This window comes from Streptomyces sp. MS191 (assembly GCF_008042125.1).
GTDB lineage: Bacteria > Actinomycetota > Actinomycetes > Streptomycetales > Streptomycetaceae > Streptomyces.
On sequence record NZ_RDBI01000040.1, the window covers coordinates 2,481,270 to 2,532,723 of the forward strand.

General features: G+C 71.7%; 43 protein-coding genes, 2 tRNA genes and 1 pseudogene. 27 read left to right on the forward strand and 19 right to left on the reverse strand.

The window, feature by feature from the left end:
- Positions 1-59: 59 nt before the first annotated feature.
- A complete protein-coding gene (locus tag EAO71_RS18450; RefSeq protein ID WP_147978712.1) occupies positions 60-368 on the reverse strand; it encodes a hypothetical protein in 309 nt (102 codons plus the stop codon).
- 335 nt (positions 369-703) lie between these two features.
- On the opposite strand from EAO71_RS18450, the pseudogene EAO71_RS38905 reads away from it, so the two are divergent.
- Positions 704-1,021 (forward strand): annotated as a pseudogene (locus EAO71_RS38905) (primase alpha helix C-terminal domain-containing protein); the annotation flags it as partial.
- Positions 1,022-1,438: 417 nt separating this feature from the next.
- Here EAO71_RS38905 and EAO71_RS18465 read toward each other — a convergent pair.
- Positions 1,439-1,523, reverse strand: a tRNA-Ser gene (locus EAO71_RS18465).
- Between the two features lie 46 nt (positions 1,524-1,569).
- A complete protein-coding gene (locus EAO71_RS18470) occupies positions 1,570-2,991 on the reverse strand; it encodes a S1C family serine protease (RefSeq protein ID WP_147978713.1) in 1,422 nt (473 codons plus the stop codon).
- Positions 2,992-3,165: 174 nt separating this feature from the next.
- On the opposite strand from EAO71_RS18470, the gene EAO71_RS18475 reads away from it, so the two are divergent.
- From EAO71_RS18475 to EAO71_RS18485, 3 genes are all read left to right on the forward strand, one after another.
- Positions 3,166-3,987 carry a glycerophosphodiester phosphodiesterase gene (locus EAO71_RS18475; RefSeq protein WP_147978714.1) on the forward strand — a complete coding sequence of 274 codons (822 nt, stop codon included), beginning with the start codon at positions 3,166-3,168 and terminating at the stop codon, positions 3,985-3,987.
- A 101-nt stretch (positions 3,988-4,088) separates the two neighbouring features.
- Complete coding sequence (locus tag EAO71_RS18480) at positions 4,089-4,691, forward strand: ATP-binding protein (RefSeq protein ID WP_147978715.1); 603 nt, start codon at positions 4,089-4,091, stop codon at positions 4,689-4,691.
- A 171-nt stretch (positions 4,692-4,862) separates the two neighbouring features.
- On the forward strand, positions 4,863-5,831 hold the full coding sequence (locus EAO71_RS18485; RefSeq protein WP_147978716.1) for a DUF5926 family protein: 969 nt from the start codon (positions 4,863-4,865) through the stop codon (positions 5,829-5,831).
- Positions 5,832-6,060: 229 nt separating this feature from the next.
- Here the strand turns inward: EAO71_RS18485 and EAO71_RS18490 are convergent, their stop codons facing one another.
- Both EAO71_RS18490 and EAO71_RS18495 read right to left on the reverse strand, forming a co-directional pair.
- The gene (locus tag EAO71_RS18490) at positions 6,061-6,660 is read right to left on the reverse strand and encodes a hypothetical protein (protein ID WP_147978717.1); all 600 of its coding nucleotides are present in this window, start codon (positions 6,658-6,660) and stop codon (positions 6,061-6,063) included.
- 227 nt (positions 6,661-6,887) lie between these two features.
- Positions 6,888-7,568: a bifunctional DNA primase/polymerase gene (locus EAO71_RS18495; RefSeq protein ID WP_147978718.1), complete on the reverse strand. Its 681-nt coding sequence runs from the start codon at positions 7,566-7,568 to the stop codon at positions 6,888-6,890.
- Between the two features lie 381 nt (positions 7,569-7,949).
- On the opposite strand from EAO71_RS18495, the gene EAO71_RS18500 reads away from it, so the two are divergent.
- Positions 7,950-9,461 (forward strand): PP2C family protein-serine/threonine phosphatase, encoded by a 1,512-nt coding sequence (locus EAO71_RS18500; RefSeq protein ID WP_147978719.1) that lies wholly within the window; start codon positions 7,950-7,952, stop codon positions 9,459-9,461.
- A gap of 195 nt (positions 9,462-9,656) precedes the next feature.
- Positions 9,657-11,117 carry an aminopeptidase P family protein gene (locus EAO71_RS18505; RefSeq protein WP_147978720.1) on the forward strand — a complete coding sequence of 487 codons (1,461 nt, stop codon included), beginning with the start codon at positions 9,657-9,659 and terminating at the stop codon, positions 11,115-11,117.
- A gap of 118 nt (positions 11,118-11,235) precedes the next feature.
- On the opposite strand, the gene EAO71_RS18510 is transcribed toward EAO71_RS18505, so the two are convergent.
- Positions 11,236-11,694, reverse strand: a complete 459-nt coding sequence (locus tag EAO71_RS18510) for an ATP-binding protein (protein ID WP_147978721.1) — start codon at positions 11,692-11,694, stop codon at positions 11,236-11,238.
- A 204-nt stretch (positions 11,695-11,898) separates the two neighbouring features.
- Between EAO71_RS18510 and EAO71_RS18515 the strand changes: the two genes are divergently transcribed.
- From EAO71_RS18515 to EAO71_RS18555, 9 genes are all read left to right on the forward strand, one after another.
- Positions 11,899-12,717 (forward strand): hypothetical protein, encoded by an 819-nt coding sequence (locus EAO71_RS18515; protein ID WP_147978722.1) that lies wholly within the window; start codon positions 11,899-11,901, stop codon positions 12,715-12,717.
- Positions 12,718-12,966: 249 nt separating this feature from the next.
- Entirely contained in the window at positions 12,967-13,716 is a 750-nt protein-coding gene (locus EAO71_RS18520; RefSeq protein ID WP_147978723.1) for a YcnI family copper-binding membrane protein, read from the forward strand.
- 29 nt (positions 13,717-13,745) lie between these two features.
- Positions 13,746-14,462, forward strand: coding sequence for an SCO family protein (locus EAO71_RS18525; protein WP_147978724.1), 717 nt, complete (start codon positions 13,746-13,748; stop codon positions 14,460-14,462).
- A complete protein-coding gene (locus EAO71_RS18530; protein ID WP_147978725.1) occupies positions 14,459-14,941 on the forward strand; it encodes a copper chaperone PCu(A)C in 483 nt (160 codons plus the stop codon). The genes EAO71_RS18525 and EAO71_RS18530 overlap by 4 nt, the downstream gene beginning before the upstream one ends.
- A 24-nt stretch (positions 14,942-14,965) precedes the next feature.
- Positions 14,966-17,128 (forward strand): copper resistance CopC/CopD family protein, encoded by a 2,163-nt coding sequence (locus tag EAO71_RS18535; RefSeq protein WP_147978726.1) that lies wholly within the window; start codon positions 14,966-14,968, stop codon positions 17,126-17,128.
- Between the two features lie 5 nt (positions 17,129-17,133).
- Positions 17,134-18,411: an iron uptake transporter deferrochelatase/peroxidase subunit gene (gene efeB, locus EAO71_RS18540; RefSeq protein ID WP_261992178.1), complete on the forward strand. Its 1,278-nt coding sequence runs from the start codon at positions 17,134-17,136 to the stop codon at positions 18,409-18,411.
- Between the two features lie 132 nt (positions 18,412-18,543).
- Positions 18,544-19,479, forward strand: a complete 936-nt coding sequence (pheA, locus tag EAO71_RS18545) for a prephenate dehydratase (RefSeq protein WP_147978728.1) — start codon at positions 18,544-18,546, stop codon at positions 19,477-19,479.
- A gap of 576 nt (positions 19,480-20,055) precedes the next feature.
- Positions 20,056-21,345, forward strand: coding sequence for a serine--tRNA ligase (gene serS / locus EAO71_RS18550; protein ID WP_147978729.1), 1,290 nt, complete (start codon positions 20,056-20,058; stop codon positions 21,343-21,345).
- Positions 21,342-22,148, forward strand: coding sequence for an HAD family hydrolase (locus EAO71_RS18555; RefSeq protein ID WP_147978730.1), 807 nt, complete (start codon positions 21,342-21,344; stop codon positions 22,146-22,148). The genes serS and EAO71_RS18555 overlap by 4 nt, the downstream gene beginning before the upstream one ends.
- Positions 22,149-22,261: 113 nt before the next feature.
- Here the strand turns inward: EAO71_RS18555 and EAO71_RS18560 are convergent.
- From EAO71_RS18560 to lpdA, 3 genes are all read right to left on the reverse strand, one after another.
- Positions 22,262-22,345: transfer RNA gene (locus tag EAO71_RS18560), tRNA-Ser, on the reverse strand.
- Positions 22,346-22,518: 173 nt separating this feature from the next.
- The gene (locus tag EAO71_RS18565; RefSeq protein WP_399755238.1) at positions 22,519-23,124 is read right to left on the reverse strand and encodes a rhomboid-like protein; all 606 of its coding nucleotides are present in this window, start codon (positions 23,122-23,124) and stop codon (positions 22,519-22,521) included.
- An 89-nt stretch (positions 23,125-23,213) separates the two neighbouring features.
- Positions 23,214-24,617 carry a dihydrolipoyl dehydrogenase gene (gene lpdA / locus EAO71_RS18570; protein WP_147978732.1) on the reverse strand — a complete coding sequence of 468 codons (1,404 nt, stop codon included), beginning with the start codon at positions 24,615-24,617 and terminating at the stop codon, positions 23,214-23,216.
- 122 nt (positions 24,618-24,739) lie between these two features.
- Between lpdA and EAO71_RS18575 the strand changes: the two genes are divergently transcribed.
- Both EAO71_RS18575 and EAO71_RS18580 read left to right on the forward strand, forming a co-directional pair.
- On the forward strand, positions 24,740-25,414 hold the full coding sequence (locus EAO71_RS18575) for a FadR/GntR family transcriptional regulator (RefSeq protein ID WP_147978733.1): 675 nt from the start codon (positions 24,740-24,742) through the stop codon (positions 25,412-25,414).
- Positions 25,415-25,552: 138 nt separating this feature from the next.
- The gene (locus tag EAO71_RS18580; RefSeq protein ID WP_147978734.1) at positions 25,553-26,818 is read left to right on the forward strand and encodes a CynX/NimT family MFS transporter; all 1,266 of its coding nucleotides are present in this window, start codon (positions 25,553-25,555) and stop codon (positions 26,816-26,818) included.
- Between the two features lie 101 nt (positions 26,819-26,919).
- Here EAO71_RS18580 and EAO71_RS18585 read toward each other — a convergent pair whose 3' ends face one another.
- The 4 genes from EAO71_RS18585 to EAO71_RS18600 are packed head-to-tail and all read right to left on the reverse strand — an operon-like array spanning position 26,920 to position 30,482.
- Entirely contained in the window at positions 26,920-27,639 is a 720-nt protein-coding gene (locus EAO71_RS18585) for an ABC transporter permease (RefSeq protein ID WP_147978735.1), read from the reverse strand.
- 14 nt (positions 27,640-27,653) lie between these two features.
- A complete protein-coding gene (locus EAO71_RS18590) occupies positions 27,654-28,565 on the reverse strand; it encodes an ABC transporter ATP-binding protein (protein ID WP_147978736.1) in 912 nt (303 codons plus the stop codon).
- Positions 28,566-28,614: 49 nt separating this feature from the next.
- Entirely contained in the window at positions 28,615-29,517 is a 903-nt protein-coding gene (locus tag EAO71_RS18595; RefSeq protein WP_147978737.1) for an ABC transporter permease, read from the reverse strand.
- Positions 29,514-30,482, reverse strand: a complete 969-nt coding sequence (locus tag EAO71_RS18600) for an ABC transporter ATP-binding protein (RefSeq protein ID WP_147979381.1) — start codon at positions 30,480-30,482, stop codon at positions 29,514-29,516. Before EAO71_RS18600 ends, EAO71_RS18595 begins: the two co-directional genes overlap by 4 nt.
- Positions 30,483-30,730: 248 nt before the next feature.
- Between EAO71_RS18600 and EAO71_RS18605 the strand changes: the two genes are divergently transcribed.
- The 5 genes from EAO71_RS18605 to EAO71_RS18625 all read left to right on the forward strand — a co-directional run bounded on the left by EAO71_RS18605 (position 30,731) and on the right by EAO71_RS18625 (position 35,772).
- On the forward strand, positions 30,731-31,582 hold the full coding sequence (locus EAO71_RS18605) for a M24 family metallopeptidase (RefSeq protein ID WP_147978738.1): 852 nt from the start codon (positions 30,731-30,733) through the stop codon (positions 31,580-31,582).
- Positions 31,582-33,360, forward strand: a complete 1,779-nt coding sequence (locus EAO71_RS18610) for an SDR family oxidoreductase (RefSeq protein WP_147978739.1) — start codon at positions 31,582-31,584, stop codon at positions 33,358-33,360. The genes EAO71_RS18605 and EAO71_RS18610 overlap by 1 nt, the downstream gene beginning before the upstream one ends.
- 273 nt (positions 33,361-33,633) lie before the next feature.
- Positions 33,634-34,605 (forward strand): MerR family transcriptional regulator, encoded by a 972-nt coding sequence (locus tag EAO71_RS18615; RefSeq protein WP_261992179.1) that lies wholly within the window; start codon positions 33,634-33,636, stop codon positions 34,603-34,605.
- 135 nt (positions 34,606-34,740) lie between these two features.
- The gene (locus EAO71_RS18620; protein WP_147978740.1) at positions 34,741-35,283 is read left to right on the forward strand and encodes an RNA 2'-phosphotransferase; all 543 of its coding nucleotides are present in this window, start codon (positions 34,741-34,743) and stop codon (positions 35,281-35,283) included.
- A gap of 36 nt (positions 35,284-35,319) precedes the next feature.
- Positions 35,320-35,772 carry a hypothetical protein gene (locus tag EAO71_RS18625; protein WP_147978741.1) on the forward strand — a complete coding sequence of 151 codons (453 nt, stop codon included), beginning with the start codon at positions 35,320-35,322 and terminating at the stop codon, positions 35,770-35,772.
- Positions 35,773-35,785: 13 nt separating this feature from the next.
- On the opposite strand, the gene EAO71_RS18630 is transcribed toward EAO71_RS18625, so the two are convergent.
- The gene (locus tag EAO71_RS18630; protein ID WP_147978742.1) at positions 35,786-36,682 is read right to left on the reverse strand and encodes an LLM class flavin-dependent oxidoreductase; all 897 of its coding nucleotides are present in this window, start codon (positions 36,680-36,682) and stop codon (positions 35,786-35,788) included.
- Positions 36,683-36,801: 119 nt separating this feature from the next.
- Between EAO71_RS18630 and EAO71_RS18635 the strand changes: the two genes are divergently transcribed.
- A complete protein-coding gene (locus EAO71_RS18635; protein WP_261992180.1) occupies positions 36,802-37,674 on the forward strand; it encodes an HAD family hydrolase in 873 nt (290 codons plus the stop codon).
- 45 nt (positions 37,675-37,719) lie between these two features.
- Here EAO71_RS18635 and EAO71_RS18640 read toward each other — a convergent pair whose 3' ends face one another.
- The 4 genes from EAO71_RS18640 to EAO71_RS18655 form a co-directional block, all read right to left on the reverse strand.
- Complete coding sequence (locus EAO71_RS18640) at positions 37,720-39,435, reverse strand: GAF domain-containing sensor histidine kinase (RefSeq protein ID WP_147978744.1); 1,716 nt, start codon at positions 39,433-39,435, stop codon at positions 37,720-37,722.
- A 107-nt stretch (positions 39,436-39,542) separates the two neighbouring features.
- A complete protein-coding gene (gene cydD, locus EAO71_RS18645; protein ID WP_147978745.1) occupies positions 39,543-43,079 on the reverse strand; it encodes a thiol reductant ABC exporter subunit CydD in 3,537 nt (1,178 codons plus the stop codon).
- A 37-nt stretch (positions 43,080-43,116) separates the two neighbouring features.
- Positions 43,117-44,121 (reverse strand): cytochrome d ubiquinol oxidase subunit II, encoded by a 1,005-nt coding sequence (gene cydB, locus EAO71_RS18650; RefSeq protein ID WP_147978746.1) that lies wholly within the window; start codon positions 44,119-44,121, stop codon positions 43,117-43,119.
- 18 nt (positions 44,122-44,139) lie between these two features.
- The gene (locus EAO71_RS18655; RefSeq protein WP_147978747.1) at positions 44,140-45,648 is read right to left on the reverse strand and encodes a cytochrome ubiquinol oxidase subunit I; all 1,509 of its coding nucleotides are present in this window, start codon (positions 45,646-45,648) and stop codon (positions 44,140-44,142) included.
- 204 nt (positions 45,649-45,852) lie between these two features.
- On the opposite strand from EAO71_RS18655, the gene EAO71_RS18660 reads away from it, so the two are divergent.
- Entirely contained in the window at positions 45,853-46,260 is a 408-nt protein-coding gene (locus EAO71_RS18660; protein ID WP_147978748.1) for a cyclophilin-like fold protein, read from the forward strand.
- A 108-nt stretch (positions 46,261-46,368) separates the two neighbouring features.
- Here the strand turns inward: EAO71_RS18660 and hisC are convergent, their stop codons facing one another.
- On the reverse strand, positions 46,369-47,466 hold the full coding sequence (gene hisC, locus EAO71_RS18665) for a histidinol-phosphate transaminase (RefSeq protein ID WP_147978749.1): 1,098 nt from the start codon (positions 47,464-47,466) through the stop codon (positions 46,369-46,371).
- A gap of 378 nt (positions 47,467-47,844) precedes the next feature.
- Between hisC and EAO71_RS18670 the strand changes: the two genes are divergently transcribed.
- From EAO71_RS18670 to EAO71_RS18680, 3 genes are all read left to right on the forward strand, one after another.
- On the forward strand, positions 47,845-48,951 hold the full coding sequence (locus EAO71_RS18670) for a LacI family DNA-binding transcriptional regulator (protein ID WP_147978750.1): 1,107 nt from the start codon (positions 47,845-47,847) through the stop codon (positions 48,949-48,951).
- A 408-nt stretch (positions 48,952-49,359) separates the two neighbouring features.
- On the forward strand, positions 49,360-50,592 hold the full coding sequence (locus tag EAO71_RS18675; RefSeq protein WP_147978751.1) for a metallophosphoesterase: 1,233 nt from the start codon (positions 49,360-49,362) through the stop codon (positions 50,590-50,592).
- A gap of 159 nt (positions 50,593-50,751) precedes the next feature.
- A partial coding sequence (locus EAO71_RS18680; protein WP_187282705.1) for a hypothetical protein occupies positions 50,752-51,454 on the forward strand: 703 nt, incomplete at its 3' end.

A 51,454-nucleotide genomic window follows, 5' to 3' on the forward strand; every position in this document is an offset into this window, starting at 1 on the left:
CCCCGCGACCCGTCACCCCTTCCGACGCCCCCTCGGGCCGTCACTCCCCCCGCGACCCGTCAGAGCCACCATGGGGCGAAGTTCACCACCGCGTTCGACTGGCCGATGTTCGTGAGGCCGGAGCCGTTCACGCTCGCGGTGTTGTTCTGATTGGAGGCGCCGGCGCCTGTCGCCACCTGTTGCGCGGTGGTCGAGTTCCCGTGGTTGTCACCCCCCACGCCGCTGCCGACGATCGAGGCGACGCCGGTGTTCGATCCGTTGTCCGCGAACCCGCCGTTGTCGGCCTGCGCCACTCCGGTGAAGAGTGCGGCGGCCAGAGGCAGCGCGGCGACAGCGGCGAGGACGCGGGCGGGACGGATGCTTGCCATGTGTTCTTCCTCCAGGAAGGGAAACCGCGCCGGAAGCGCGTAAGTACGGCTCTCACCAGGGCGGTTGGCCGACCGCCTCGGTCGTTCGTGCTCGACGTCGCGACTCCAGAGTTGCCCACCGAATCCCCGGCGAACCACCCCGCAGTTGCCGATTCCCCCTCAAGCGTGAGGACAAGTCGATAAACCCCCACGAGCCCGTGAACGTCGCAGGTCAGCCCGGTGACGGCCGTGCGACGGACCGGCGACCCGGGCGCCGCACAAGGGGAAGCGTTCCGTCAGATTCCGGCCGAATTACTCCCTCTTCCCTTCTTCGAACGTCTGTACGAAAATAGCTCCATGGCCATCACCGACCGGCGGACCTCACTCCCGCGCCCTGCCCGCGCGCCCTCCTCAGCCTGATCGCGCCGCCACCCCGCACGCACCGCGCCACGACCCGCCCGCACCACCAGGGCCAGGGCCTGATCCACTTCGTCCTGTCGGCCCGGGAGGGCCAGCGCAACACCCGCCTGTTCTGGGCGGCCTGCCGCGCGTACGAGAACGGCCTCGGCGACACCCTCACCGAGGCCCTCGCCTCGGCCGCGATCCGCACGGGCCTCCCGGAACACGAGGCCCGCGCCACGATCCAGTCGGCGGCCCGCCTGACGGCGGGCTGACCGACGGGGTCGGGGCGGCAGACGCAGTGGGACGATCCGGTCATGAACGAGGCGCCCTGATGCCCCACTCATGATCAGACGACCAGGGCGAAACTCATCGACCTCGTCGAGGTCGTCGTCCAGCGGGCCTACCGCTGCAAGGACCGCGAGTACGTTCGCGTCGCACGAGCAGTCGACGGTGAGGATCTTCGCCGCAGGCTCGGTACGCCGCCGCCTCGGACAACCCATGGGCACGACTCCACGCCGGCTACGTCCTCCGGCTTCTCGACCGCCCCGAGGTCCCGAACACGCATCACGTCTGGCGAACGTGGGTGGCGGAAGGGTCCGGAAGGCGGCGTGGCTCCTCGGGCACCAGATGACGAAGGGGTGCCCCTGACCGGGACACCCCTTCTGGTCAGCACGTGCTCTGACCTGCTGCGGTGGGTGTGGGATTTGAACCCACGGTGACTCGCGCCACGACGGTTTTCAAGACCGTTCCCTTAGGCCGCTCGGGCAACCCACCCCGCGCCGGATCCCGTCCGGGGCGGCGCGGGGGACAGCCTAGCCGGTCAGTTGTCGCCCGTGCGTTCCCCGAGAGTGACCGTGGCCGTCGCCGTCTTGCCGTCGCGCTCGTAGGTGAGCTGGACCGCGTCGCCCGGCTTGTGGGTCCAGATCTCGCTGATCAGGCTCGGACCGCTGTCGATCGGGTGGTCGCCGAAGGCGGTGATCACGTCGCCCGCCTTCAGACCGGCCTTCGCCGCCGGGCCGTTCGGGGTGACGGACGGGGTGCCGCCGGCGCCCTCCTCCGCGATCGTCGCGCCCTCGCCCTTGTCGGCCATGGTCACCGTCGCGCCGATCACCGGGTAGACCGGCTTGCCCGTCCTGATCAGCTGCTCGGCGACGTTCTTCGCCTGGTTGACGGGGATCGCGAAACCGAGGCCGATCGAGCCGGCCTGCGTCTGCCCCATGCCGCTCCCGGCCGACTGGATCGCCGAGTTGATGCCGATGACCGCGCCGCTCGCGTCGAGCAGCGGGCCGCCGGAGTTGCCCGGGTTGATCGAGGCGTCGGTCTGCAGCGCGCTCATGTAGGAGTTCTTGCCGCCGGAACCGTCGCCGGACGCGACCGGGCGGTTCTTGGCGCTGATGATGCCGGTGGTGACCGTGTTCGACAGGCCGAAGGGCGCGCCGATCGCGATCGTCGAGTCGCCGACCGCCACCCGGTCGGAGTTGCCGAGCGCCAGCGGGGTCAGTCCGTCGGGGGCCTTCTTCAGCTTCAGGACGGCCACGTCGTAGCCCTCGGCCCGGCCCACGACCTCGGCGTCGTACGTCTTGCCATTGGAGAAGGTCGCCGAGAGCGTGCCACCGTCCGCGGCGGAGGCCACCACGTGGTTGTTGGTGAGGATGTGGCCTTCCTTGTCGTACACGAAGCCGGTGCCCGTGCCGCCCTCGCCCTCGCTGCCGCCGGACTTCGCCTGGATGGTGACGACGCTCGGCAGCGCGTTGTGCGCCACGGCCGCGACCGTGCCGGGGTCGCGCTTGAACGCGGCCGGGGCCTCGCCCGAGGAGACGGTGGTCGAGCTGTTGCCGTCGTCGCCGCGCTCGGCGGCCCAGTAGCCGATGCCGCCACCGACGCCGCCGGCCACCAGGGCGGCGGCCAGGACCGCGGCCACGACGCCGCCGGCCCGCTTGCGCGGGGCAGGCGCCGCGGGCGGGACGGGCACGCCCCAGGCCGGGACGGACGGCGGAGGCGGCGGCCAGCCGCCCGCGTCACCACCGGGCGCCGCCGCGCCGACCGTGGCCTCCGCCGGCGGTGTCACGGGCAGCGGTGCCGTCGCCTGCTCGGACCGGGGGGAGTGTCCGGGCTCCGGCTGCGGCACCGCTGCCGGCTCGGGTGCGCCCGCCGAGTATGCGGGCGGTACGGGAGGGGCAGGAGGGACGGACGGGGCACTCTGGTCCGCCGGAACCGCCGTGCCCTCGTTCTCGGTACTCACAGCTCTCTCCTCGTTCACTGCGCGGGGTGGATGCAGCTTCTGCGTGCGAACAGCTTTTCCCACCGGACGTCAGGCCACTGTAAGCCGGAGCTGTGCGTCCGCACCCCATTCCTTATTTCCGGACAGAACGGACCCCATCCGTTACGGCCGCTCCGCCAATGGCACCATGTCGCGGTGACCCACGCACGGCAGCACACCCATCGCGTACCCGTCCAGGTGATCGCCCACCGGGGAGCCTCCGAGGACGCCCCGGAGCACACCCTCGCCGCCTATGTGAAGGCCATCGAGGACGGCGCCGACGCCCTCGAGTGCGATGTCCGGCTCACCGCGGACGGCCACCTCGTCTGCGTCCACGACCGGCGCGTCAACCGCACCTCGAACGGCCGCGGCGCCGTCTCCGCCCTGGAGCTCGCCGATCTCGCCGCCCTCGACTTCGGCATTTGGAAGGGCCGCGAGGAGGCGGGGGAGAGCCCGGACTGGAAGGACCCCGGCCTCACGTCCGTCCTGACCCTGGAGCGCCTCCTGGAGCTGGTGTCCGACGCCGGGCGGCGCGTCGAGCTGGCCATCGAGACCAAGCACCCCACCCGCTGGGCGGGCCAGGTCGAGGACCGGCTGCTCCAGCTGCTCCGGCGCTTCGGTCTCGCCGAGCCGTCCTCCCCGGAGGAGTCCGCGGTCCGCGTCATGAGCTTCTCGGCCAGGTCCCTGCACCGGATCGCCGCCGCGGCGCCGACGCTGCCCACCGTGTCGCTGGCGCAGTTCGTCACGCCGCGGCTGCGCGACGGACGCCTGCCGGCGGGCGCGCGGATCGCCGGACCGTCGATCCGGATCGTCCGCCACCACCCCACCGTGATCATGCGGCTCCAGAAGGCCGGTCACCAGGTGCACGTCTGGACGGTGGACGACCCCGAGGACGTCGAGCTCTGCGAGCGGCTCGGCGTGGACGCGATCATCACCAACCGCCCCAAGCAGGTCCTGTCCCAATTGGGACGCCTTTAAAGGATTCGCCTCTCTTCACCCACCTTCACCACCCTTCTCAGGCCTTCGTGTCCCTTACGGGGAGTGCTCCGGCGCGTTCGTTCCGTACTCGATCGTTACGAGTGCGTCAGCGGACGCGGATTGGCCGGTTTCCGGTCCAGGCCATTGGGGCATTCACACCGTGGCGTGGGGCAAAGGAGGTCTCGGGGGTGGCGTTGGTGGTGGCACAGGAGGTGCCCACGTCGTCGAGCATGGCCGTACCCCATGGCCCGGCGGGCGTGGGTGAGGCGCGACACCGGATGCGGGAGCAGTTGCACCGCAGCGGGGTGTCCGCATCGGTCGTCGACGACGCGGTGCTGATCCTTTCCGAACTCCTCAGCAACGCCTGCCGGCACGGCAGGCCGCTGGGCCGGGCGGACGTGGGCGACGGGGACGTGCGGGCGGCGTGGCGGGTGGACGGAGCGGGCGGCCTGACCGTCGAGGTGACGGACGGCGGTGGTCCCACTCGACCTGTTCCGTCGACGCCCTCGGTCACCGCACGCGGCGGTCGTGGGCTGAACATCATCAGCGCGCTGGCACAGGACTGGGGTGTACGGGACAGCGCGTCCGGCGAGGTCACCGTCTGGGTGGTCGTCACCGAGGGCCATCGGCGCGAGGACTTCGCGGCCAGGGTCGGCGGCGGGTCGGGCCTCGAGTACCTGGACGCGTACGACGAGCTGGACTGACGGCCGGAGCGCGGACCCGGACGTCCTCCGCACGGGTCCCCCGGCACGGACCCGTGGCGAACGCCGCGGCCTGAGCCCCCCGGCGGCTCCGTACGGCTAGGCTCGCCCGACACAGAGCCGTGCACCGAGCACTGCGCAACAGCACCGCCGCTACCGGGAGAAAGCCACACCATGGCCAAGAAGCGCCCCCAGTCGAAGGCCGCCAAGGCACAGGTCACGAACGGGGAGATCCCGGTCGTCGGTGCGCGCGAGCCGTGCCCCTGTGGTTCGGGCCGCCGCTACAAGGCGTGTCACGGCCGGGCCGCCGCGCACGCCGTGACCGAGCTGGTCCAGCGCCCCTTCGAGGGTCTGCCCGGCGAGTGCGACTGGGTCGCGCTGCGCGAGCTGGTGCCCGCCGCCACCGTCCCGCTCACCCTGAAGGACGGGCTGCCCGAGGGCGTGCCCTCGGTGACGCTCGCGACCGTGCTCCCCATGGCGTGGCCGGCGCTGCGCCGCGACGACGGCTCCGTCCTGCTCGCCCTGCAGAACGACACCTCTTCCGGCGATCTGGCCCGCGACCTCGCGGACACCCTCCAGCGCGCCCTGGAGGCGGAGCCCGGCACCCCGGTCGCCCCGCGCCGCGTCCCGGCCGAGGGTCCGCGACTGCAGGATCTGCTCGACCCCGAGGGCGTTTTCGCGCCGGTCGTGCACGAGGGCTTCGAATTCTGGATTCCGGAGTCGGCGGAGAACTCCAACCCCGAGGTCGCCGCCTCGCTGGAGCGCGCCAACGCCGCCGCGATCCCCACCGTGAAGCTGACCGGTGTGGACGCCGCCTACTGGTGCGAGACCCCGGACAAGAACCACCTGCGCTGGGTCATGCCGCACGCCGAGGAGAAGCTCCTCGACGCGCTCGCCCGGCTGCACGCGGCCGGCACCTCGTCCCTGGGCGACGACACCCGTCTCGTCGGCTCCTTCCGGGCCCACGGCCTGGTCGTCCCCGTCTGGGACCTGCCGACCTCGATGAACGCCGACGACTGCGAGAAGCCGGCCGCCGAGTTCGCCGAGCGGCTGGCCGCGGCGCTGGCCTCCGACGCTCCGCTGACGCCGGAGGAGCGTCGGGCGCGCGGCGGTCTCACCAACCGTCAGGTCACTCTCAGCTGACGTCCAGGGGTGGCGGCGGTCACTGACAGACCGACCAGTCGGTGACTTCCGCCACAACTCCTCGTACGCCCGGGTAAATCACTGTCCGAATAACCGAGATCGAATTTGCGAACAGCAGATCTCTTGTTACCGTTCTAGAAGCCCGGTCGCTGGTGCATCCCCCGTCGCCAGCGATCGGGCCTTTTCATGCCCGCGCCCACGGTCGCCCCGGGGCGGTCCGGGCCCCGGCTCAACCGCCGTTCCCGCCCGCCGTGTTGCTGCCGGCGCGCAGCAGCAGGGGTGTATCGCCGCCCGCTCCCGCGAATTCCGCGATCGCCGAATAGGCCGCATCCGTGGCCCTGGTGCGTTCGCGCGGTGTCTCGCACACCCCCGGCTCGTCCTGCGCGCTGACGGAGCAGTGCACCTGCACGGTCCGCCCTGCGGGGCCCATCAGGGTGACGACGGCGTCCAGCCGGTGGCCGGTGACGTTGCGGTAGTACGTGCGCGCCCAGGTGTCGGGTCCCTCGTCCAGGACGCAGGTCTGGGCCTCGACGCCGTCGGGGGAGGTGAGCTCGGGACCGCAGTGCGCCGCCCGCGCCGGGGCCCCGGCCGGCCGTGCGGCCGCCTCCGGGGGTGCGGGCGGGGTGGCGGGCACGGCGGCGGGCGTCCCGTCCGCCAGGCCGAGCCCCGGCAGCAGACCGCGTCCACCCCTCGACTTCGCGTCGTCCCGCGAGTCCGGGCCGGTGCCGTGCCCCGGTACCGGTCCGCCGGCGGGTCCCGCCGAGGCGACGAGCGGCAGCAGCGTTGCGCCCACCACGACGGCCGTGAGCCCGATCGTGCGGAGATTCATGGCACCACCTGCCCGGCCGGCTGCGACTCGTGAACGGTGCGCCGAAGATATCCGCGGCCCGGTGGCGCACGACGCCGCGCGCGCCCGTTTCCGGGACAAGTCGGGCCGTCTCGCACCCGTACGAGTGACAGCGGCGGCCCAGATGCCCGGGGCCCGGCACCCCGCCTGGCGGCGCGCGCGGGCCCGCCCCGGCTCCGTCCGGGGCGCCGTCGCCCGGCGGCCGTCGCTCAGTAGGCGAGCCTGCTGCCGCCGCCGGGGGTGCTCGTGCTCGCCTCGACCAGCGCGTCCACCACGGCCTCGACGTCCGGCAGCCACGGCCGCGCCGAGCCCTTGAGCGGTGCCCGCTCCCAGCGCGCCCGCGCCGTGTCGGCGGCCGTGGAGGGCAGCAGCAGATAGCCGCCCTCGCCGTGGAAGCGCAGCGAACCGGGCACGCTGTCCTTGGTGTAGAGGAGCTCGCCGAGCCGTTCGAGGCCGTACGGGGCGACGAGCAGGGACCACCGGGTGGGGGTCGCCACCACGGGGCCGAGCCGCATGTCCATCGCGTCGAGGGCGGCCAGGGCGCGTGCGCCCGCGAGCGCGGGCAGGCTCACCGCGCACGGCGCGCGGCCGCCGGTGGCCAGCACGACCGGGGCGTCCGGCCGCCGGGCCCACCACCAGCGGATCATGCGTTCGTCGGTGGTCGCCGCCAGCAGTCCCGGGTCGAAGGGATGCGCTCCCGGCACCACGCATTCGGGGTCGGGGCAGGCACAGCCGGCCCCTGAGGACGTGCGGGTCGTCGCTTTCAGCCCCACTCCGGGCAGTACGGGCCAGTCCCACTCGACGGCGCAGGTGAGCGCGGCATCGAGCTGGACGGTCCTCTCCTTGCGCCGGAAGCGGAGCCTGCGTCGCCTTCCGAGGATCTCGCGCATGAGCGCTCGTTCCTTTCCGTTGAACGCCGAATCCACATCACACCACGTGCAGATCTCTTGACTGTGCGTATCAGCGCGTACAAGGTCGGCGGTTCACCGCCCCGTGCGGTGGGGCGGGAGGGGCCGGACTGAGGCTCGTCGTCCACTCGAAGGGCGCGGCCTGCGGCGGTGAGGACGCCCAGGCACCCTGCCAGGTTCCGGGGCTGCTTCAACTGCCCCTGGCCATCACCGTTTACGTACCCATCAGGTTCAAATCAACGCGCTTTCAAACGACGCCAGTCGACCGCAAAAGGTGCACCGCAGGGGCAATTTTCGGCCAACTTGGCCCGCAGATCAACCCTCCTGCAGAACCCCGCGGACACCACAAGTCCCGCGCGGACAATGCTGGACATCACTCCTCTTGTGCGTGTACATGTGGATGCATTGACGGCGGCGCAGATTGACATGGGGGTTTGCGATGCTATTGCGCGAAACGCACCCGTCGGAAAGCCGACTGCAATGAGCGCCCCACACCTGCCGAAAGTGGCCGGAATCGACTCCACGGTTCCTTCTCCCGCGCACACTGCGGCTCCCCTTCCGGGCGTACCCGCGGCCGCGCCCCCACCCGGCGCCCTGATCCAGGACCGGCTGGCCGGCTGGGTCTCCGACCTGACCACCCTGCACGAACTCACCGAACGCCTGATCAGGACCGGTTCCCTCGACGACGCCCTGCAGGAACTGCTGCGCGCCGGAGCCACCCTGGTCGGGGCCCGCCGGGGCATGGTCGTCCTCGAACCCGCCGACGGACTCGGCCCCACCAGCACCGTCGGCCTCGGACTCGCCCACGCCGAACTGGGCACCATCGAGACCGTGCCCCGCAGCGCCACCTCCTACGGCCGCATCCTCGACGGGCTGCCCGATCCGGTGGCGATCCCCGACCCGGTCGCCGCCCCGGACCTGCTCGGCGAGGAGGACCTCGACCCGCGGCACCGCGAGGTCGCCGCCCGCCTCGGCTACGCCGCCAGCTACGCCCTGCCCCTGGCCACCGAGGCCGCCGGCAAGCTCGGCGCCGTCGTCTGGCTGTACGACGAGCCCGCCGAACCGGTCGAACGCCAGCGCCATCTGGTCGGCCTCTACGGCCGGTACGCCACCGAGCACCTCGCCCGCCTCGTCGAGCTGGAGCGCGCCCGGGTCCGTGTCGCGACCGTCGCCGAGGAACTGCTCCCCAGCCGCCTCCCCCGGATCCCCGGCGTCCGGCTGGCCGCCCGCCACCGCACCGGCCCGCGGGGCGGCGGCGACTGGTACGACGCGCTGCCGCTGCCCGAAGGCGCCCTCGGACTCGCCGTCGGCTCCGTCTCCGGCAGCGGCCCCAGCGCCCTCGCCGCGATGGGACGGCTGCGGGCCTCCCTGCGCGCCTACGCGGTGATGGAGGGCGAGGACCCCGTCGCCGTCCTGTCCGACCTGGAGCTCCTGCTGCGACTGACCGAGCCCGCGCGTTCGGCGACGGCCCTCTTCGCGTACGCCGAGCCGCAGGAACGCCGGCTCGTCCTGGCCGGCGCCGGGCACACCCCGCCGCTGATCATCGGCGACCACCGCACCGAGTTCGTCGAGACCTCGCTGTCGGCGCCGCTCGGCATGCTCGCCTGCTGGGAGGCACCGAGCGTCGAGCTCTCGCCCGCACCCGGAGAAACGGTGCTGCTCTACACGGAGGGCCTGCTACGCCGCACCGGCGACCCCATGGACCGCGCCTTCGCGCGACTCCACGCGGCCGCCGCGGGCGTCCCGAAGGCCGCCCGCAGGAGTCCGGGAGCCGTCGCCGACCACGTCCTGCGCGCCCTGCTGCCCGAGGGCCCGGAGGCCGGCGACGCGGCGGACGCCGAGGACGTCGTGCTGCTGGCGGCCCACTTCGAGTGATCCCCGCGGGTCCCTCCGCCCCCACCGGACACCCCACTTTGCGTGTATGGGCCACACACTGCCCGTACAGACGATCAAGGATCCCGTCGCACCTCGCGCAGGTGACTCGCCGGTAAGAGGTCTTACGCCCCTGGGCCCCCTTCCGTACGACCGTACGATGGGAGGGGTTCAGTGTCGTACCAAGAGGAGAGACCCGTGGCGGAAGAGCTCAACCCGGAGACCCCGGAAGAGACCGAAGAGCCGATCAAGCAGCGCAAGAACGGGCTGTACGGGAGCGTGTCCGACGAGCTCGCCGAGAACATGAAGAGCGGCTGGGCGGACACCGCGCTCCACGGTCTGGAGCCGATCGCGCAGGCCGGCCACACCGCCGAGCGCCGCGCCGCGCTCTCCGCCCGCTTCCCCGGCGAGCGCCTGGTGATCCCCGCGGGCAATCTGAAGACCCGCTCGAACGACACCGAGTACAGCTTCCGCGCGTCCACCGAGTACGCGTACCTCACCGGCGACCAGACCCACGACGGCGTCCTCGTCCTGGAGCCGACCGGGGCGAGCGGCCACGAGGCCACCCTCTACCTGCTGCCGCGGTCCGACCGCGAGAACGGCGAGTTCTGGCTCGACGGCCAGGGCGAGCTGTGGGTCGGCCGCCGCCACTCCCTGACCGAGGCCGAGCAGCTGCTGGGCATCCCGGCCAAGGACGTCCGCGAGCTGCCCGCCGCCCTCACCGAGGCCACCGGCCCCGTCCGCGCCGTCCGCGGCCACGACGCCGGCATCGAGGCCGCCCTCACCGACAAGGTCACCGCCGAGCGCGACGAGGAACTGCGTGTCTTCCTCTCCGAGGCGCGCCTCGTCAAGGACGCCTTCGAGGTCGCCGAGCTGCAGAAGGCGTGCGACTCCACCGCGCGCGGCTTCGAGGACGTCGTCCGCGTCCTCGACAAGGCCGAGGCCACCAGCGAGCGCTACATCGAGGGCACCTTCTTCCTGCGCGCCCGCGTCGAGGGCAACGACATCGGCTACGGCTCGATCTGCGCCGCCGGCCCGCACGCCACCACCCTGCACTGGGTGCGCAACGACGGCGCGGTCCGCTCCGGCGAACTGCTGCTGCTCGACGCCGGCGTCGAGACCACCGAGCTCTACACCGCCGACGTGACCCGGACCCTCCCGATCAACGGCCGGTACAACGAGCTGCAGCGCAAGATCTACGACGCCGTGTACGAGGCGCAGGAGGCGGGCATCGCCGCCGTGAAGCCCGGCGCCGCCTACCGCGACTTCCACGACGCCGCCCAGCGCGTGCTCGCCGAGAAGCTCGTCGAGTGGGGCCTCCTCGAGGGCTCGGTCGAGCGCGTCCTGGAGCTGGGCCTCCAGCGCCGCTGGACCCTGCACGGCACCGGTCACATGCTCGGCATGGACGTCCACGACTGCGCCGCCGCGCGCACCGAGGCGTACGTGGACACCACGCTCGAGCCGGGCATGTGCCTGACCGTCGAGCCCGGCCTGTACTTCCAGGCCGACGACCTCACCGTGCCCGAGGAGTACCGCGGCATCGGCGTCCGGATCGAGGACGACATCCTCGTCACCGAGGACGGCAACCGGAACCTCTCGGACTCGCTGCCCCGCCAGGCCGACGAGGTCGAGGCGTGGATGGCCGGCCTGAAGGGCTGACCCACCCGGGACACCACAGGGCTCCCGTCGACACCGTCGGCGGGGGCCCTGCCCGTACGGCGGCCCTCAGGCCGGGCCCGGGCAGGAACCACGCCCGCGGCGGCTTCCGTCCGGAACGTCAGGTCAGCGCGAGGGGCGCGTCCGACCGCCACTTGACGATCTTGTCGAAGCTGACGACGGCTCCGCCGCGGCTCGACCGGTTGCCGAAGTGCACGTGATCGGCGAGCTCCTCGATCAGCCTCAGCCCGCGGCCGTTCTCGGCGTCCGACGGCGCCGCCGCCCGCCGGATCGCGGCCGGACGGCCCGCCGGGAAACCGGGACCGGAGTCGGCCACCTCGATCCGGCAGGTCTCCCCGTCCAGGAACGCGGTGACGCGGTACGCCTCCGAAGCCTCCCCGGTACCGAGGTCGCCGCCGTGCTCGACGGCGTTGGCACACGCCTCCGTCAGGGCCACCGACAGCTCGAAGGAGACGTCGGGATCCACCCCCGCGGTCTCCATCGTGCCGAGAAGCAGTCGCCTGGCGAGCGGAACGCTCGCAGCCTCGCGCCGCAAGTGGAGTGACCACCAGATGCTCATGCTCCAGCCTCCTGGCTGCGGCTCGACATACCGATACGTATTGCCGCCGGAGACCCTCCGTAAGCACCCCGAAAGGTCAAGAGCCCTCGTTCGGCGGATGCACTCGCGCGACGAGCGGTGTATGTCCCACCCGAACGCACCCATTGGTGATCTTCCGGACCTGCCGTACGGGCGCGTCGGCCCTGGTGCGATGATGGGCCCGCCATGTCTGCCCCCGCGCTCGCTCCACGGCTGCTGAGGGCCGCGGTGTTCACCGCGGTCTGCGTCGTGCTGTCCGCGCTGGGACACGCCCTCGCCGCCTGCGCGGGCATCGCGCTGTGGACGTTCGTGGCCGGTTTCCTGGGCGTCTTCGCCCTCACCTTCCTCTTCGCGGGACGGCAGCGCTCGCTGCCCGCCATCGCCGGGGCCCTGACGGGCGGGCAGCTCCTGCTGCACGCCCTCTTCGGACTCGGCCAGACCACCCTCGCGACGGCCGGAGGGCGCGGCGGCCTGGGCCCCGAGGCGAACGACGCGCTGATCCGGATGGCCGCCAAGCTCGTCTGCGGCGCCGGTGCCACCTCGCTCAGCCCCGCCGACGCGACCCGCATCCTCACCGACGCCGGCCTCGACCCGGCCCACGCCGCCGGCCGGAGCCATGCGCACGGCGCCCACGGCAGCCACCTGGCGGCCACCGCCGGGCCCGGCACCGAACTGCTGCCGAGCCTGCCCATGTTCCTCGGCCACCTGCTGGCGGCGCTCGCCACCGGCTGGCTGCTGCGCCGCGGCGACCTCGCGCTGAGCCGGCTCGTCCGGCTCTCGGCGGACGGCGCCACCGGTCTCGCCGAAGGCGCCCTCGTCCGGTCCCTGCGCGCCGCGCTCGCCTTCGTACGGGCCCTGCTCGCCGGCCTCCCGGCGACACCGGCCGCCGGACCCCACCGGCCCGGCCACCCGTTCCCCGACACCCCGCCGCCCACCGCGGCGCGGGCACTCCAGCACTCGGTGATCCGGCGCGGCCCCCCGGCCGCCTGCGTCCTCGCAGCCTGACGCGGACCGCTCGCAGCGAGCGCGTCCGCGGACGTCCGCACCCACCGACCCCTACGGAAATCCCGCGACGCCCACCCACGGCCACAAAACGGCCGCGGGCACGGCGCCACGGGCCTCCACGGCCCCACCGGGGCCCGCACCCGACGCCGCACCGCGGCCGCCCGCACCGGGCCGCGCGCCGCGGCCGTGCGCTGTCGGTCGGCGTGCCGGACCCTCCCATCCCTCTCCAGAGCCGGAGTGTCTTCTGCCATGAACGTTTCCCGTATCGCCGTCGCCGGTGGCCTCTCCCTCTCCTCCGTCGTGCTGCTCTCCGGCACCGCCTTCGCGCACGTCAGCGTGCAGCCGCAGGGCGAGGCCGCGAAGGGCGGCTACGCCACCGTCAACGTGAAGGTCCCCAACGAGCGCGACAACGCCTCCACCGTGAAGGTCGAGGTCAACTTCCCGGCCGACCACCCGCTCGCCTCCGTCATGCCGCAGCCCGTCCCCGGCTGGAAGCCCGTGGTCACCAAGTCGACGCTCGCCAAGCCGCTGGAGCTGCACGGCAAGAAGATCACCCAGGCCGTCACCAAGGTCACCTGGACCTCCGACGGCGCGAAGATCGGCCCCGGCCAGTTCCAGCAGTTCCCGCTCTCCCTCGGCCAGCTGCCCGAGGACACCGACCAGCTCGTCCTCAAGGCCGTCCAGACCTACGACAACAACGAGGTCGTCCGCTGGATCGAGGAGTCCAAGGAGGGCGCGGCCGAGCCGCAGAACCCCGCCCCCGTCCTGAAGCTGTCCGCCGCGACGGGTGACCACCACGGCGGCGGCGCCGCCGCGGACGACAAGGCCGACGACAAGGCCGACGACAAGGCCGGACACCACGACAAGGGCTCCGCCGCCCACGCCGAGGCCGCCGACTCCACCGACACCCCAGCCCGCGTGCTGGGCGTCGTCGGCATCCTCGTCGGCGTCGCCGGCGTCGCGTTCGGCGTGCTGGCCGGACGCCGCCGCAGCGCCTGACGGCCGGAACCACACCCGAAAGAGAACACATGTCCGTCCAGAAGAACGACGAGCAGACCCGGCCGAGCAGGCGTGCCCCCCTGATCGCCGCCGCGGTCGCGATCGTCGCGGCCCTCACCGTGACGATCGCGGTCGGCACGAACGCGAACGACGACAAGGCGGCCGGCTCGCGCGGCGACGCGCCCGTCACCGAGATCTCCGGCGGCAGCGACTCCACCAAGGCCGCCACCGTCCTCGACCGCCCGTTCACCAAGCCCGACCTCGTCCTCACCGACACCAAGGGCCGGAAGTACGACCTGCGCGAGCAGACCAAGGGCAAGCCGACCCTGATCTACTTCGGCTACACCCACTGCCCCGACGTCTGCCCCCTCACGATGAGCAACATCGCCATCGCCAGGAAGCAGCTCCCCAAGGCCGACCAGGACAAGCTGCAGGTCGTCTTCGTCACCACGGACCCCGAGCGCGACACCTCGGCCGAACTGGCCAAGTGGCTGCCGGCCGCCGGCGACCCCTCCTTCACCGGGCTCACCGGCGACTTCGCTGCCATCCAGGCCGGCGCGCGCCAGATCGGCATCGGCATCGACCCGCCGAAGAAGGAGAACGGCTCCGTCGTCTCCATGCACGGCGCCCAGGTGATCGCCTTCTCGCCCACCACCGACCAGGGCTACGTCCTGTACGGCGAGGACACCACCGTCGACGACTACGCCAAGGACCTGCCCAAGCTCATCAAGGGGGAGAACCCGTGATCCGCCGCACCACCCGCACCACCGTCCTGTCCTCCGCCGTGGCACTCACCGCGGCCCTGGCACTGACGGCGTGCTCGAACGGCGGATCCGACGACTCCGGCGGCCCGGGCACGCCCGAACTCGAGGTCAGCGGGGCGTTCATGCCCCAGCCCGTGATGGACATGGCCGGCGGCTTCCTGACGATCACCAACGACGGCGGGACCGCCGACAAGCTCACGTCCGTCACCAGCCCGATCTCGGACGACGTGACGATCCACGAGACCAGGAACCAGAAGATGCAGGAGGTGAAGTCCTTCGACATCCCCGCCAAGGGCGAGCTGAACCTCGAACGCGGCGGCAACCACATCATGTTCATGAAGCTCAAGCAGCAGCCGAAGCAGGGCGAGAAGGTGAGCATCGAGCTCCACTTCGAGAAGTCGGCCCCGATCAAGGTCGACCTGCCCGTCGAGGCACCGAACCACAACCCGAAGCAGCACTGAGCTCCTTGAGGGACTGACACACAGATGACAGCCACCGCCCCGCGCCTGGGAACCGCCCTGGTCCGCCTGCTGCTCGTGACAGCGGCGCTCCTGGGCACCCTGCTCGCCGGCGCCGCCCCCGCGTCCGCGCACGCGGCACTCACCGGCAGCAACCCGCAGGACGGGGCGGTGGTCGCCACCGCCCCCAAGGACGTCACCCTCACCTTCTCCGAGCAGGTCGCCATGAGCGCCGACTCGATCCGGGTCCTCGATCCCTCGAGCAAGCGGATAGACACCGGCGAGATCCGCGACCTGTGCAGCGGATCCATCGTCAAGTACGGCGTCGGCCTCCGCTCCGGGCTCCCCGAGGGCACCTACACCGTCGCCTGGCACACCGTCTCCGCCGACAGCCACCCCATCGCCGGCGCCTTCACCTTCTCCATCGGGGCCCCCTCCACCACCACCGTCGCCCTGCCCGACCAGACCGCGGGCGGCGGACCCGTCGGCGTCCTCTACGGCATCGCGCGCTACCTCTCCTACGCCGGCTTCACCCTCCTCGTCGGCGGCGGCGCCTTCGTCATCGCCTGCTGGCCGCGCGGCGCGGCCGTCCGGCCCGTGCAGCGACTCGTCGTCCGCGGCTGGCTGACCCTCACCGCGGCCACCCTCGCCATGCTGCTCCTGCGCAGCCCCTACACCGGCTCCGGCGAGCTCGCCGACGTCTTCGACCTGGGCGGCCTCAAGGCCGTCCTGGAGACCAAGACCGGCGCCGCGCTGATCTCACGGCTGATGCTGCTCGGCGCCGCGGCGCTCTTCGTGGCCGTGCTGTTCGGCGCCTACACCAAGCGGACGGACGAGAAGGAGAAGAAGGACCTCACCTTCGGACTCGCCATCGGCGGCTCCGTCGTCGCGGCCGGCATCGCGGGCACGTGGGCACTCGCCGAGCACGCCTCGACCGGCCTCCAGCCCGCCGTCGCGATGCCCGTCGACATCCTCCACCTGCTGGCCGTCGCCACCTGGCTCGGCGGCCTCACGACCCTGCTCGTCGCCCTGTACCGGGCCCCCCGCATCGAGCGCGCCGCGGTCGAGCGCTTCTCCAGGCTCGCCTTCGGGTCCGTGATCGTCCTGACGGCCACCGGGATCTACCAGTCCTGGCGCCAGGTCGGCTCGTGGTCGGCCCTGACCGGCACCGCCTACGGGCAGTTGCTGCTGGTCAAGATCGGCCTGGTCGCCGTGCTCGTGGGCATCGCCTGGATCTCGCGCCGCTGGACCCAGCGCCTCGGCGACCCGACGCCACACGACCCGGCGGACGCCACCGCGGACGCCACCGCCGACGCCACCGCCGAGCCGGACTCGGACGAGACGGGTGACGGGGCGGGCGACGAGGACGAGGCGGGCGAGCGGGGCGCACCCGCGCCGGCTACGGCGAAGCCCGCGCTCGGCACCGGGACTGGCACCGGCGACGCTGACGGCAATGGCGACACAGACGGGGCGGACGGCACTGACGGGGCTGACGGCGCTGACGGCGCTGACGGCGCTGACGGCGACACCGGAGCCGGAGCCGGAGACACCGAAGCCGCGCCAAGCGCCGAACCGACGGAGGCCTCGGACGAACCCTCGACGACCGTCGGCCCCGAGCGGGCCGCCCAGCTCGCCCGTCAGCGCACCGCCGTCGCCACGGCGACCCGCAAGCGCGACCGGGACGCCGACCCCGAACGCGCCGGACTCCGCCGCTCGGTACTCACCGAGGCCGCCATCGCCGTCGTGCTCCTCGCCGTGACGACCGTGCTGACCTCCACCGAACCCGGCCGCACCGAGGAGGAGGCCGGGCGGGCGCAGTCCACCTCCGGCTCCGCCGCCGTACCCGACCGCCCGGTCGACATCCGCCTGCCCTTCGACACCGGCGGCGTCGACGGCAACGGAACCGTGCGCCTGAGCCTCGACCCGGGCCGCACCGGAGCCAACGACCTCCACATCTTCGTGGAACGGCCCAACGGCCGGCTCCTGGACGTTCCCGAGATCAAGGTCGCCTTCACCTTGAAGGAGAAGAACCTCGGCCCGCTGCCCGTCCTGCCCGACCGGATCCAGACCGGACACTGGAGTGCCACCGGCGTCCAGATCCCCATGGCCGGCGAATGGCTGATCCAGGTGACGGTCCGCACCTCCGACATCGACCAGACCACCATCGACAAGACCGTGAAGATCGGCTGACGCTCGTGACTGACCAGACTGACCACCGCGCCGAGGACCAGGTCGAGCTGTCCCGGCGCCGACTCCTCGGCACCGTGGGAGCGGCAGGCGCGGCCGGTCTCGCACTCGGCGCGGCCGGCGGCGCCGGCGTCTACGGGGCCGTCGCCGACTCCGGCGCCGGCTCCTCCGACGCCAAGGCGCTGACGACGGTCGGTGCCACCCAGATGATGTTTCACGGGAAACATCAAGCGGGGATCACCACTCCGCTCCAGTCCCGAGGCCACCTCGTCGCCTTCGACCTCGCCCCCGGAGCCGGCCGCAAGGAAGCCGCCGCACTGCTGCGCCGCTGGTCCGCCACAGCGCAGGCGCTGATGGCAGGCAAGCCCTCGACCGACGACACCGGCATCGCCCTGGACGCCGGACCCTCCTCCCTCACGGTCACCTTCGGCTTCGGCCGCACCTTCTTCGACCGCACCGGACTGGCCGCCCGGCGCCCCGCACAACTCGATCCGCTGCCCGCCTTCTCCGCCGACGCCCTGGACCCCAAGCGCTCGGAAGGCGACCTCTGGGTGCAGATCGGAGCCGACGACGCCCTCGTCGCCTTCCACGCGCTGCGCGCCCTGCAGAAGGACGCCGGAGCCGCCGCCACCGTGCGCTGGCAGATGAACGGCTTCAACCGCTCGGCCGGTGCGACGGCCCAGCCGATGACGGCCCGCAATCTGATGGGGCAGGTGGACGGCACCGGCAACCCCAAGCCCACCGACGCCGACTTCGACCGGCGGATCTTCGTCCCCGCCGGTGCCCCGGGCGGGCAGGACTGGATGACCGGCGGCTCCTACGCGGTCGTCCGCCGCATCCGGATGCTGCTCGACGACTGGGAGAAGCTGCCGCTCGACAAGCAGGAGAAGGTCATCGGCCGCCGGAAGTCGGACGGCGCGCCGCTGACGGGCGGCACCGAGACCAGCGAACTCGATCTCGACAGGACCGGCCCGGACGGGAGGCCGGTCATCCCCGACAACGCCCACTCCCGGATCTCCGCCCCCGAACAGAACGGCGGGGCGGCCATGCTGCGGCGTCCGTTCTCCTTCCACGACGGCATCGGGCCGGACGGGACTCCCGACGCGGGACTGCTCTTCGTCTGCTGGCAGGCGGACCCCCTCCGGGGCTTCGTCCCGGTGCAGCGGAAGCTCGACCGGGGCGACGCCCTGTCCGTCTTCATCCGGCACGAGGCCAGTGGCCTCTTCGCCGTCCCGGGCGGACCGGCCGAGGGCGAGTACGTGGGCCAGCGCCTGCTGGAGGCGTGACCCGGCGGCCGGACCCGTACGGAGCCGGGCGGACGGTACCGCCCGGCGCCGCCCGGCTCGGGGCGGCCGGTGGGCGTCTCGCCCACCCGACGGGGCGGCTCCCGGCGGCCGGGGCCCATTAGGGTGACCGGTATGTCAGCCACCCGGTATACGTATCTCGGTCCCGAAGGCACATTCACGGAGGCCGCGTTGCGTACGCTGCCCGAGGCCGCGACCCGAGAGCTCGTCCCGATGGTCTCCGTCCCGGCCGCGCTGGACGCCGTGCGCAACGGTGAGGCCGCCGCCGCGCTCGTGCCGATCGAGAACTCCGTCGAGGGCGGCGTCACCGCGACCCTGGACGAGCTGGCCTCCGGCGAGCCCCTGATGATCTACCGCGAAGTGGTCCTCCCGATCGCGTTCGCCCTGCTCGTACGGCCCGGCACCGCGCTGTCCGAGATCAAGACCGTGACCGGTCACCCGGTGGCACAGCCCCAGGTGCGGAACTGGCTGCGCGCCCATCTGCCCGACGCCGTCTGGGAGTCGGCCGCGTCCAACGCGGACGGCGCCCGTCTGGTGCAGGAGGGCCGCTTCGACGCCGCCTTCGCCGGTGAGTTCGCCGCCGCGACCTACGGCCTGGAGGCCCTGGTCACCGAGATCCACGACGCGGAGAACGCCGAGACCCGCTTCGTCCTCGTCGGCCGGCCCGCCCGCCCGGCCGCACCCACCGGGGCGGACAAGACCTCCGTCGTGCTCTGGCTGGGCGAGGACCAGCCCGGCGCGCTCCTCGAACTGCTGCAGGAGTTCGCCGTCCGCGGCGTCAACCTCATGCTCATCCAGTCCCGCCCGACCGGCGCGGGCATCGGCAACTACTGCTTCGCCGTCGACGCCGAAGGTCATATCTCCGACCGCCGGGTCGGCGAGGCCCTCATGGGCCTGAAGCGGATCTGCCCGAAGGTGCGCTTCCTCGGCTCGTACCCCCGGGCGGGGGTCGCGGTGGAGGACGTGCGGCCGCTGCGGAACGGGACGTCGGACACGGAATTCATGGCTGCCTCCGATTGGCTGGCGCGAGCCCAGGACGGGCGGGCCTGACCTCAGAGTGCCCCGGCCGCCCCCGGCATGGGGGCGGTCGTCCACAGGTACGGATCACTAGTCCTACCTGCATACTTTTCGGTTACCCACAGAAGTTATCCACAGGCACGCTTCTCGACCTGGGGACAAGTCGACACGACCCGGCGACATGGTCGACAAATCGCCCTAGCCACTCCACATCCATCCACAGACCACCAGCTCGGCCCGTGTCACCCCAATTCCGTTGATCAACTCTTTAGGGCGAGGAATTCCCACCCGAATGAGTGTGCAGGGCGGGGTTGACCAAGGAATTCTTGCCCGCACTTGCCCGATTCGGAACGATCACCTCCACAATCCACAGAAGTTCCGCACAGCCTGTGGATAACAGTCCCGGACCCCGTACCCCTGTGGAGAAGTCGCTTGATCCGCAGGCGGGTTCGGTCAAGCGGCGCACGGCGATCCGCCCCTTTTCGGGGGGCCATGGACCGTTTATTGACGAATAGGGAGAGCGTTTCCCAATCCCGGCAATTCGGTCAAAGCGACACGCAAGGCTATATCGAGTGGGGTGCCACGAGCCCGCACCGGTAGCCTGGTGGGGTGATTGACCTTCGCCTGCTCCGTGAGGACCCCGACCGTGTTCGCGCCTCCCAGCGTGCCCGTGGAGAGGACGTCGCGCTCGTCGACGCCCTGCTCTCAGCCGACGAGCGGCGCAGGTCGTCCGGCGTCCGCTTCGACGAGCTCCGTTCCGAGCAGAAGGCGCTCGGCAAGCTGATCCCCAAGGCCACCCCGGAGGAGCGCGCCGAGCTCCTGCAGAAGGCCGAGCAGCTCAAGACCGACGTCAAGGCCGCCGAGGCCGAGCAGAACGAGGCCGACGAGACGGCCCGTAACCTCCTGCTCCAGCTCGGGAACATCGTCCACACGGACGTCCCGGTCGGCGGCGAGGAGGACTTCGTCGTCCTGGAGACGCACGGCACCGTCCGCGACTTCGCGGCCGAGGGATTCGAGCCCAAGGACCACCTGGAGCTCGGCGAGGCGCTCGGCGCCATCGACGTCGAGCGGGGCGCCAAGGTCTCCGGCTCGCGCTTCTACTACCTCACCGGCGTGGGCGCCCTGCTGGAGCTGGCCCTCGTCAACGCGGCGATCGCGCAGGCCACCGAGGCCGGATTCATCCCGATGCTGACGCCGGCGCTGGTCCGCCCGCGCGCCATGGAGGGCACCGGCTTCCTCGGCCAGGCCGCGGAGAACGTGTACCACCTGGAGAAGGACGACTACTACCTCGTCGGTACGTCCGAGGTGCCCCTCGCGGCCTACCACATGGACGAGATCATCGACGCGGACAAGCTGCCGCTGCGCTACGCGGGCTTCTCGCCGTGCTTCCGCCGCGAGGCGGGCACGTACGGCAAGGACACCCGGGGCATCTTCCGGGTGCACCAGTTCGACAAGGTCGAGATGTTCTCGTACGTCGCGCCGGACGACGCCGAGAACGAGCACAAGCGGCTCCTGGAGTGGGAGAAGCAGTGGCTGACCAGCCTTGAACTGCCCTTCCAGGTCATCGACGTGGCCACCGGCGACCTGGGCTCCTCCGCCTCGCGCAAGTTCGACTGCGAGGCGTGGATCCCGACCCAGGGCAAGTACCGCGAGCTGACCTCGGCGTCCAACTGCGACGGCTTCCAGGCCCGCCGGCTCTCCGTCCGCATGCGCGACGACCGCGACGGCAAGAAGGTCGTGCAGCCGCTCGCCACGCTGAACGGGACGCTCTGCGCGGTGCCCCGCACGATCGTGGCGATCCTGGAGAACCACCAGCTGGCCGACGGGTCGGTGCGGGTGCCGGAGGTACTCCGCCCGTACCTCGGCGGCCGCGAGGTCCTGGAGCCGATCTCCAAGTGAGCGCCTTCCCCTACCGGCTCGTCGCGACGGACCTCGACGGCACGCTGCTGCGTTCCGACGAGTCCGTCTCGGACCGCACGCGTGCCGCCCTCGCCGCCGTGACGGCGGCGGGGGCCGCGCACATCGTCGTGACCGGCCGGGCGGTGCCCTGGACGCGGCACATCCTCGACGACCTCGGCTACGAGGGCCTCGCGGTGTGCGGCCAGGGCGCGCAGGTCTACCACGCCGGCGAGCGCCGGCTGCTGACGTCGGTGACGCTCGACCGGCAGCTGGCCGGCCTCGCGCTGTCGAAGGTCGAGGCCGAGGTGGGCCCGCTCGCGCTGGCCGCGAGCCGCGACGGGCTGGACGGGGAGGTCCTGGTGGGGCCCGGATACCGGGTCCAGGAGGGTCCGCTGCCGGTCCGCGCGTTCGAGGACCCGGCCGACCTGTGGTCCGCGCCTCTGAACAAGGTCTACATCCAGCACCCGACCCTGTCGGACGACGAGCTGACCCGGGTCGCCCGCGCGACGGTCGGCAGCCTGGTGGACATCGTCGTGGCCGGTCCCGGGATCGTCGAGATCCTGCCGCTCGGACTGAGCAAGGCGACGGGCCTGTCCCTGGCGGCCCGCCGGCTGGGTGCGAAGGCGGCGGACACGATCGCCTTCGGCGACATGCCCAACGACATCGCCATGTTCGGCTGGGCCGCGCACGGTGTGGCGATGGCCAACGCCCACGAGGAGCTGAAGGCGGTCGCGGACGAGGTCACGGCCTCGAACGAGGAGGACGGCATCGCCGTCGTCCTGGAGCGTCTGCTGGGCCTCTGAGCCCGGTCAGGGGACTGCGGGCTCCGAGGAAGCCCCGTCGCCGTGCCGGGATGCCCCTGGCGGGGTGTCCTGTTCCCGACGAGGGCATCCCGTCCGGGGCGGTGCGGGCGGTGCGGAGGATGCGCGGATCGAACGCGCGCGGGGAGACCCCGACCACGGCTTAGCAAGCCGGTGCCTTGCCACTCGGCCAATCCTCCGGGAGGGGCGGTCCGCGCGGTGGAACCGCGCGCTCGAAGCGACCGCCCCCGCGGCGCTCAGAGAGCGCCGCGTTGCAGGGAGCTCGACGGACTCGAACTCCGACTCGACATCGTGCCGGTCAACGTCGCGCTCCTCCCCGGTCTCACGTGGCAGGAAGGCGTTTCCCGCGTCCCTAGTCTGACGGGACGCCATGCGGTGCGGCCACCGAATTACCGCGCGTGAGGGGCCAGCAGGCGAGCCCGATGACCAGCGAGATGGCGTGCCCGAGGTCGGTGTAGGTGTGGTTCGTGCAGAGCGGTACCGCGAAGAACGCCACGACGCCGGCCAGATAGACGCCGCGCCAGGGCCAGGGCAGCCGGTAGGTCAGGATCCCCATGGACGCCGCGATCCCGTAGCTCACCCCGATGTCCACGACATGGGCCATGCTGCGCGGCACGTCGTGGTCCTGGATGGCCTCCAGCACCACCTGCTGGCTGATCAGCGTGGCCGCGATGTGCGCGCCGGCGACGGTCAGCAGCCAGCGGAGCGTGCCGATCCAGCGCTCGACCTGGGCGTGGAAGACCTCGAAGAGCAGCGCGTACAGGACGAGGTCGGAGGGGTCCTCGATCCAGAACGCGCTGCCGAGCAGGGCGCGGACCGGGTGGTGGGCGAGCTGGTGCAGGTTGCTGCTGTTGCGGTGGAGCAGGGCGCTCTCGAAGCCGTCCGAGGACAGCGCGACGATGACGCTGGTCAGGGCGATGATCAGCAGCCAGATGTGCGTACCGGGTGACGAACGCACCCACGACCTGATCGGTCGGGACGGTTCGCCACCCGGGAAGGCTTCGCTCGGCACCCTTCAGTGCCTATCACTCCGCACGCGGCGGAACCTCAGAAATTGATCATGTGTCCGGCAAGACCGTGGACGGCTTCCTTCACGGCCTCGCCCAGCGTCGGGTGGGCGTGGACGTTGCGGGCGACCTCGTGCACGGTGAGGTCCCACTGCTGGGCCAGCGTCAGCTCGGGCAGCAGCTCGGTGACGTCGGGGCCGATCAGGTGGGCGCCGATGATCTCGCCGTACTGCGCGTCGGCGATGATCTTCACGAAACCGGTGGAGTCGCCGAGGCCGTGCGCCTTGCCGTTCGCGGTGAAGGGGAACTTGGCGACCTTGACGTCGAAGCCCTTCTCCCGCGCCTGCGCCTCGGTCCAGCCGAAGCTGGCGATCTGCGGCTGGCAGTAGGTGGCGCGCGGGATCATCGGGTAGTCGAGTTCCATGGTCTCGGCGTCCGCGATGGTCTCGGAGGCGATGACACCCATGGACTCGGCGGTGTGGGCCAGCATCAGCTTGGCGGTCACGTCGCCGATGGCGTAGATGTGCGGCACGTTGGTGCGGCAGCGGCCGTCGACGTCGATCGCGCCGCGCTCGGTGAGGGCGACGCCGGTCGCCTCCAGGCCGTAGCCGGTGACGTTGGGCGCGAAGCCGATGGCCTGCAGGACCTTGTCGGCCTCCAGGACCTTCTGCGCGCCGTCCTTGCCGGTGACGGTGACGCGGACCTGCGGGCCGGTCTCGTCGATGGACTCGACGCGGGTGGAGGTCAGCACGTCGATGCCGAGCTTGCGGTACTGCTTCGCCAGCTCCTTGGAGACGTCCACGTCCTCCAGCGGGGCGATCCGGTCGAGGAACTCGACGATCGTGACCTTCACGCCGTAGTTGTTCAGGACGTAGGCGAACTCGATGCCGATCGCGCCGGCGCCGGCGATGACGATCGACTGCGGGATGTCCTCGGCGAGGATCTGCTCCTCGTAGGTCACGACGCGCTCGCTGCGGGCCGTGCCGGGCAGCAGGCGGGGCGTGGCGCCGGTGGCGATGATGCAGTTGTCGAAGGTGATCGTCTGCGAGGTGCCGTCGGACAGGGCGACCTGGAGGGTGTTCGCGTCGAGGAAGGTGCCGCGTCCGTCGAACTCGGTGATCCCGTTCTTCTTCATGAGGAAGTGGACGCCCTTGACGCGGCCGTCCGCGACCGTGCGGCTGCGGCGGAACGCCTCGCCGTAGTCGAAGGAGACGGTGCCGTCGACCTTGATGCCGAAGGTCTTGGCCTCGTGGTTGAAGATGTGGGCGAGCTCGGCGTTGCGCAGCAGTGCCTTCGTGGGGATGCAGCCGACGTTCAGGCAGACACCGCCCCAGTACTTCTCTTCGACGACCGCGACCCGCTTGCCCAGCTGGGCGGCGCGGATGGCGGCGACGTAGCCGCCGGGGCCAGCTCCGAGTACGACGACGTCGAAGCGGTCTGACATGACTGACTCCCGAGGGTGGTGAGGGTGTTCGTGTCCGCGTACGAGCCCACAGTAATCCCGTGGCGTGGAGTCGAGCAGTTGTAGGATGACTGGGCAACCGGGCGAATAGAGGGATGGTCGGGATGGCGCTGAAAGCCGCGGGGCGGACCTCGCTGGTGGACTCCGTGGTCGAGCAGCTGCGGGGCCAGCTGGCGGAGGGCGAGTGGTCCGTCGGCGACCGCATCCCGACCGAGCACGAACTCGCCGAGCAGCTGGGCGTCGGCCGCAACACGGTCCGTGAGGCCGTCCGGGTCCTGGTCCACGCCGGGCTGCTGGAGTCGCGCCAGGGCAACGGCACCTTCGTCAGGTCGACCGCCGACCCGGCCGCCGTGCTGCGCGGGATGCGTCACGCGGGCGCACTCGACGTCCTCGAACTGCGGGTGGCGCTGGAGGCCGAGGCCGCCMGGCTGGCGGCCGTCCGGCGCGACACCCACGACCTGCTGCGGCTGCGGGCGGCGCTGACGACCCTGCGCGAGGAGGGCGACCGCGACGCGGACGCCGACATGGCGTTCCACCTGGCGGTCGTCGAGGCCACGCACAACGCCGCCTTCACCGAGGTGTACCGCTTCTTCTCCACCCAGGTGCACGAGGTGCTGGTGGAGGCGCTCGGCGACCGGGAGATGCCGCCGGTCGACATCGACGCGCACGAGGCGCTGGCCGCCGCGATCGAGGCGGGGGACCCGGCCGCCGCGGAGGCGGGCGCGCGCGAACTGCTGCGGGTGCCGATCGAGACGGTCGCCGCGCTGACCGCCGACTGACCCCCGGACGTCGTGGCGTCCGGGCGCCCGGGCACCACGGCGTCCGCCGCGCGGACCGCCGCCCGTCCGCGGGCTCCCGTACCCACCGGAACAACCGCAGCGTTCCAGCACCCCGGCAATGAGGAAAGGCCGTTCGTCGTGTCCCGCCCTGAAGCACCCCTGTCCCTCCCCCTCGTCGACGCGGAGACCGAGGTCCGGCCCTCGCCCCGCGGGGCCGCCGGGCGGCGGGCGCTGCTCGCGCATCCGGCCTGGCTGATGGCCGGGATCGTGCTGGCGTCGCTCAACATGCGGGCGGCGCTGGCGAGCGTCTCGCCGCTGGTGGGCGATATCGCGGCCGCGTTCGGGCTGTCCTCGACGGCCAGTTCGCTGGTCACGTCCGTGCCCGTGCTCTTCCTCGGGGCCGGCGCCCTCGTGGCGCCGTCGCTGGGGCGGCGCTTCGGCGCCGAACCGGTGCTGCTCGCGGCGCTGCTGCTGCTCGGGGCGGGCATCCTGGTACGCGTCCTGCCGTCGGTGTACGCGCTGTACGGCGGCGGCGTGCTGGTCGGCACGGCGATCGCCCTGCTCAACGTGCTGATGCCGGGCCTGATCAAGCGGGACTTCCCGGACCGGGCCGCGTCGATGACCTCGGTCTACACCGGCGCGATGATCGCGGGCGCCACGGTGGTGGCGGCGGCGTCCGTCCCGCTGGAGCAGGCCTTCGGCGACAGCTGGGAGGCGTCGCTCGCCTTCTGGTCGCTGCTCGCGGCCGTGGCGGCGGTCGCCTGGCTGCCGCAGGTGCTGATCGCCCGGGGCCGTACGGGGCAGGCGGTGCGGGCGACCCCGGCGACGCCCGCCCGCGGCGTCTGGCGCTCGGCGCTGGCCTGGCAGGTGACGCTCTTCATGGGCCTGCAGTCGTTGTGGTCGTACGTCCTCATCGCCTGGATGCCGACGATCTTCACGGACCACGGCATGAGCCGGTCCACGGCGGGCGTGGTCTTCGCCTTCAACAACCTGATCCAGGTGGCGGGCGCCTTCGTCGTGCCGCTGCTGGCGGGACGGATGCGCAGCCAGCGGCCGCTGGTCGTGCTGGTCACGACCCTGGTGGCGGCCGGCTACGCGGGGCTGATGGTCGCCCCGGTCGAGGGCGCCTGGCTGTGGTCGGCGGTGCTGGGCGTCGGGCAGGGCGGTGCGGTCGGTCTCGCCCTGACCCTGATCGTGCTGCGCAGCGGCGACGCGGTCACCGCCTCCCGGCTCTCCGGGATGGCCCAGACCGTCGGCTACCTGCTGGCCGCGGCGGGGCCGTTGGCGGCCGGCGCGGTCCACCAGGCGACGGGGTCGTGGAGCGTGCCGATCGCCCTGGTGCTGGTCGTCTGCGCGACGGCGCTGGGTGTGGGGCTGCTGGCGGCGCGCGACCGGAAGGTCTGAGTCCGGGCGCTCCGCCAGGACGCGTACGGGCCGACGCGGCGAGGGCCGGAGTCCCCGTTCCGGGGGGCTCCGGCCCTCGCGCTCGCGCTCGCGTCGTCCCGCTACTCCTCGCCCGCGAGCTTCAGCGTCCGCAGCTTCTGGCCCGCGTACCAGGTCGCCAGGACCGTCACGCCGACCAGCAGGGCCACCGCCGCCGGCAGACCGACGTCCGAGGTGACCAGGCCCTCGCCGCTCACCTTCTGGGCGACCGCGAGAGCCCACTGCTGCACGCTGAGCGTCTTCGCCCCGGCGATCAGGGAGCCGAACAGCGCCTCCCAGACCAGTGCGTAGACGAGGCCGATCACCACCGCGTGCCGGCTGACCGTGCCGAGCAGGAGGAACAGCGCGCTGTAGGCGATGGACGCGACCAGCGCCGCGACGGTGTACGCCACCGCCACCTGCTGGCCGTTCCCGTTGAGGATCATGCCCGCGACGAAGGTGGGGACCGCCGAGAACGCCATCGTCACGGCGATCGCCACGATCAGCTTGGTGAAGATGATCGTGGGCCGCTTCACCGGCTTGGACAGCAGGTAGACGATCGAACCGTCGTCGATCTCCGGGCCGATCGCGCCGGTACCGGCGATCACGCCGATCAGCGGCACCATCGTGGCGAGCGCGAAGCCGCCGAGGACGTCGGCGGCGATCTGGTCGTCGGCGCCGTTGAAGGCCCGTACGGCCGCCGAGATGACCAGCAGCAGTGCGGGCAGCGCGAAGAGGATCAGTGCCCGCCGGCGGCCGAGGAGGGCCCGGTAGGTGAGCCGTGCGACTGTGGGGTTGTACATCGGTCAGGCTCCTTTCAGGCCGCGACGAGGTACGAGAAGACCGATTCGAGGGACTCGTCCGAGGGCGAGACCGTCAGCAGGCGGATGCCCTGTGCCCGGGCCACCCGGGGCAGCAGCTCCGTGAAGCGACCGAAGTCCACCGCCTGGACGCGCAGCGCGCCCTCCGCCAGGTCGACCTCGATGCCGGCCGTGGACGGGTCGGCGATGAGCGCGGCGGCCAGTGCCCGGTCGTCGCTGGACCGTACGAGATAGCGGTGCGGCCGGTCCGTCATCAGCCGGCGGATCTTGCGGAAGTCGCCGGAGGCGGCGTGGCGTCCGGCCACGATCACCTCGATGTGCGAGGCGAGCTGCTCGACCTCCTCCAGGATGTGCGAGGAGAACAGCACCGTGCGGCCGGCCGAGCCCATCCGGCGCAGCAGGTCCATCAACTGCATGCGCTGGCGCGGGTCCATGCCGTTGAACGGCTCGTCGAGCAGCAGCACCGACGGCTCGTGCACGAGGGCCGAGGCCATCTTCACGCGCTGCCGCATGCCCTTGCTGTAGGTGGCGATCTTCCGGTCCTGGGCGTACTCCATCTCGACCGTGGCGAGCGCCCGCTGGGCCTCGGTGGCGCCCAGACCGTGCAGCTCGGCGTTGGCGAGGACGAACTCGCGCCCGGTGAGGAAGTCGTACATCGCCTCCCGCTCGGGCACGACGCCGATCTGCCGGTAGACCGACTCGTTGCGCCAGATCGCCTCCCCGTCGAGGGTGACGGTGCCGGTGGAGGGGGCGAGGAAGCCGCCCATCATGTTGATGAGCGTGGACTTGCCGGCACCGTTGGGGCCGAGGAGTCCGGTGACGCCCGGACCGACCGTCATCGTGACGTCGTTGACGGCCACGACGTTGCCGAACCACCGCGAGGCGTGGTCGATGGAAAGAGTGCTCATGGGCGCGGCCCCTTCCTGGAAGGCGTGGTGGTGGTCGACGGGAGGGCGGTCACAGCCCGACCTTTCGGTAGCGGCGCATCAGGACGGCGTACGAGCCGAGGATGAGCGCGATGACGACGAGCAGGTAGACCGCGCCGACACCGGCGCCCGGTCCCGCCTCGGCCCCGCCCGGGAAGGACGTCGTGGCGCCGAGGAAGGCGGTCTGCACCCCGTCGATCAGCGTGACCGGGGAGAAGAGCCCCAGCCACTGGATGGCGTCGGGGTTGTCGGTGCCGTAGGCGATGCCCTGGAGCGTGGAGACGGCGCCGTACGAGATCACCAGCGTGGCGATGACGGCGGCGACGCCGAAGCCCCGGCGGGGGGTGAGCGCGGCCATGACCAGGCCGATGCCGCCGAACAGCAGCGACAGCAGCGCCACCGACACCAGGCCCTGGCCGAAGCCCTTGCTCTGGTCGGCGAAGTCCATCTTGGCCAGCAGCGAACCGATGTAGAGGATCACCAGCGGGGACGCCGTGAGGAGGAAGAGCGCGGAGGCCATCGCGCCGTACTTGGCGAGCACGTAGTCGAGGCGCTCGATCGGGCGCGAGAAGTAGAGGGGGACCGTCTTGAACCGCAGGTCGCGCGAGACCGACTGGGGCGCCTGGGCGGCGAGGTAGAGCCCGATGACGGCCTGCGTGAAGATCGCGTACCGCGTGTAGTCCAGCGGCAGGTCCTTCATCTTCGTGGCGACGGCCACGGCCACGATGATCAGCGCGGGGACGCACATCACCGCGAACAGGATCATCGGCAGGACCTTCGACTTGGCACTGCGGCCGAGTCCGTAGGCGCCGCGCAGCGACTGCGAGAACAGGGCCCGGCGCGCGTACGCACGGCCGAGGCGCGGTCCGTCGTAGTTGCGGTAGCCGATGTTGTGGATCCGAGTGGTCTCGGGGGTCTGGGCCTGGGTGCTCATCGCGCCGGCACCTCCTGCTGCTTCTGCTGGGAGCCCTCGGGCCGGAACACCTCGGCGATGTGGTGCCGGCGCTGCTCCATGCGGACGAGACCGAGGCCGAGGTCGGCGACGGTGTCGCGGACCACGTCGTACGTCTCCTCGCCGGCGGCCTCCACCAGGAGGATGTGGCCGGCCCCCGGCAGCCCGTCCTCGACGCCCTCGTGGAGGGTGACGCCCGCGGCGGCCAGCGCCGTGCGCAGTGCCTCGGCGCCGTCGGGGTGGGTGTCGGAGTCGGTGACCTCGACCGCGAGGGTCGTGGTGGTCTGCGTGAAGTCGCTGGTGGAGCTGGAACGCAGCAGCCGGCCGCCGTCGATGACGACGACGTGGTCGCAGGTCCGCTCCAGCTCGCCGAGGAGGTGCGAGGTGACGAGGACGGAGATGCCGAAGTCGGTCCAGATCCGGCGGATCAGGCCGAGCATCTCGTCCCGTCCGACCGGGTCCAGGCCGTTCGTGGGCTCGTCGAGCAGCACCAGCTGCGGGTCGTGGACCAGGGCCTGGGCCAGCTTCACCCGCTGCTTCATGCCCGTCGAGTAGCCGCCGATGGGGCGGTAGCGCTCCTCGTACAGGCCGACGTGGCGCAGGGTGTCGGCGGTCCGCTCGCGGGCGGCGGTGGCCGGCAGGCCCGACATCCGCGCCATGTGGACGACGAACTCGGTGGCCGAGACGTCCGGCGGGAGGCAGTCGTGCTCGGGCATGTAGCCGACGCGCTCGCGGATCAGGCCGCCCGAGGTGGCGACGTCCATGCCGAGTACGGCCGCGGTGCCCTCCGTGGCGGGGGACAACCCGAGCAGGATTTTGATCATCGTGGACTTGCCGGCTCCGTTGGCACCCACCAGTCCGGTCACACCGGGCCCGATGTCCAGGGAGAGCCGGTCGAGAGCGGTCACCCGGGGGAACCGCTTGCTGAGGCTTTCGGTGGCGATCACAGTCACGCTTCGACGGTAGTGGCGCAGCGCACATCCGTCGTCAGCCCAACGGGTCGGTCCGTGTCCGACTCCAGACGTACGAACCCGTAGGGGAGGGGGGACCAAAGTCGCTTCCCCGCCACCGCGCACGCGAGTTCTCCACAGGCTGCTGCACGCCTCTTGACGCAGCCGCCGCTCATTGTCACATTCATCAGTGTCAAGTTACGGGCACGTAGCGCACACGGCTGCATACAGGACGGGCGGGTGGCATGGCCTCAGCAGGGACGAGCGAACTGACCGCGGAGCTGCGCGGGTTCAGGGACGTGCAGCGGCTGGCGTACGAGTGCGCGGAGGCCGTCGCGGCCCAGCTGAAGCCCGGAGTGACCGAGCGCGAGGCCGCGAGGATGCAGCGGGACTGGCTGCACGAGCGGGGGGTGCGGGACTGGTTCCACCGGCCCTTCGCCTGGTTCGGCGACCGCACCGCCTTCGTCGGCTTCAAGGTCCCGCTCCAGTTCTTCCCGACGAACCGGCGGCTCGAAGCGGGCATGCCGTTCATCCTCGACATGGCGCCCGTCCACCGCGGCTTCACCGCGGACATCGGGTACTCCGGCTGCCTGGGGCTCGACCCCCTGCACGACAAGCTGCTGAACGACCTGCGGGCGCACCGCGAGCTGATCCTCGCCGAGGTGCGCGAGCGGCGCTCCCTGCGGGAGATCTACGAGGACGTGGACCGGCTCATGGTCCGCCAGGGCTACGCCAACCGGCATCGCGCGTACCCCTTCGGCGTCATCGCCCACAAGATCGACCGGGTCCGGCAGCGCCGGTGGTCCCCGACGCTGTTCGGCTTCGGCACGCAGTCCCTGAAGGGCCTGGCGAGCGACGCGCTGCACGGCCACCGGGACGGCTGGTCGCCGCTCTGGTCGCCGTACACCTTCTCCGACCATCCGCCCCGGCCGGGCCTGTGGGCGGTCGAGCCGCACCTCGGATTCCGGGGCACGGGGGCGAAGTTCGAGGAGATCCTGGTCGTCACCGACTCCCGGGACCCCGAGCAGAGCGCCTTCTGGCTGGACGACGACCTGCCGCACGTGCGGCGCTGGAACGACGAAAGGGTGGCCGCGTGATGGCGGGGCTGAAGGGGGCGCGGGAGCGCTGGGTCCGTACGGGCGGGATCGAGCTGTGCGTCGCCGAACTGGGCGACGCGAGCCGGCCGACCGTGCTGCTCGTGCACGGATACCCGGACTCCAAGGAGGTGTGGTCCGAGGTCGCCGGACGGCTCGCCGAGCGGTTCCACGTGGTGCTGTACGACGTCCGCGGCCACGGCCGGTCCACGGCGCCGGCGCCGCTGCGGGGCGGTTTCACCTTGGAGAAGCTGACGGACGACTTCCTGGCGGTCGCCGACGCGGTGAGCCCCGACCGGCCCGTCCACCTGGTCGGGCACGACTGGGGTTCCGTGCAGTCCTGGGAGTTCGTGACCGTCCCGCGCACCGAGGGCCGGATCGCCTCCTTCACCTCGATGTCCGGCCCCTCGCTGGACCACTTCGGGCACTGGATCAAGCAGCGCATCGCCCGGCCCACCCCGCGCCGGATCGGACAGCTCCTCGGCCAGGGCGCCAAGTCCTGGTACGTGTACATGCTGCACACGCCGGTGCTGCCCGAACTCGCCTGGCGCGGACCGCTCGGCAGGCAGTGGCCCAGGATCCTCCAGCGGATCGAGAAGGTCCCCGCGGGGGACTATCCGACGCCCTCGCTGCCCAGCGACGCGGCGCACGGAGCCTGGCTCTACCGGGACAACGTCCGTGCCCGGCTGAACCGTCCGCGCGCCGACGCCTACGCGCACGCGCCGGTGCAGCTGATCACCCCGACCGGCGACGCCTTCCTGTCCGAGCGGCTCTACGACGACCTCGCCGGCTGGGCACCCGACTTGACCCGGCGCTCCCTGCCGGCCAAGCACTGGGTGCCGCGCACCCGCCCCGACCAACTGGCCTCCTGGATAACCGAGTTCGTGCATCGCAACGAGGATCCGGCCACCAGGGCGCCGGTGACGGCGCCCAGGAGCACGGTGGATCCGGCGTACGCCGAGCGGTTCGGCGGCCAGCTGGTCCTGGTGACCGGCGCGGCCAGTGGCATCGGACGCGCCACCGCCTTCGCGTTCGCCGAGGCCGGGGCGCGGGTCGTCGCCGTCGACCGGGACGCCGAGGGTGCCGCCCGCACGGCGGAGATGGCGCGGCTGATCGGCGCCCCCGAGGCCTGGGCCGAGACCGTCGACGTCAGCGACGAGCAGGCGATGGAGAAGCTCGCCGCGAAGGTGCTCAGCGAGTACGGGGTGGTCGACGTGCTCGTCAACAACGCGGGCATCGGCCTGACGGGCTCGTTCTTCCGCACGACCAGCGAGGAGTGGAAGCGGGTCCTCGACGTCAATCTGTGGGGCGTCATCCACGGCTGCCGGATCTTCGGCGGTCAGATGGCCGAGCGCGGCCAGGGCGGCCACATCGTCAACACGGCGTCCGCCGCGGCCTTCCAGCCCTCCCGGGCCCTGCCCGCGTACAGCACGTCCAAGGCGGCCGTGCTGATGCTGAGCGAGTGCCTGCGCGCCGAACTGGCGGACAGCGGCATCGGCGTCTCGGCGATCTGCCCCGGCATCGTCAACACCAACATCACCGCCACGGCGCGGTTCGCCGGCGCCGGCGAGGAGGAGCAGAAGCGGCGGCAGAAGCAGGCGTCCCGCCTCTACGGGCTGCGCAACTACCCGCCGGAGAAGGTCGCGGACGCGATCCTGCGCGCGGTGGTGCGGAACCAGGCGGTCGTGCCGGTCACCCCCGAGGCGCGTGGTTCCCGTCTGCTGTCCCGCTTCAGTCCGCGGATCCTCCGGGCGATAGCCCGGCTGGAGCCGCCCGCGTGATCGCCGCGGCGCGGGCGGCGACGGCCCGGGCGACAGCCTCGTTGTCGCCGGTGAGGTCGGCCGTGCGGGTGGCCGCGGCGCCGCGGCCACCGGGACGAAGCGGGCACGGTACGGACGTACCCGCCTTCGCCCGTCGGCCGTACCATCCCTCGCAGGAAAGGTCCCCGCGCCAGGCCGTGGAACAACTCGCCTCGTCCGCCGCGCCCGGGACCGCGGAGGGCCCGGCGGGCCGCGCCACGACGGGGTAGGCGGAGCACGCGGGTGGGAGCGGTCGTGTCGGAACAGTCAGCACAGTCGGTGGGGGCCGGGCAGCCGGCCCCCGCGGAGTACCGGATCGAGGACCTGGCGCACCACAGCGGTGCCACGGTCCGGACGATCCGCGCCTACCAGGACCGCGGCCTGCTGCCCCGGCCGGAGCGGCGGGGCAGGTCCAACGTCTACCGGGACACGCACCTGGCCCGGCTGCGCCAGATCGCGGACCTGCTGGACCGCGGCTACACCCTGGCCTCCATCAAGGAGCTCCTGGAGGCCTGGGACGCGGGCCGCGGACTCGGCGGGGTCCTGGGCCTGGTCGCGGAGGTCGACGGCCCGTGGACGGACGAGGAGGCCGACCGGATCTCCCGCGAGGATCTGGACGCCACGTTCGGGGGACGGCCCGACGAGGACGCCGTCCGCGAGGCGATAGAGCTCGGCGTGCTGGAGCGGATTCCGGGCCGCGAGGACGAGTTCCTGGTGCCGAGCCCGCAAGAGCTGGCGGTGGCGGCCGAGTTGTACGAGGCGGGCGTGCCGCTGTCGGCGATCGCCGGGCATCTGAGGGAACTTCGCGTCCAGGTGGAGCACATAGCGTCCCGTTTCCTGGAGTTCACGACCGAGCACGTCTTCGCCCGCTATCTGGAGCACCGTCCGCCGACCGACGCGGACGCGGCGGCCGCGGCGACGATGGTGCGGCGGCTGCGCCCGCTCGCGCAGCAGACGGTCGACGCCGAACTGGCCCGTGCGATGCGGATGTTCGCCACCCGGCACCTCCAGCACCACCTCTCGCCCCATCCGCCGCCGGTGAGGGAGGAGGAGCCCCGTCAGGTGGCTCTGCCGTCCGGCACGATTCGGGCCGTGCAGAACCTGGTTGGCCCGGAGAGCGTGGCCGCGTTCATCGCGGCGGCGGCCGAACGGGAGGTGCAGTCAAGAACATTGGATGCACTTGCCTCAAATGCCACTAAAGACACGACACTTGGACAAGTCATTTGAAATCATTGATGAGTTGTCCACAGAATCGCCAATTACCCTGTGGATAAGTTGAGTTCGCTGTGGATCAAACATCCATCGAGGAATTGAATGGTCCGGCGATCCGGCCTGCGGCATCCTGACGCCATGAACCCATCGATGGACGAGAGACGCACCGTGAAGGTGTCCAAGTACCTCTCGAAGCATCTCCGGCACCAGCCCGAACGGATCGGTCTGGTCCTCGACGCCAACGGCTGGACCGAGGTCGACGCCCTGCTGCGGGCGACGGCCGCGCACGGCTTCCCGATCACCCGCGCCGAGCTGGACCACGTCGTCGCCACGAACGACAAGCGGCGCTTCGCGATCGAAGGGACGCGGATCCGGGCCAGCCAGGGCCACACCGTCGAGGTCGACCTGGACCTGCCGCCGGCCGAACCGCCCGCGTACCTCTACCACGGTACGGTCGGGTCCGGCCTGGCCGCCATCCGAGCCGAGGGGCTGCGCCCGATGGCCCGCCACCACGTGCACCTGTCCCCCGACCGGGAGACCGCGACCCGGGTCGGCGCCCGACGGGGACGACCGGTGGTGCTGAGCGTGGACGCCGGCGCGATGCACCGGGCCGGCCACATCTTCCACGTGAGCGCGAACGGGGTCTGGCTCACGGACGCCGTACCGCCGGAGTTCATCCGTTTCCCTTCCTGAGCCCTCCCGAAGCGACCGTGCGGCATGATCGTCGCCATGGACCGTCCGCATCTGCCCACCACCGAATCGGCCGTCGCCGCGATCCGTGAGGTCGCCCGGGAGTTCTCCCTGGAGATGGTCGTCACCGACGACATCGGCGCGGACCAGACCTCCCGCCGCATCTCCACCGGTGCCTTCGCCGTCCTCGACCCGGACGGCTCGCTCCCGCACGAGGCCTTCGTCGAGCTGGGCGGCACCCCGGCCGTCACCGTCCAGGTCTTTCCCGAGGACGACGCGAAGATCACCGTCGACGGCGTGGACTTCGAGGACGTGCCGCGCGACTCCGTCCCCGCCTTCCTGCGCGCGGTCCACGGCGGGCTCGCCTACGTGAAGGGCCGCTTCCTCCCGCCCGGATGGTGGCTGATCGTGCCGCTGCCCGGCGACGAGACGTACCGGGAACTCGTCCTGCGCGGCACGCTCAGCCCCTGGATGAGCGGGAAGGTGCGCTGACCCGTCCGCGCGCTCAGCGCAGCTGGGCGAGGCCTTCCGTGGCGATCTTCTCGAAGACCGCCTCGTCCGCCGCGAACACCGAGTCGGCGATCGGCATGTGGATCACGATCTCGGTGAAACCGAGGCCGAAGTGCGTGCCGGCGAAGTCGACGAACGCGTCGAAGGAGTCCAGCGGGCGGTCCGGCGTGAAGCCGGTGAGCAGGATCTTCTCCATCGGCTCGACGTCCCGGCCGATCTCCGCGCACGCGGCGCCGAGCTTCGTGATCTGCCCGCGGATCGCCTCGACGGACTGCGCGGGCGTGCCCGCCTCGAACAGCTTCGGGTCACCGGTGGTCACCCACGCCTGCCCGTGCTTCGCCGCCAGCTTCAGGCCGCGCGGTCCGGTCGCCGCGACCGCGAACGGCAGCCTCGGACGCTGCACGCATCCCGGGATGTCGCGCGCCTCGTCCGCCGAGTAGAACGTGCCCCGCGCGGTGACGGTGTCCTCGGTGAGCAGCCGGTCGAGCAGCGGGACGAACTCGGCGAAGCGGTCCGCGCGCTCGCGCGGCGTCCACGGCTCCTGCCCGAGGGCCGTCGCGTCGAAGCCGTTGCCTCCCGCACCGATGCCCAGGGTGACCCGGCCGCCGGAGATGTCGTCGAGCGAGATCAGCTCCTTGGCGAGCGTGACCGGGTGCCGGAAGTTCGGCGAGGTGACGAGCGTGCCGATGCGCAGGCGCTCGGTGGCGGCCGCGGCGGCCGTCAGCGTCGGTATGGCACCGAACCACGGGCCGTCCCGGAAGGTCCGCCAGGACAGGTGGTCGTAGGTGTAAGCGGTGTGGAAGCCGAGCTGCTCGGCGCGCAGCCACTGATCGCGGCCGCCCTCGTGCCAACGACGGGAGGGAAGGATGACGGTGCTCAGACGCATACGCACGACCCTACGCCGCCGTGCGGACCCTCGGCATGGCAGGACCGGCCACCATGGCCGGAAATGTCCCTCTCAGATGTGCGCCCCCGCGCACGCCCGTGCACGGGGTGCGGAAGAATGGATCGGTGACCACACCCCGAACTCAGCGCCCCGCCGCCCGGACCCCCCGGCTGATCGCCACCGACCTCGACGGCACTCTGCTGCGCGACGACAAGTCCGTCTCGGAGCGCACGGTCGCGGCGCTCGCCGCCGCCGAGGAGGCCGGCGTCGAGGTCTTCTTCGTCACCGGACGTCCGGCGCGCTGGATGGACGTGGTGGCCGATCACGTGCACGGCCACGGGCTCGCCATCTGCGCCAACGGGGCCGCGGTCGTCGACCTGCACTCCGGCGGAACGTTTCTTGAGGTGCGCCCGCTGGAGCGGGAGGTCGCCCTCGCCGTCGTGCGGACCCTGCGCGCCGCCGCGCCCGGCACCTCCTTCGCGGTCGAGCTCACCACCGGCATCCACTACGAGCCGGACTACCCCCCGTTCTTCCTCGACCCCGGCGCGACGGTCGCCACCGCGGAGAAGCTGCTGTACGAGGAGGCGCCCGGCGCCGCGGCCCCCGTGCTCAAGCTGCTCGCCCAGCACCCGGAGCTCGACCCCGACGCCTTCCTGACCGTGGCCCGCACGGCCGCGGGCGACCTCGCCTCCTTCACCCGGTCCAGCCCGACCGCCCTCCTGGAGGTCAGCGGCCTCGGCGTCTCGAAGGCGTCCACGCTGGCCCTCTGCTGCGCCGAGCGCGGCATCTCCGCGGAGGAGGTCGTCGCGTTCGGCGACATGCCCAACGACATCGAGATGCTCCGCTGGGCGGGACGCTCGTACGCGATGGGCAACGCCCACCCGGACGTCCTCGCCGCCGCCTCCGGCCGTACGGCCGGCAACAACGAGGACGGCGTGGCCGTCGTCCTCGAGCAGATCCTCGAAGAGGTCCGCGCGGCCTCGCAGGCCGGGGCGTAGGGAGGGTCCTGCCGATCAAGCCCGGCAAGATCGGCAAGACGCTCCCTAGAGCGGGGCCTGCCAGAACACCGTCGTACCGCCTCCGTCGTCACCGATGCCAGGGCCGCACCAGCTCGATCCGCCCAGCGACTCGGCGCGCCGCGTGAGGTTGCGCAGTCCGCTGCGCCGGCCGCCCCGGGGGATGCCGACGCCGTCGTCGGCGACCGAGAGCCGGACCGCGGAGGATCCGTCCGGGAGCTCCGCGCCGGCGTCGACGACGACCTCGATCCGGGTGGCCGAGGCGTGCCGGAAGGCGTTGGAGAGGGCCTCGCGGAGCGCCGCCACCAGGTTCTTCCCCGTGAGCTCGCCGACCGTCGCGTCGACCGGGCCGAGGAAGCGGTGTGCGGGCTTGAAGCCGAGGGGCACGGCCGCCATGTTGATCTCGCGCAGGACCCGGGTCCGCAGCCCGGAGGGGGCCTCGGCCGGTCCCTGCTGAAGGGCGAAGATCGCGGTACGGATCTCCTGGATGGTCACGTCCAGTTCGTCCACGGCCTTGCCGACCCCGTCCCGCACGGCGGGCACGATCGACTTGCGCTGGGCGCTCTCCAGCATCATCCCGGTGGCGAACAGCCGCTGGATGACCAGGTCGTGCAGGTCGCGGGCGATCCGGTCGCGGTCCTCGTAGACGGCGAGCCGCTCCCGGTCGCGCTGGGCGTCGGCCATCATCAGGGCGAGAGCCGCCTGGGAGGCGAACTGCGTGGCGAGGGTGCGCTCGGCCTCGGTGAACGGGCGGGCGCCCCGCGCCCGGGGGGTCGCGAGCGCGCCGAGGACCTTGCCGCCGCTGTGCAGGGGGAGCAGCATGCTGGGCCCGTACTGGTCCGCCAGCCGGCTGAGCATGCGGGGGTCGGTGGAGGCGTCGTCCACGAACACCGCCTCGCCCGCGAGCAGCCGCTCCACCACCGGACTCTCCGGCGGGATCACGACGCCGAGCGACTTGGCGGGCCTGTCGGAGGAGACGGCGACGATCTCCAGACCGCCCTCCTCTCCGGCGGGCAGGAGCACGATGCCGGCGGCCGAGTCGGCGAGCCGGCGGGCCTGCTCGGCGACCACCGCCAGGGCGTCGTCGGCGTCGCCGCCGGAGAGCAGGGCCGTGGTGACGGCGACCGAGCCGTCGATCCACCGCTCGCGCTGGCGCGCGGCCTCGTAGAGGCGGGCGTTGCCGATGGCGATCCCCGCCTCGGTGGCGAGGACCCGGACCATGTGGAGGTCGTAGTCGTTGAACTCCCCGCCGTCGTGCTTCTCGGAGAGGTACAGATTGCCGAAGATCTCGCCCTGCACCCGGATCGGCACCCCGAGGAAGGTCCGCATCGGGGGGTGCCCGGGCGGGAATCCGGCAGCCCGCGGATCGCTCGACAGATCGGCCAGCCTGATGGTCTGCGGGTCGCGGATGAGTGCGCCGAGGAGCCCCGCGTGGCCGTCGGGGCGCCGCCCGATCAGGCGGGCGACGTCCTCGTCGACGCCGTGGGTGACGAAGTCGGAGAGTCCGTCGCCCTCTTCGTCGACGACGCCGATGGCGGCGTAGCGGGCGTCGGCGAGTTCGGCCGCGGTCTCGCAGATCCGGTCGAGGGTGGAGTGGAGTTCGAGCCCGGTGCCCACCGAGCGCATGGCCTCCAGGAGCTGCGGCACCCGTGCGGTGAGCTCCGTGGACAGACCCTGCAGGCTGCGGGTGGCCTGGGTCGCGGCTTCGAGGGGGTCCGGAAGGTCGGGCACGGCGGCGGTCATGGCCTTGAGCCTAGTAAGTCCCATTTGGCGAGAAAAGTCGGCCGCTCGATCTCGTCACTCGAGGACCGTCCGCCGACGCGCCCCCGCCCCGGACCGTCGGGGCGCCTCTACCGCGGCGCGGTGAGCAGCCGGTCGCTCTCCCTCTCCCGTTCCAGCATCCGGCGCAGCGGCCCTTCGGCCCCGGCCAGCTCCGCGTACGTCCCGCGCTGCACGGTGCGCCCCTCGTCGAGGACGACCACCTCGTCGACGGCGTCGAGTCCGCGCAGGCGGTGGGTGATCAGCACGGTGGTGCGTCCCTCGGTGGCCCGCAGCAGATCGTCGGTGAGCGCGTCGGCGGTGGCCAGGTCCAGGTGCTCGGCCGGCTCGTCGAGCACCAGGACGGGGAAGTCCGCGAGGAGCGCCCGGGCGAGGGCGAGGCGCTGCCGCTGCCCGCCGGACAGCCGCGAGCCGTGCTCTCCGACCAGGGTGTCGAGCCCGTGCGGCAGTTCGTCCACCCAGTCGAGGAGCCGGGCCCGGCGCAGGGCGGTCCGCAGCTCGTCGTCGTGAGCGCCGGGACGCGCGAGGCGCAGGTTCTCCCGGAGCGAGCTGTCGAAGGTGTGCGCGTCCTGGGCGCAGAGTCCGACGAGGCGCCGGACGTCGTCGGAGTCGAGTGCGGACGTCTCGGTCCCGCCGAGGCGGTAGGTGCCCGATCCGGCGTCCAGGAAGCGCAGCAGTACCTGGGCGAGGGTCGTCTTGCCGGATCCGGACGGGCCGACGACGGCGACCCGGCGACCGGCCTCCAGGGTGAGCGTGAAGTCGCTGAGCGCGTCCCGCGCCTGGCCCGCGTGGCGGGCGGAGAGACCGGCGACCTGCACCGGGAAGGGGCTCTTCGGAGGCGCGGCGGGGTGCTCCGGCTCGTGCACGGGCACGGGCGCGTCGAGCACCTCGTGGACCCGCTCGGCGCTGCGCCGCACGCGCTGGCGGTACTGCACGGCGAGCGGGAGACCGGTGACGGCCTCGAAGGCGGCGAGCGGCGTCAGGACGACGACGGCCAGGGTGACTCCGGCCAGCCGGCCGTCGTGGACGGCCTGAACGCCCACGACCGCCGCGGCGGCGACCGTCAGGCCGCAGGCGAGCGCGGAGAGCCCGGCGCCGAGTGCGGTGGCGGCGGCCTGCCGGGAGGCGATGGCGGTGAGGGTGCGGTCGGCGGCCCGGGCCCGGCCGATCCGGTCGTTCAGGGCGCCGGCGACCGTCAGTTCGGCGCAGCCGCGGAGCAGGTCGACAACGGTGGTGGCCAGCGTGCCGCGGGCCGGCGCGAGCCGGCCCTCGGCCCGGCGGGCCAGCACTCCGCTGACGGCCGGGACGGCCACACCCGCGGTCAGCAGGCCCGCGGCGAGCACGGCTCCCGCCTCGGGCAGCAGCCAGGCGGTGAAGCCGACGGAGCCGGCCCCGACGACGAGGGCGGCGCCGGCCGGAAGCAGCCAGCGCAGCCAGTAGTCCTGGAGGGCGTCGACGTCCTGGACGAGGCGGGACAGCAGATCGCCCCGCCGGGTCCGGCGCAACCCCGCCGGGGCGATGCGCTCCAGACGCCGGTAGACGGCGACGCGCAGCTCCGCGAGCATCCGCAGCACGGCGTCGTGGGACACGAGCCGCTCGGCGTAACGGAACACGGCCCGCCCGATGCCGAAGGCCCGTGTGGCGGTGACGGCCACCATCAGATAGAGGACGGGCGGCTGTTCGGAGGCCCGCGAGATGAGCCAACCGGACACCGCCATGAGACCCACGGCGGAGCCGAGCGCCAGACTGCCGAGCAGCAGGGCGAGGCCCATCCGCCCCTTCAGCCCGCCGGCCATGGCTCGGACCCGCGCGAGGGCGCCGCGGTCCGCGGGGCCCACCGGATCCGTCGCCGCTTCGAGGGCCGCGCCCGGTCCGGCCGAACCGGCCCGTGCGGAGATCGCGTCGGCCGGTTCGGAGACCGGCTGCGGCGTGCCGGGGGCGGTACCCGGCCCGGCCTCCGCCGCCGCGGCCTGGGCGGAGCCGATGGGTACCACGCGATCCGCGATCGCGAGCAGCGCCGGACGGTGGACGACCAGCAGGACCGTACGTCCCCGCGCGAGCCGGCGGACGGCGTCGACCACGGCCGCTTCCGTCTCCCCGTCCAGCGCCGCCGTGGGCTCGTCCAGCAGCAGCAACGGCCGGTCGGCCAGGAAGGCCCGGGCGAGAGCGAGGCGTTGGCGCTGGCCCGCCGACAGTCCGGCACCGTCCTCACCCAGCGGGGTTCCGGCCCCCTCCGGGAGCTCGGCCACGAAGTCGTCCGCGCCGGCGTCCGCCAGCGCCCGCCGCACCGCCTCGTCGGAGGCGTCCGGCCGGGCGAGGCGCACGTTCTCCGCGATGGTTCCCGCGAAGAGGTACGGGCGCTGAGGCACCCAGGCGATCGTCGAGCGCCATTCCTCCGGGCTCAGCGTGCCGAGGTCCACACCCCCGACCCTGACCGTGCCGCCCGCTTCCGGGGTGGCGAAGCCCAGGACGACATCGAGCAGGGTGGACTTGCCCGCCCCGCTCGGCCCCACCAGGGCCACGGTCTCGCCCGGGGCCACCGTCAGCGAGGCCGCATCCAGCGCGGGCTCCGCCCGCCCCGGGTGTCGTACGGTCACGTTCTCGAGTTCCAGGCCGGCGGAGGCGGGGACGGCGGCCGTGCCGCCCCGCGGCGCCGGACTCTCCAGGACCTCGAAGATCTCCTCCGCCGCGGCCAGACCTTCCGCCGCCGCGTGGTACTGCGCTCCGACCTGCCGGATCGGGAGATAGGCCTCGGGCGCCAGGATCAGGATGACCAGGCCGGTGTACAGGTCGAGGTCGCCGTGGACCAGCCGCATGCCGATGCCGACCGCGACCAGCGCCACGGACAGCGTCGAGAGGAGTTCCAGGGCGAACGACGACAGGAACGCGATCCGCAGCGTCCTCATCGTCGCCTGCCGGTACTCGGACGTGATGGCGCGGATCGACTCGGCCTGCGCCTTCGCCCGGCCGAAGACCTTGAGCGTCGGCAGTCCCGCCACCACGTCCAGGAAGTGCCCGGAGAGCCGCGACAGCAACGTCCACTGCCGGTCCATCCGCGCCTGGGTGTACCACCCGATCAGGACCATGAAGAGAGGGATCAGCGGGAGGGTGACGACGATGACCGCGGCCGAGACCCAGTCCTCGGTGACGATCCGCGCCAGCACCGCGACCGGAACCACGACGGCGAGACCCAGCTGCGGCAGATAGCGGGAGAAGTAGTCGTCGAGCGCGTCCACGCCCCGGGTCGCGAGCGCGACCAGCGACCCTGCCTTCTGCCCGCTGAGCCACCCCGGCCCCAGGGCGGCCGACCGCGCGAGCAGCCGTCCCCGCAGATCCGACTTGACCGCCGCGCTGGCCCGGTGGGCGGCCAGCTCGGTCAGCCAGGAGACGAGCCCGCGCCCCGCCGCGACTCCCGCCAGCAGCAGGAGCGGCGTGGCCAGGCCGGACACCGCGAGGTCCTTCTGGAAGGCACCCACCACCACCTCGGCGATGAGCATCGCCTGGGCGACGACCAGCGCCGCCCCGGCCAGACCGAGGACCACCACCGCCGCCAGGAAGAAACGGGTGGCCCGGGCGTACCGGAGCAGACGCGGGTCGATCGGTTTCACGTGAAACATCCCTCGGGAGAGGCAGGTGTCGCGGACATCAGTGTGCGGCGTCGGCGAGGTGCTGCGTGCCGATCCGCTTCCGGAAGACCCAGTAGGTCCAGCTCTGGTAGAGCAGCACCAGCGGAGTCGCGATCGCCGCACACCACGTCATGATCTTCAGGGTGTACGGACTCGACGAGGCGTTGGTGACCGTGAGGCTCCACGCCGGGTCGAGCGAGGACGGCATGACGTTCGGGAAGAGCGTCAGGAAGAGCATCGCCACCGCGGCGGCGATCGTGATGCCCGAGAGGGCGAACGACCAGCCCTCGCGTCCCACCTTGATCGCTCCGATCGCTCCGACGAGGGCGACCACGGCGACCAGCATGGCGACGAGGCTCCAGCCGTCGCCCTTGTCCGCCTGGGTCCAGATCAGGAAGCCGAGGGCGAGCGCGGCCGTGACCAGTCCCAGCCTCAGGGCCAGCGAGCGTGCCCGGACCCGGATGTCCCCCACCGTCTTGAGGGCGGCGAAGACCGCCCCGTGGAAGGTGAAGAGGGTGAGGGTGACCAGGCCGCCGAGGATCGCGTACGGGTTGAGCAGGTCCCAGAAGGTCCCGACGTACTCCTTCTGCGCGTCGATCTTCACGCCGCGCACGATGTTGCCGAAGGCGACACCCCACAGCAGGGCGGGGATCAGCGAGGTCCAGAAGATGGCCTGCTCCCAGTTGCGCTGCCAGCTCTCCTCGGCACGCTTCACCCGGTACTCGAAGGCGACACCGCGCACGATCAGGCACACGAGGATGATCAGCAGGGGCAGGTAGAAGCCGGAGAAGAGTGTCGCGTACCACTCGGGGAACGCGGCGAAGGTCGCGCCGCCGGCGGTCAGCAGCCACACCTCGTTGCCGTCCCAGACAGGGCCGATCGTGTTGATCAGGACCCGCTTCTCAGCACGGTCGCGGGCGAGCACCTTGGTCAGGACGCCGACCCCGAAGTCGAAGCCCTCGAGGAAGAAGTAGCCGATCCAGAGGACGGCGATCAGTACGAACCAGACGTTGTGGAGTTCCATGCCTCGATCTCCTGAGCCTCAGTACGAGAAGGCCATGGGCCGGTCGGGGTCACGGTCGTCCCCGCCGATCTTGGTGGGCGGGTTGAGGTCGGACTCGGTGAGCTCGGGCGGTCCGGCCTTGACGTACTTCACCAGGAGGCGGACCTCGATCACGGCGAGTACGGCGTAGAGGAGGGTGAAGACGATCATCGAGGTGAGGACCTCGCCCTGGGAGACACCGGGGGAGACGGCGTCCCTGGTGCGCAGCACGCCGTACACGACCCAGGGCTGACGGCCCATCTCGGTGAAGATCCAGCCCCAGGAGTTGGCGATCAGGGGGAACAGCATGGTCCAGAGGGCGATGATCCAGTACCACTTGGTCAGGCGCGGGCTGAGTGCCTTCCGCTTGAACAGGACCAGGTTCGGCACTTCGTCCTCACCGGTCCGCATCCCCGGCGGCAGCAGGAACTTCTTCCGGGTGAGCCACAGACCGAGCATGCCGATGCCCAGCGAGGCCATCCCGAAGCCGATCATCCAGCGGAAGCCCCAGTAGGCGACGGGAATGTTGGGCCGGTAGTCGCCGGGGCCGTACTTCTCCTGCTCGGCCTTGTTGACGTCGTTGATGCCCGGGACGTACGAGCTGAAGTCGTCGTTCGCGAGGAAGGACAGCAGTCCCGGGATCTCTATGGCGACCGTGTTGTGGCCCTTCTCCACGTCTCCGTAGGCGAAGACGGAGAAGGGTGCGGGCGCCTCGCCGTCCCAGAGTGCCTCGGCGGCGGCCATCTTCATCGGCTGTTGCTTGAACATCACCTTGCCGAGCAGGTCACCGCTGATCGCGGTGCCGAGGCCGGCGATGATCAGGGTGATCAGGCCGAGGCGCAGGGAGGTCCGCATCACCGGAATGTGCCGCTTGCGCGCCAGGTGGAAGGCGGAGATGCCGACCATGAACGCGCCGCCCACCAGGAAGGCGGCCGTCATGGTGTGGAAGAACTGCGTGAGGGCGGTGTTCTGGGTGAGCACCTGCCAGAAGTCGGTGAGCTCGGCCCGGCCCCGCTCCTCGTTGATGCGGTAGCCGACCGGGTGCTGCATCCAGGAGTTGGCCGCCAGGATGAAGTACGCGGAGAGGATGGTGCCGATCGACACCATCCACATGCAGGCGAGGTGGATCCGCTTGGGCAGCTTGTCCCAGCCGAAGATCCACAGACCGATGAACGTGGACTCGAAGAAGAACGCGATCAGCGCCTCGAAGGCGAGGGGCGCCCCGAAGATGTCACCGACGAAGCGGGAGTAGTCGGACCAGTTCATGCCGAACTGGAACTCCTGCACGATGCCGGTGACCACCCCCATCGCGATGTTGATCAGGAAGAGCTTGCCCCAGAACTTCGTCGCCTTGAGGTACTTCTCGTTCTCCGTACGCACCCAGGCGGTCTGCAGTCCGGCGGTGAGCGCGGCGAGCGAGATCGTCAGGGGAACGAAGAGGAAGTGGTAGACGGTGGTGATGCCGAACTGCCAGCGCGCCAAAGTCTCTGGCGCCAGAGCTAGGTCCACGTCAACTTCTCCTTACACGCCGTGGTCATGAGGGGCAGTGTGCCCCTTGAATCCCACCCATCCCGGTATGAACCGGGACACGCTTGTGAACGCGTTCACATTCACAAGCATTATGTCTCATACGAAATCCGTACCGGCAAGGGGGGTCCCCCTACCGAAGGCCACCTCTTCCCAAGACCTTCAACATATTGTTGAATCCGGGCTATGAGCCTTCGGATACGTATCTCCTGGCCGGCCGGACAGATCACGGCCACCCTGGAGGAAACCCCCACGAGCAAGGCGCTCGCGGGGGCTCTTCCGATCTCCTCCACCGCCCGGACCTGGGGCGAGGAGGTCTACTTCGACACACCGGTCTCCGCCGTCGTCGAAGCCGGTGCCCGACAGGTGGTGGCGCCGGGCACCGTGGCCTTCTGGACCGAGGGGGACGCGCTCGCCCTCCCCTACGGACCGACGCCCATCTCCCAGGGCTGGGGATCTCCCCCGGCGGAGTTCGCGGGAGAGTGCCGGCTCGCGAGTCCCTGCAACCTGCTGGGCGCGCTGGACGGCGACCCGCGTGTCCTCGCCACCGTCAGGGACGGCGACCCCGTCCGGGTCGAGGCCGTCCACGGGTAGCGGCGCCCTTCCGCCCGGACGGAACCCGGGCGGCGCCTCGTCGTCGCGGACCCGGCCGAGGGCGGGCCGACGCCGTGCGCCGACCCACGCCGCGGGACGGGACAGCCGTCAGGCGTCCCGGCGGAAGCCCTCCGCCGTCTTCAGGAACAGGTCGTTCGCCTCGCACTCACCGATCGTGACGCGCACGCCCTCCCCCGCGAACGGCCGCACCACCACACCGTGCCGCTCGCACTCCGCGGCGAAGTCCATCGTCCGCTCGCCGAGCCGCAGCCAGACGAAGTTCGCCTGGGTGTCCGGCACGGTCCAGCCCTGGGCCGCGAGCCCGGCGTGGACCCGCTCGCGCTCGGCCACCAGCGAGCCGACCCGCCCGAGGAGCTCGTCCTCGGCCTGAAGCGAGGCCACGGCCGCGTCCTGCGCCAGCTGGCTCACCCCGAACGGCACCGCCGTCTTGCGCAGCGCCGCGGCCACCGGCTCGTGGGCGATCGCGAAGCCGACGCGCAGCCCGGCCAGGCCGTACGCCTTGGAGAAGGTGCGCAGCACGGCGACGTTCGGCCGGTCACGGTAGAGCTCGATCCCGTCGGGGATGTCCGAGTCACGGACGAACTCGCGGTACGCCTCGTCGATGACCACCAGGATGTCGGACGGCACCCGGTCCAGGAAGCGCTCCAGCTCGGCACGGCGCACCGCCGTGCCCGTGGGGTTGTTCGGGTTGCAGACGAAGATCAGCCGCGTCCGCTCGGTGATCGCCGCTGCCATCGCGTCGAGGTCGTGCACCTCGCCGTCGGTCAGCGGCACCTGCACGGAGGTCGCCCCGCTGATCTGCGTGATGATCGGGTAGGCCTCGAACGACCGCCAGGCGTACATGACCTCGTCGCCCGGGCCGGCCGTCGCCTGGATCAGCGACTGGGCGACGCCGACCGAGCCGGTGCCGGTGGCCAGGTGCGAGAGGGGCACGCCGAAGCGCTCGGCGAGCTCCTCCATGAGGCCGGAGCAGGCCATGTCGGGGTACCGGTTGAACTGCGCGGCGGCGGCCAGCGCGCTCTCCATGACACCCGGCAGCGGGGGGTACGGGTTCTCGTTGGAGGACAGCTTGAAGGCGACCGGCCCGCCCGCGGCGGCCGGCTTGCCCGGCTTGTAGGTGGGGATGCCGTCCAGCACGGCGCGCAGCCTCGGGCCGCCCGCGCTCGTCCCGCCGGTCTCGCTCACTGCACTCACTGTGGTCCTCCTCGACCGTCCGTACCACCAATACTCCTCACCTTATGAGGATTCGCCTCCGCTGCGAATGGGCTGTGGACAACGGACGGGACACGCTGTGGAGAACCGGGGGAGCGCGGGCCCCGGTGGCGCGCGCCGGTGGCGGGCGCCGTGGCGCGCATCCCCCGTAGAGGTGAGTTGAGACCTCTTCGAGACCTGCCCCCCTTGGCAGGCTCATACGCGTCGACAAGCCCAGGTCCCACGCCTGAACCCCCAACACCATTGATTTCCACGGCGATTGAGGCTTGTTGATCATGCAGAAACGTGCCTGTCAACGCGTGCATATGCGACCGTCCCAACCACCCGCCCTCGCCCTACTATCGGCTCGCCATGACAGCAGCAGGGAAGCACCAGGTGAGCCGGGCACAGACCCGGGGGAGCCGGCAGGGACGAGCGGGCATCCGGGACGTGGCCGCCGCCGCCGGAGTGTCCATCACGACCGTCTCCGACGCGCTCAACGGCAAGGGCCGGCTCCCGGACGCCACCCGCCGCCACGTCCGCGAGGTCGCAGACCGGCTGGGCTACCGCCCATCCGCGGCGGCCCGCACGCTCCGTACCGGCAAGTCGGGCCTCATCGGCCTGACCGTGACGACCTACGGGGATGAACCTTTCACCTTCACCGAATTCGCGTACTTCGCGGAGATGGCCAGAGCCGCCACCTCGGCCGCGCTCGCGCGCGGCTACGCCCTGGTCATCCTGCCCGCCACCTCCCGCCATGACGTCTGGTCGAACGTCGCCCTCGACGGCACCGTCGTCATCGACCCCTCCGACCACGATCCGGTCGTCACCGAACTGGTCCGCCAGGGCCTGCCCGTCGTCTCCGACGGGCGCCCCGCCGGCACCCTCCCGGTGACCGCCTGGGTCGACAACGACCACGAAGCCGCCGTCCTCGACCTCCTCGACCACCTCGCCGCCGCAGGCGCCCGCCGGATMGGCCTCCTCACCGGCACCACCACCGACACGTACACCCGCCTGTCCACCACCGCGTACCTCGACTGGTGCGAGCGGGTCGGACAGGACCCCGTCTACGAGGCCTATCCGGCGCACGATCCGTGCGCGGGCGCCGTCGCGGCCGACCGGCTGCTCGCCCGCCCGGACCGACCCGACGCCGTCTACGGGCTCTTCGACCCGAACGGGACGGATCTGCTCGCCGCCGCCCGCCGCTACGGGCTGCGGGTACCGGAAGATCTGCTGCTGGTCTGCTGCAGCGAATCGACCGTCTACGCCAACACCGAACCGCCCATCACGACCCTCTCGCTCAAGCCGCGCCGGATCGGCACGGCCGTCGTCCAGCTCCTCATCGACGCCATCGAGGGGATCGACACCGACGGACCGATCGAGCGGGTCATACCGACGGAGCTCATCGTGCGGACGTCCTCGCAGAGGCGTTCGCCGCGCACCACCGTCAGCCCGCCCCGGTCGCCCTCGAAGGACTAGGGCGTGTCGCGAAATTAGCGCTGTGCGTCCGGATCCCCCGTCGGGATCCGGACGCACAGCGTCACCGGATCACGCACCACGATCCGGTGACGTTGCTCCGGAAACGGACGGACACACCGGCGCGCGGGGCTCCGGGGCGCGCGGGACCGGCACGTTTCCCATGGAAGGCGCCCTCCCGTGCCGCCACGATCCGACCCGAAACACGGGCCCGGCCAGGAACCTTCCCTGGCCTGGACCTTCCCAATTCGGGCGAAACAACCGATGAACCCGGAGTGGACCCGGATTCATCACCCCTGGTGCGTCACACAGGAGGACCCTCATTCCTATGATGGGCGCACGACATCGTGGACCACCCCGACCAGGTCGGTCCGTGATGTGCAGGGCATCGCGACGGTGGTGGAGGGGTCGATGACTCAGGGGGCCGGGCAGGAACCCGTGGTGCGCACGGCGACATTGCGTGACTTCCGCGTACCGCCGTACGCCCGGGTACCCGTGCAGGGCCAGGCCGCCGAGCCGCCCGCGGGCGGCTCCGTGGTCGTGCCGGCCGAGGGTGCGGGCGCCGACGGCACCGTTCCCGAGGCCGACCGGCCCGTGCACAGCCCTTCGGCGCCGACCCTGCACCTCGGCCACGTCGCCGGGACCGGTTCGTCCATCGTCGCCGTCGCCACGGGCCACCCCGGCAACGCCTTCCCCGAGGGCGAGATGCCCGAGGGGTACACCCCCACGGAACGCGACCTCCCGGTGATCAACCGCGGGGACACCGTCCAGGTCCAGGTCGAGCCCGAGACGGCCCCCGCACCGGCCCCGGCGGCCGGTGACGGCCCCGGACCGCTCTACGTGGTCGGCGACGTGCACGGCTATCTCGACGAACTCCTCGCCGCGCTGCGCGAGCAGGGCCTCATCGACGCGGACGGCCGCTGGGCCGCGGGCAACGCCCGCCTGTGGTTCCTCGGCGACTTCACCGACCGCGGCCCCGACGGCATCGGCGTCATCGACCTCGTCATGCGCCTGTCCGCCGAGGCGGCCGCCGCCGGCGGCTACTGCAAGGCCCTGATGGGCAATCACGAGCTCCTGCTGATCGGGGCCAAGCGTTTCGCCGACACCCCCGTCAACTCCGGCGCGGGCACCGCCACCTTCCAGGCGGCCTGGCTGCTGAACGGCGGCCAGAAGTACGACATGGACCGCCTCCAGGACGTCCACCTGCAGTGGATGTCCCGGCTCGACGCCGTGGTCGAGGAGGACGGGCACCTCCTGATGCACTCCGACACCACCGCGTACCTCGACTACGGCAGCACCATCGAGGACGTCAACGAGACCGTCCACGAGATCCTGACCCGGAACGACGCGGACGAGGTCTGGGACCTGTTCCGGAAGTTCACCAAGCGCTTCGCCTTCCGCGACGACGCCGGACCCCAGGCCGTGCAGGAGCTGCTCGGCACCTACGGCGGCCGGCGCGTGGTACACGGCCACAGCCCCATCCCGTACCTGCTCGGCCAGGTGGGCACCGAGGACGGCGAGAGCGGCTCGGACCCGGTCGTCGACGGTCCGCACGTCTACGCCGACGGTCTGGCGATCGCCATGGACGGCGGAGTGACCATGGCCGGAAAGCTGCTGGTCGTCCAACTCCCGCTGCAGGACTGAGGCATAACCCTGCGCATCCGGGGAAGGCGATTTCCGGAAACCCCCTGTCACCCTGTGGCGTAACGGCAATACCATCGGATCACCAGTAGCAGGCTCTCCTCCGTTTCCGCCCAACTGCCCGTTTTCCGCGGTCAATCCGGCCTTACGGAGCATCGGGGGATGCACATGAACGTGGCTCCGCACCTGCTGACCGAGGACCGCGCCGAGTACGAGCGCATCCTCGACGACGCACTGCGCAACGCGCACGACCGTCCGGATCTGGCCGAGATCGGGAAACGGCTCACGATCGCGCAGCTGCGCGCGATGGCCCTGAGCGCGACAGCGCTGATCACGACCGCCGCGGCGGTCGAGTACGACCACTTCGTGAAGGTCCGCGAAGAGGGCCGCTCCCCGGCCGGCGCCCGGGTCATGGGCGCCGTCCTCGCGGGGGACGGCGACCCGGGGACCAGTGGCCCGGGCGCGGGGATCGTCGCGATCGTCACGGTCCTCGCCCCCGTGCTCGCGGGCGCGGCGGCGTTGATCTTCCTGCTGGTCGGGGCCGTACTGAAGGTCCTCGACCCGGCACTCGCCTTCGCCGACACCCTCCTGACGGCGGGCTGGTTCTTCGGCGCCGTCGCGGCGGCCGGACTGCTCTGCGCGGCCGTCGGGATCCTCGTCACGGCGCTGCGCAACGGCGCCACGGACACCGCGGCGGACGATCCGGGCGGCGGGGAACCGGCCGACGAACTGTCGCTGGCCAGGGCGGCGTGGCGCAGAGCGCTGCTCGAACGCGGCATCCTGCCCTTTCTGCGGGACGCGCTGGCCGACCCCGACGCCGCCCACCCCACCTTCTCCCCGCCGCAGCAGCGCACCCCGCGCATAC

Bases quoted from the DNA above. Each gene is read 5' to 3' on its own strand.
- EAO71_RS18675 (WP_147978751.1), top strand. From the start codon at position 49,360: ATGACTCAGGGGGCCGGGCAGGAACCCGTGGTGCGCACGGCGACATTG.
- lpdA (WP_147978732.1), bottom strand. From the start codon at position 24,617: ATGTCAGACCGCTTCGACGTCGTCGTACTCGGAGCTGGCCCCGGCGGC.
- EAO71_RS18510 (WP_147978721.1), bottom strand. From the start codon at position 11,694: ATGAGCATCTGGTGGTCACTCCACTTGCGGCGCGAGGCTGCGAGCGTT.
- EAO71_RS18520 (WP_147978723.1), top strand. From the start codon at position 12,967: ATGAACGTTTCCCGTATCGCCGTCGCCGGTGGCCTCTCCCTCTCCTCC.
- EAO71_RS18535 (WP_147978726.1), top strand. From the start codon at position 14,966: ATGACAGCCACCGCCCCGCGCCTGGGAACCGCCCTGGTCCGCCTGCTG.
- EAO71_RS18450 (WP_147978712.1), bottom strand. From the start codon at position 368: ATGGCAAGCATCCGTCCCGCCCGCGTCCTCGCCGCTGTCGCCGCGCTG.
- EAO71_RS18525 (WP_147978724.1), top strand. From the start codon at position 13,746: ATGTCCGTCCAGAAGAACGACGAGCAGACCCGGCCGAGCAGGCGTGCC.
- EAO71_RS18620 (WP_147978740.1), top strand. From the start codon at position 34,741: ATGGACGAGAGACGCACCGTGAAGGTGTCCAAGTACCTCTCGAAGCAT.
- EAO71_RS18495 (WP_147978718.1), bottom strand. From the start codon at position 7,568: ATGCGCGAGATCCTCGGAAGGCGACGCAGGCTCCGCTTCCGGCGCAAG.
- EAO71_RS18585 (WP_147978735.1), bottom strand. From the start codon at position 27,639: ATGTACAACCCCACAGTCGCACGGCTCACCTACCGGGCCCTCCTCGGC.
- EAO71_RS18500 (WP_147978719.1), top strand. From the start codon at position 7,950: ATGCTGGACATCACTCCTCTTGTGCGTGTACATGTGGATGCATTGACG.
- EAO71_RS18605 (WP_147978738.1), top strand. From the start codon at position 30,731: ATGGCCTCAGCAGGGACGAGCGAACTGACCGCGGAGCTGCGCGGGTTC.
- EAO71_RS18660 (WP_147978748.1), top strand. From the start codon at position 45,853: ATGAGCCTTCGGATACGTATCTCCTGGCCGGCCGGACAGATCACGGCC.
- EAO71_RS18595 (WP_147978737.1), bottom strand. From the start codon at position 29,517: ATGAGCACCCAGGCCCAGACCCCCGAGACCACTCGGATCCACAACATC.
- EAO71_RS18485 (WP_147978716.1), top strand. From the start codon at position 4,863: ATGGCCAAGAAGCGCCCCCAGTCGAAGGCCGCCAAGGCACAGGTCACG.
- EAO71_RS18490 (WP_147978717.1), bottom strand. From the start codon at position 6,660: ATGAATCTCCGCACGATCGGGCTCACGGCCGTCGTGGTGGGCGCAACG.
- EAO71_RS18515 (WP_147978722.1), top strand. From the start codon at position 11,899: ATGTCTGCCCCCGCGCTCGCTCCACGGCTGCTGAGGGCCGCGGTGTTC.
- EAO71_RS18590 (WP_147978736.1), bottom strand. From the start codon at position 28,565: ATGAGCACTCTTTCCATCGACCACGCCTCGCGGTGGTTCGGCAACGTC.
- EAO71_RS18610 (WP_147978739.1), top strand. From the start codon at position 31,582: ATGGCGGGGCTGAAGGGGGCGCGGGAGCGCTGGGTCCGTACGGGCGGG.
- cydB (WP_147978746.1), bottom strand. From the start codon at position 44,121: ATGGAACTCCACAACGTCTGGTTCGTACTGATCGCCGTCCTCTGGATC.
- EAO71_RS18640 (WP_147978744.1), bottom strand. From the start codon at position 39,435: ATGACCGCCGCCGTGCCCGACCTTCCGGACCCCCTCGAAGCCGCGACC.
- pheA (WP_147978728.1), top strand. From the start codon at position 18,544: ATGTCAGCCACCCGGTATACGTATCTCGGTCCCGAAGGCACATTCACG.
- EAO71_RS18625 (WP_147978741.1), top strand. From the start codon at position 35,320: ATGGACCGTCCGCATCTGCCCACCACCGAATCGGCCGTCGCCGCGATC.